64 protein-coding genes and 1 pseudogene (1 of these 65 cut by a window edge) are annotated in these 53296 nt (G+C 69.6%); 33 read left to right on the top strand and 32 right to left on the bottom strand.

Going from position 1 to position 53296, the window contains the following annotated elements:
• Positions 1-822 precede the first annotated feature (822 nt).
• On the top strand, positions 823-1836 hold the full coding sequence (locus tag ABH925_RS30570) for a hypothetical protein (RefSeq protein WP_370153199.1): 1014 nt from the start codon (positions 823-825) through the stop codon (positions 1834-1836).
• Positions 1837-1842: 6 nt separating this feature from the next.
• Here the strand turns inward: ABH925_RS30570 and ABH925_RS30575 are convergent, their stop codons facing one another.
• The 6 genes from ABH925_RS30575 to ABH925_RS30600 all read right to left on the bottom strand — a co-directional run bounded on the left by ABH925_RS30575 (position 1843) and on the right by ABH925_RS30600 (position 5334).
• The gene (locus ABH925_RS30575; protein WP_370153200.1) at positions 1843-2091 is read right to left on the bottom strand and encodes a hypothetical protein; all 249 of its coding nucleotides are present in this window, start codon (positions 2089-2091) and stop codon (positions 1843-1845) included.
• A gap of 121 nt (positions 2092-2212) precedes the next feature.
• The gene (locus ABH925_RS30580) at positions 2213-2662 is read right to left on the bottom strand and encodes a hypothetical protein (RefSeq protein ID WP_370153202.1); all 450 of its coding nucleotides are present in this window, start codon (positions 2660-2662) and stop codon (positions 2213-2215) included.
• Between the two features lie 191 nt (positions 2663-2853).
• The gene (locus ABH925_RS30585) at positions 2854-3105 is read right to left on the bottom strand and encodes a helix-turn-helix domain-containing protein (protein WP_370153353.1); all 252 of its coding nucleotides are present in this window, start codon (positions 3103-3105) and stop codon (positions 2854-2856) included.
• A 137-nt stretch (positions 3106-3242) separates the two neighbouring features.
• On the bottom strand, positions 3243-3827 hold the full coding sequence (locus ABH925_RS30590) for an RNA polymerase sigma factor (RefSeq protein WP_370153204.1): 585 nt from the start codon (positions 3825-3827) through the stop codon (positions 3243-3245).
• 358 nt (positions 3828-4185) lie between these two features.
• Positions 4186-4671 (bottom strand): hypothetical protein, encoded by a 486-nt coding sequence (locus tag ABH925_RS30595; RefSeq protein ID WP_370153206.1) that lies wholly within the window; start codon positions 4669-4671, stop codon positions 4186-4188.
• Positions 4672-4881: 210 nt separating this feature from the next.
• The gene (locus ABH925_RS30600; protein ID WP_370153208.1) at positions 4882-5334 is read right to left on the bottom strand and encodes a hypothetical protein; all 453 of its coding nucleotides are present in this window, start codon (positions 5332-5334) and stop codon (positions 4882-4884) included.
• Positions 5335-5453: 119 nt separating this feature from the next.
• Here ABH925_RS30600 and ABH925_RS30605 point away from each other — a divergent pair, with 119 nt between their 5' ends.
• Complete coding sequence (locus ABH925_RS30605) at positions 5454-6047, top strand: hypothetical protein (protein WP_370153210.1); 594 nt, start codon at positions 5454-5456, stop codon at positions 6045-6047.
• Between the two features lie 58 nt (positions 6048-6105).
• On the opposite strand, the gene ABH925_RS30610 is transcribed toward ABH925_RS30605, so the two are convergent.
• Together ABH925_RS30610 and ABH925_RS30615 are read right to left on the bottom strand one after the other, a co-directional pair.
• On the bottom strand, positions 6106-6498 hold the full coding sequence (locus ABH925_RS30610; protein ID WP_370153212.1) for a hypothetical protein: 393 nt from the start codon (positions 6496-6498) through the stop codon (positions 6106-6108).
• Positions 6499-7404: 906 nt separating this feature from the next.
• Complete coding sequence (locus tag ABH925_RS30615) at positions 7405-8322, bottom strand: hypothetical protein (RefSeq protein ID WP_370153214.1); 918 nt, start codon at positions 8320-8322, stop codon at positions 7405-7407.
• On the opposite strand from ABH925_RS30615, the gene ABH925_RS30620 reads away from it, so the two are divergent.
• Both ABH925_RS30620 and ABH925_RS30625 read left to right on the top strand, forming a co-directional pair.
• The gene (locus ABH925_RS30620; RefSeq protein ID WP_370153215.1) at positions 8321-8980 is read left to right on the top strand and encodes a hypothetical protein; all 660 of its coding nucleotides are present in this window, start codon (positions 8321-8323) and stop codon (positions 8978-8980) included. The genes ABH925_RS30615 and ABH925_RS30620 overlap by 2 nt on opposite strands.
• 124 nt (positions 8981-9104) lie before the next feature.
• Positions 9105-9437, top strand: coding sequence for a hypothetical protein (locus ABH925_RS30625; protein ID WP_370153217.1), 333 nt, complete (start codon positions 9105-9107; stop codon positions 9435-9437).
• 130 nt (positions 9438-9567) lie between these two features.
• Here the strand turns inward: ABH925_RS30625 and ABH925_RS30630 are convergent, their stop codons facing one another.
• Positions 9568-9843, bottom strand: coding sequence for a hypothetical protein (locus ABH925_RS30630; RefSeq protein ID WP_370153219.1), 276 nt, complete (start codon positions 9841-9843; stop codon positions 9568-9570).
• A 562-nt stretch (positions 9844-10405) separates the two neighbouring features.
• Between ABH925_RS30630 and ABH925_RS30635 the strand changes: the two genes are divergently transcribed.
• Together ABH925_RS30635 and ABH925_RS30640 are read left to right on the top strand one after the other, a co-directional pair.
• Positions 10406-10774: a 6-carboxytetrahydropterin synthase gene (locus ABH925_RS30635; RefSeq protein WP_370153221.1), complete on the top strand. Its 369-nt coding sequence runs from the start codon at positions 10406-10408 to the stop codon at positions 10772-10774.
• Positions 10775-10785: 11 nt separating this feature from the next.
• The gene (locus ABH925_RS30640; RefSeq protein ID WP_370153223.1) at positions 10786-11484 is read left to right on the top strand and encodes a 2'-5' RNA ligase family protein; all 699 of its coding nucleotides are present in this window, start codon (positions 10786-10788) and stop codon (positions 11482-11484) included.
• 38 nt (positions 11485-11522) lie between these two features.
• Here ABH925_RS30640 and ABH925_RS30645 read toward each other — a convergent pair whose 3' ends face one another.
• The 4 genes from ABH925_RS30645 to ABH925_RS30660 all read right to left on the bottom strand — a co-directional run bounded on the left by ABH925_RS30645 (position 11523) and on the right by ABH925_RS30660 (position 18836).
• Positions 11523-14216 carry a TniQ family protein gene (locus tag ABH925_RS30645; RefSeq protein WP_370153225.1) on the bottom strand — a complete coding sequence of 898 codons (2694 nt, stop codon included), beginning with the start codon at positions 14214-14216 and terminating at the stop codon, positions 11523-11525.
• Positions 14213-15379 carry a TniB family NTP-binding protein gene (locus ABH925_RS30650; RefSeq protein ID WP_370153227.1) on the bottom strand — a complete coding sequence of 389 codons (1167 nt, stop codon included), beginning with the start codon at positions 15377-15379 and terminating at the stop codon, positions 14213-14215. Before ABH925_RS30650 ends, ABH925_RS30645 begins: the two co-directional genes overlap by 4 nt.
• Positions 15376-18438 (bottom strand): TnsA-like heteromeric transposase endonuclease subunit, encoded by a 3063-nt coding sequence (locus tag ABH925_RS30655; RefSeq protein ID WP_370153354.1) that lies wholly within the window; start codon positions 18436-18438, stop codon positions 15376-15378. Before ABH925_RS30655 ends, ABH925_RS30650 begins: the two co-directional genes overlap by 4 nt.
• A gap of 203 nt (positions 18439-18641) precedes the next feature.
• Positions 18642-18836: a hypothetical protein gene (locus ABH925_RS30660; RefSeq protein WP_370153358.1), complete on the bottom strand. Its 195-nt coding sequence runs from the start codon at positions 18834-18836 to the stop codon at positions 18642-18644.
• Between ABH925_RS30660 and ABH925_RS30665 the strand changes: the two genes are divergently transcribed.
• From ABH925_RS30665 to ABH925_RS30685, 5 genes are all read left to right on the top strand, one after another.
• Positions 18795-19529 carry a hypothetical protein gene (locus ABH925_RS30665; protein WP_370153356.1) on the top strand — a complete coding sequence of 245 codons (735 nt, stop codon included), beginning with the start codon at positions 18795-18797 and terminating at the stop codon, positions 19527-19529. The genes ABH925_RS30660 and ABH925_RS30665 overlap by 42 nt on opposite strands.
• Entirely contained in the window at positions 19526-19996 is a 471-nt protein-coding gene (locus tag ABH925_RS30670; RefSeq protein WP_370153229.1) for a hypothetical protein, read from the top strand. Before ABH925_RS30665 ends, ABH925_RS30670 begins: the two co-directional genes overlap by 4 nt.
• Positions 19993-20289, top strand: coding sequence for a hypothetical protein (locus ABH925_RS30675; RefSeq protein ID WP_370153231.1), 297 nt, complete (start codon positions 19993-19995; stop codon positions 20287-20289). The genes ABH925_RS30670 and ABH925_RS30675 overlap by 4 nt, the downstream gene beginning before the upstream one ends.
• A gap of 57 nt (positions 20290-20346) precedes the next feature.
• Complete coding sequence (locus tag ABH925_RS30680; protein ID WP_370153233.1) at positions 20347-21186, top strand: hypothetical protein; 840 nt, start codon at positions 20347-20349, stop codon at positions 21184-21186.
• Between the two features lie 708 nt (positions 21187-21894).
• The gene (locus tag ABH925_RS30685; protein ID WP_370153234.1) at positions 21895-23172 is read left to right on the top strand and encodes a replication-relaxation family protein; all 1278 of its coding nucleotides are present in this window, start codon (positions 21895-21897) and stop codon (positions 23170-23172) included.
• Between the two features lie 615 nt (positions 23173-23787).
• On the opposite strand, the gene ABH925_RS30690 is transcribed toward ABH925_RS30685, so the two are convergent.
• On the bottom strand, positions 23788-24576 hold the full coding sequence (locus ABH925_RS30690; RefSeq protein ID WP_370153236.1) for a hypothetical protein: 789 nt from the start codon (positions 24574-24576) through the stop codon (positions 23788-23790).
• A 189-nt stretch (positions 24577-24765) separates the two neighbouring features.
• On the opposite strand from ABH925_RS30690, the gene ABH925_RS30695 reads away from it, so the two are divergent.
• A complete protein-coding gene (locus ABH925_RS30695; RefSeq protein ID WP_370153238.1) occupies positions 24766-25020 on the top strand; it encodes a hypothetical protein in 255 nt (84 codons plus the stop codon).
• 67 nt (positions 25021-25087) lie between these two features.
• Here ABH925_RS30695 and ABH925_RS30700 read toward each other — a convergent pair whose 3' ends face one another.
• The 15 genes from ABH925_RS30700 to ABH925_RS30770 form a co-directional block, all read right to left on the bottom strand.
• Positions 25088-25354: a hypothetical protein gene (locus ABH925_RS30700; RefSeq protein WP_370153240.1), complete on the bottom strand. Its 267-nt coding sequence runs from the start codon at positions 25352-25354 to the stop codon at positions 25088-25090.
• Positions 25351-25641 (bottom strand): hypothetical protein, encoded by a 291-nt coding sequence (locus tag ABH925_RS30705; protein WP_370153241.1) that lies wholly within the window; start codon positions 25639-25641, stop codon positions 25351-25353. The genes ABH925_RS30700 and ABH925_RS30705 overlap by 4 nt, the downstream gene beginning before the upstream one ends.
• Before the next feature lie 94 nt (positions 25642-25735).
• Complete coding sequence (locus ABH925_RS30710; RefSeq protein ID WP_370153243.1) at positions 25736-25996, bottom strand: hypothetical protein; 261 nt, start codon at positions 25994-25996, stop codon at positions 25736-25738.
• The gene (locus ABH925_RS30715) at positions 25975-26688 is read right to left on the bottom strand and encodes a hypothetical protein (protein WP_370153245.1); all 714 of its coding nucleotides are present in this window, start codon (positions 26686-26688) and stop codon (positions 25975-25977) included. Before ABH925_RS30715 ends, ABH925_RS30710 begins: the two co-directional genes overlap by 22 nt.
• Positions 26685-26954: a hypothetical protein gene (locus ABH925_RS30720; protein WP_370153247.1), complete on the bottom strand. Its 270-nt coding sequence runs from the start codon at positions 26952-26954 to the stop codon at positions 26685-26687. Before ABH925_RS30720 ends, ABH925_RS30715 begins: the two co-directional genes overlap by 4 nt.
• Positions 26951-27298, bottom strand: coding sequence for a hypothetical protein (locus ABH925_RS30725; protein WP_370153248.1), 348 nt, complete (start codon positions 27296-27298; stop codon positions 26951-26953). Before ABH925_RS30725 ends, ABH925_RS30720 begins: the two co-directional genes overlap by 4 nt.
• Positions 27295-29604, bottom strand: coding sequence for a Mucin-19 (locus ABH925_RS30730; protein WP_370153250.1), 2310 nt, complete (start codon positions 29602-29604; stop codon positions 27295-27297). The genes ABH925_RS30725 and ABH925_RS30730 overlap by 4 nt, the downstream gene beginning before the upstream one ends.
• Positions 29605-29608: 4 nt before the next feature.
• Complete coding sequence (locus tag ABH925_RS30735; protein ID WP_370153252.1) at positions 29609-30121, bottom strand: hypothetical protein; 513 nt, start codon at positions 30119-30121, stop codon at positions 29609-29611.
• Complete coding sequence (locus ABH925_RS30740) at positions 30121-30876, bottom strand: DnaB-like helicase C-terminal domain-containing protein (RefSeq protein WP_370153254.1); 756 nt, start codon at positions 30874-30876, stop codon at positions 30121-30123. Before ABH925_RS30740 ends, ABH925_RS30735 begins: the two co-directional genes overlap by 1 nt.
• Positions 30876-32288: a replicative DNA helicase gene (locus ABH925_RS30745; protein ID WP_370153256.1), complete on the bottom strand. Its 1413-nt coding sequence runs from the start codon at positions 32286-32288 to the stop codon at positions 30876-30878. The genes ABH925_RS30740 and ABH925_RS30745 overlap by 1 nt, the downstream gene beginning before the upstream one ends.
• 78 nt (positions 32289-32366) lie before the next feature.
• Positions 32367-33452, bottom strand: coding sequence for a hypothetical protein (locus ABH925_RS30750; protein WP_370153258.1), 1086 nt, complete (start codon positions 33450-33452; stop codon positions 32367-32369).
• 662 nt (positions 33453-34114) lie between these two features.
• Complete coding sequence (locus ABH925_RS30755; RefSeq protein ID WP_370153260.1) at positions 34115-34504, bottom strand: hypothetical protein; 390 nt, start codon at positions 34502-34504, stop codon at positions 34115-34117.
• Positions 34501-34776, bottom strand: a complete 276-nt coding sequence (locus ABH925_RS30760; RefSeq protein WP_370153262.1) for a hypothetical protein — start codon at positions 34774-34776, stop codon at positions 34501-34503. Before ABH925_RS30760 ends, ABH925_RS30755 begins: the two co-directional genes overlap by 4 nt.
• Positions 34777-34887: 111 nt before the next feature.
• Positions 34888-35460: a GNAT family N-acetyltransferase gene (locus tag ABH925_RS30765; protein ID WP_370153264.1), complete on the bottom strand. Its 573-nt coding sequence runs from the start codon at positions 35458-35460 to the stop codon at positions 34888-34890.
• A gap of 14 nt (positions 35461-35474) precedes the next feature.
• A complete protein-coding gene (locus tag ABH925_RS30770) occupies positions 35475-36656 on the bottom strand; it encodes a hypothetical protein (protein WP_370153266.1) in 1182 nt (393 codons plus the stop codon).
• A 327-nt stretch (positions 36657-36983) separates the two neighbouring features.
• Between ABH925_RS30770 and ABH925_RS30775 the strand changes: the two genes are divergently transcribed.
• Positions 36984-37271: a hypothetical protein gene (locus tag ABH925_RS30775; RefSeq protein ID WP_370153267.1), complete on the top strand. Its 288-nt coding sequence runs from the start codon at positions 36984-36986 to the stop codon at positions 37269-37271.
• 80 nt (positions 37272-37351) lie between these two features.
• Here the strand turns inward: ABH925_RS30775 and ABH925_RS30780 are convergent, their stop codons facing one another.
• Together ABH925_RS30780 and ABH925_RS30785 are read right to left on the bottom strand one after the other, a co-directional pair.
• Positions 37352-38122 (bottom strand): GntR family transcriptional regulator, encoded by a 771-nt coding sequence (locus ABH925_RS30780; RefSeq protein WP_370153269.1) that lies wholly within the window; start codon positions 38120-38122, stop codon positions 37352-37354.
• A 3-nt stretch (positions 38123-38125) separates the two neighbouring features.
• Positions 38126-38608: a GntR family transcriptional regulator gene (locus ABH925_RS30785; protein ID WP_370153271.1), complete on the bottom strand. Its 483-nt coding sequence runs from the start codon at positions 38606-38608 to the stop codon at positions 38126-38128.
• A 354-nt stretch (positions 38609-38962) separates the two neighbouring features.
• Between ABH925_RS30785 and ABH925_RS30790 the strand changes: the two genes are divergently transcribed.
• The 13 genes and pseudogenes from ABH925_RS30790 to ABH925_RS30850 all read left to right on the top strand — a co-directional run bounded on the left by ABH925_RS30790 (position 38963) and on the right by ABH925_RS30850 (position 48040).
• Positions 38963-39643, top strand: coding sequence for a hypothetical protein (locus ABH925_RS30790; RefSeq protein ID WP_370153272.1), 681 nt, complete (start codon positions 38963-38965; stop codon positions 39641-39643).
• The gene (locus ABH925_RS30795) at positions 39640-40035 is read left to right on the top strand and encodes a hypothetical protein (protein WP_370153274.1); all 396 of its coding nucleotides are present in this window, start codon (positions 39640-39642) and stop codon (positions 40033-40035) included. Before ABH925_RS30790 ends, ABH925_RS30795 begins: the two co-directional genes overlap by 4 nt.
• On the top strand, positions 40035-40214 hold the full coding sequence (locus tag ABH925_RS30800; RefSeq protein WP_370153275.1) for a hypothetical protein: 180 nt from the start codon (positions 40035-40037) through the stop codon (positions 40212-40214). The genes ABH925_RS30795 and ABH925_RS30800 overlap by 1 nt, the downstream gene beginning before the upstream one ends.
• On the top strand, positions 40211-40525 hold the full coding sequence (locus ABH925_RS30805; RefSeq protein WP_370153277.1) for a hypothetical protein: 315 nt from the start codon (positions 40211-40213) through the stop codon (positions 40523-40525). Before ABH925_RS30800 ends, ABH925_RS30805 begins: the two co-directional genes overlap by 4 nt.
• Positions 40525-40827, top strand: coding sequence for a hypothetical protein (locus ABH925_RS30810; RefSeq protein WP_370153279.1), 303 nt, complete (start codon positions 40525-40527; stop codon positions 40825-40827). Before ABH925_RS30805 ends, ABH925_RS30810 begins: the two co-directional genes overlap by 1 nt.
• Entirely contained in the window at positions 40824-42452 is a 1629-nt protein-coding gene (locus ABH925_RS30815; protein ID WP_370153281.1) for a hypothetical protein, read from the top strand. The genes ABH925_RS30810 and ABH925_RS30815 overlap by 4 nt, the downstream gene beginning before the upstream one ends.
• The gene (locus ABH925_RS30820; RefSeq protein ID WP_370153283.1) at positions 42452-42676 is read left to right on the top strand and encodes a hypothetical protein; all 225 of its coding nucleotides are present in this window, start codon (positions 42452-42454) and stop codon (positions 42674-42676) included. Before ABH925_RS30815 ends, ABH925_RS30820 begins: the two co-directional genes overlap by 1 nt.
• A complete protein-coding gene (locus ABH925_RS30825; RefSeq protein WP_370153285.1) occupies positions 42676-43062 on the top strand; it encodes an RRQRL motif-containing zinc-binding protein in 387 nt (128 codons plus the stop codon). The genes ABH925_RS30820 and ABH925_RS30825 overlap by 1 nt, the downstream gene beginning before the upstream one ends.
• 203 nt (positions 43063-43265) lie before the next feature.
• Positions 43266-43481, top strand: a pseudogene (locus ABH925_RS30830) (DNA translocase FtsK); the annotation flags it as partial.
• Between the two features lie 2498 nt (positions 43482-45979).
• Entirely contained in the window at positions 45980-46465 is a 486-nt protein-coding gene (locus ABH925_RS30835; protein ID WP_370153287.1) for a hypothetical protein, read from the top strand.
• Positions 46466-46564: 99 nt separating this feature from the next.
• The gene (locus ABH925_RS30840; RefSeq protein ID WP_370153289.1) at positions 46565-46819 is read left to right on the top strand and encodes a hypothetical protein; all 255 of its coding nucleotides are present in this window, start codon (positions 46565-46567) and stop codon (positions 46817-46819) included.
• 31 nt (positions 46820-46850) lie between these two features.
• The gene (locus ABH925_RS30845) at positions 46851-47369 is read left to right on the top strand and encodes a hypothetical protein (protein WP_370153291.1); all 519 of its coding nucleotides are present in this window, start codon (positions 46851-46853) and stop codon (positions 47367-47369) included.
• A 140-nt stretch (positions 47370-47509) separates the two neighbouring features.
• Positions 47510-48040 carry a hypothetical protein gene (locus tag ABH925_RS30850; protein ID WP_370153293.1) on the top strand — a complete coding sequence of 177 codons (531 nt, stop codon included), beginning with the start codon at positions 47510-47512 and terminating at the stop codon, positions 48038-48040.
• A 7-nt stretch (positions 48041-48047) separates the two neighbouring features.
• On the opposite strand, the gene ABH925_RS30855 is transcribed toward ABH925_RS30850, so the two are convergent.
• Positions 48048-48323, bottom strand: a complete 276-nt coding sequence (locus ABH925_RS30855; protein ID WP_370153294.1) for a hypothetical protein — start codon at positions 48321-48323, stop codon at positions 48048-48050.
• Positions 48324-48402: 79 nt separating this feature from the next.
• Here ABH925_RS30855 and ABH925_RS30860 point away from each other — a divergent pair, with 79 nt between their 5' ends.
• The 7 genes from ABH925_RS30860 to ABH925_RS30890 all read left to right on the top strand — a co-directional run.
• Positions 48403-48771, top strand: coding sequence for a hypothetical protein (locus tag ABH925_RS30860; protein ID WP_370153296.1), 369 nt, complete (start codon positions 48403-48405; stop codon positions 48769-48771).
• 90 nt (positions 48772-48861) lie between these two features.
• Complete coding sequence (locus tag ABH925_RS30865) at positions 48862-49677, top strand: DUF4097 family beta strand repeat-containing protein (RefSeq protein ID WP_370153298.1); 816 nt, start codon at positions 48862-48864, stop codon at positions 49675-49677.
• 126 nt (positions 49678-49803) lie between these two features.
• The gene (locus ABH925_RS30870; protein WP_370153300.1) at positions 49804-50052 is read left to right on the top strand and encodes a hypothetical protein; all 249 of its coding nucleotides are present in this window, start codon (positions 49804-49806) and stop codon (positions 50050-50052) included.
• Positions 50053-50147: 95 nt separating this feature from the next.
• Positions 50148-50813: a hypothetical protein gene (locus ABH925_RS30875; protein WP_370153301.1), complete on the top strand. Its 666-nt coding sequence runs from the start codon at positions 50148-50150 to the stop codon at positions 50811-50813.
• Positions 50814-50914: 101 nt separating this feature from the next.
• Positions 50915-51874 carry a hypothetical protein gene (locus ABH925_RS30880; protein WP_370153303.1) on the top strand — a complete coding sequence of 320 codons (960 nt, stop codon included), beginning with the start codon at positions 50915-50917 and terminating at the stop codon, positions 51872-51874.
• Between the two features lie 58 nt (positions 51875-51932).
• The gene (locus ABH925_RS30885; protein ID WP_370153305.1) at positions 51933-52931 is read left to right on the top strand and encodes a hypothetical protein; all 999 of its coding nucleotides are present in this window, start codon (positions 51933-51935) and stop codon (positions 52929-52931) included.
• Positions 52932-53031: 100 nt separating this feature from the next.
• Positions 53032-53296, top strand: the beginning of a protein-coding gene (locus ABH925_RS30890) for a hypothetical protein (RefSeq protein ID WP_370153306.1). It continues 677 nt past the right edge of the window; only the first 265 of its 942 coding nucleotides appear in the window; its start codon is at positions 53032-53034; its stop codon lies off the right edge, out of view.

Consider the following 53296-nt stretch of genomic DNA (forward strand, 5'->3'; position numbering starts at 1 on the left):
GCTGCATTCCCCTTCGGGGAATGCGTGGTGGTGGGCACGAATTCCCTTCGGGAATTCTCGTTGGCGGCTTTCCGAATTCCCCGTTGGGGAATTGGTGGTGGTGATTCGGTGGGGTGCTGACTCCCTTTCGGGAGTCGTGTGGTTTTGTTTTGGGTGGTTTATCGTGCCGCCTTTCGGCGGTTTTGGGTTGGGTGGGGGGTGGTGTCTTGGCCCGTTGGGCCTGTGGTTTCTTGGCTTGCAAGCTAGTAATCTCCGGCTTTTCGAGGGGTGTGGCGGGGGTTTGTGGTGGTGTGGCGGGGTGTGTGGTGCGCCTTTCGGCGCTTTGTTGTGTGGTGCTGTGCTGGATTTTCTTGGGGTGGGGGTGGCCCCTTTTCAGGGGCGGAGTCGGGGTGTGCGCATCACTTTATCAGACGTCGGAGTTTACGAGATCCTAGGGTGCCCCGGTGGGTTCGGTCGGGTGATTGTTTGGGGTGTTGGAGCGTGTACGGTTCATGATTGTTTCTGATGTGCTGTCAGAGAGTTTATGGATAGGGCATTCCTCTGTGTGCGGTGGGGATAGAGAGGGGGTGGAAAGGGAGGGATGCCTTCGGCACCCTCGCTCGACAGCGGCCCTACGGGCCGTCAGGCCGGCCACCTCGAGGACGCGTTCGCGCACCCTCGAAAGCCTTGTCGGTGGCGTTCGAGGAAGTCAGCTTGCAAGCTTGAAATTACCTGATCAGCGGCCATATGGCGAGTTGCTGAGGGTGTGGTTTCGGGGCTACCGTCGATGCGGTGGGACGGTGCCTCAGCGGCCTGTCCGAGCGTCAGGGAACGGGGCAGGCAGTGGAACTGAACGAGGCTCAGGAGAGCGGCACCGACGCAGGGGCCGGAGCGCAGGAGCGGCCGCCGGTCTCGCCGCTGGTGGGCACCGTGGCGGACGTGGCGGCTCAGGTGTCGTACCCCCACTGGGGAGCGGTGCCCTGGACGCTGACGGCCAAGTCGAGTCTGGCGAAGGCCGACTTGCCCCGCGAGCCCGGCGGCCCGGTGCGCGGCTGGGTGGCCGGCACCGACTGGCGGGACAAGAAGACCGAGATCGCCCTGTACGCCGTCGCCGAGTCGGTGCCGACCAAGGCCACCGCCAACCAGCTCGCCGCCGCACGCCGGCGCAGCACGGCCGTGCGGGTGTGCGACGACTGCGGCGCCCACACCCAGCAGCCGCTCACGCAGTCCGGCGACGGGGCGCACCGGTGTGTGATGTGTCGGCGGATCGCCCGCATCCGGCGCTTGCAGGCCGGGCTGCGGGCCGGGCGGGGGGCGCTGGCCGAGTGGGCGCAGCAGCTGCTCGCCGATCCGCTGACGGCCGTGGTGTGGGTGAGCGTGGTGGAGGCGGAGCCGGGGGGATCGGGGCGGCGGCCGCCGTTGGCGGCGCGAGTGCACGTCGTCGATGCTGCGGGTGCCCGGCTGCTGGACGTCCTGGTGAAGCTGGCCGGTCCGCGCACCAAGGGCGCCCCTGTCGAGGCGGTGCCCGCCGAGCAGGGCGCAGCGGCCCTCCAGCGGGCCTTGGCGGGGCGCAGGCTGGCCGGGTGGGACGGTGAGGCCCTGACGCCGGTGCTGGAGCGCCTGGAGGCGCTGGGGCACCGGGTGAGGCTGGACGCCATCGGCCCCAAGACGTGGGAGCAGAGCCACTACGGACGCCGGTCCCCGCTGATGGCCGCGGCTGCCGGCCGGGTCGCCGCGTGGCGCGGTGAGCTCGACCCCGGCACCGGCAAGCTCCGTGCCGCATGGGAGCCCGGGACCGCCGACAGGCTCTGGCTGCTCCTGGGCGACGTCGCACAGGAGCAGCCCAGCGCTGGGTGAGTTCGGTTAGTTCTGCTGACGGGGCAGTCCGGAGACGTCGACGGTCAAGTCGAGTCGTACTCCTGGCTGGCCTTCAGCGGGTTCGCAGTCGTCTGGGCAGAGGTAGAAGGGGACCAGGTTCACCGAGACCAGGCAGATCGCTGTGCCCTTGTCCTCGAGCCACTGTCCAGCAGCCTTGAGCAAAGGTGCCGCGTCCTCGCCAGTGAAGCTGGCCAGTTCAAGGGCCGTGGAATTGACGTGAACACTGACGGGCACGTGGGGCATCGTCGTTCCCTTTCACTGGGACTGGGATGGGCTGGACGGAACTGCCGCTCGGCATCGGGCCCCGGCTGGACGCGTTCGGGGCTCGTCTGGGCAGCGGAGGGCTGATGGCCTCTCAGAGGTTCTTGAGTGCCTGCTCCGACGTCGCCCCGACCACGAAGGCATCGAGGCCTCCGTGGGGCAGCGCGGGCAGCGGGGAGGAGTCTCCCCCGCCCCAGTTGATGTTCGACACAAGCCAGCCGGCCGTGAACACGAGCGGGATCCCACGCTCGCGCGCCCGGTGGGCGATGATCCCGTAGACCAGGGACGCCGTGTCCTGGTGGTCGTCGAGCAGCCAACGCAGCATCTGCGCGATGTTCACCGTGGTGTCGGGCGCGTAGCGCACGGCCATCTCGAAGCTGGAGTCGCTGTTCTGCGTCCACCGCTCAATGCTCCCCGCGGTGATGTCGTCGCTGATCGACAGGATTGCGGAGTCCTCCAGGAGCTCCCGCAGCGCCTCCAGCGGTACTTCCACCTTGCGCTGGTCGAACAGGGAATGGGCGAAGTCGCGGCCGATCACAGGCATACCCCGATCTGCATGAGACAGGGCGGCACCTCGCCGCCCCGTACATGTCAGCGTCCCATCCACTTCTGGCGAGCAAGCCCGGAACCCGGAAATCAAAGGGATCGTTCGTGGGCGGGCGGGGCAGGGTGGGCATCGGCCGTTGCTTCGTGCGGCACCAGCTTCTGAGAAGAGGCCGGTGCCGGCCCGGGCTGCTAGAGGTTGGAAACCGACCTGTACTCATCGATCAGGTAGTCGTGCACGGCTTGTTCGGGCACCCGGAAGGAGCGTCCAACACGGATGGCGGGCAGTTCCGATGAGTGCACCAGGCGGTACACCGTCATCTTGGAGACCCTCATGACCGATGCCACCTCGGCTACGGTCAGAAAGTTGACGCCTGGCAGGGGACGCTCCTGGGGCGTCTTCGGGGCAACTGCCGCCGTCTCCTCCTGTTCCTCCTGGTTCATCCACTCGTGGAATTTTCCGAACGCTGCCGCCTTCTGTTCGTCGCTGGGTTCAGGTACGGCGTGTTCCAGCACCTGGTTGTAGAGCGCCCCCATCGAGATGGATTGCTCAAGGTCCTGGGTCTGCTCTTGTCCGCCTCTCATGCTCCCCTCCTCTGCTGAGTAGGTTCCATGTCACTCAGGTGGTCTACCCGGGGAAGCCAGGTTCCCAGCTGCTCGACCAACTGGTTCCGCGCGGTACGGCAATGTGAGCGAACCGTGGCGGGGGCGATTCCCAAGGAGACCGCGATCTCCTTGACCGAAAGCTCTTCCCTCCAGCGCAGCAGTGCCACTTCTTGTCGGGCTGGCGGCATCATGAAAATGATCTCCAAGCACTTCCGCAAGGTGGCGCGATGGACTACGACGTCCTCGGGCGTAGCCGGGGTGGACTCGTAGAACTGCACGACCTTGCTGTTCAGTGCGTCGCCAGTCATCTGATGTCGCTGGAGGTCATGCCATTTGTTCCAGCACACCGATCGCATCCACGCTTCCTGCCGCGCTTCACGTTGGGGTCCGAGTGTGTCCCAGCTCTTGGCGACGGCGTAGAAGGCCTCTTGCGCACAGTCTTCAGCAATCGCTCGCTGCCCTCTCGTCAGCACCATGCAGTACCTGTAGATCCGGGCATACGCAGAGTCAAACAGCCGAGCTAACTCCTTCTGCTGTTCTTCGGTGACCCGTGTTCCCACTGGTCACCGCCTCCTTCTCTTGCCGACTTCCAGGCGCATACCTGGTCCCCCTATGCCGTGTTCCTGTTCCACCACGCTGCCCAACGGCGCACGGTCGAGCAGCGCTAGCAGCGTCCTCCGACGCTGCCATTCACTCACCACCCGCTGCAGGAGCACAAGCACACCTACAGCAACCAGTACCTCCCAGGAGGGATGCCGGAGGAATGCGACCGGCACCGCCGAGCTCCACCCCAAGTTCTCAATCGCCCGTGTTCTCACATCTATGAATCGGATGAGGCGTCAAAAGCGTGCAACTGACATCCCACACTTCACCGAAGTGCTCCGCGCGGGGCGGCTGCGCAGCCGTGTCCCCGACGGTTCAGAGCTCAAGATCGTAGTCCGCCGGATGGCGGGGACCGTCGGTCATCGGTCCGAACCGGTCCAGTGCGGCGGCCGGGTCCCCTCCCAGTGCCCAGCTCTCGAACCCGGCCGGGGGCTGACCGGTGATCTTGCGTACCCGGCTCTGGGCTGTGCTGCGCGAGACGTCCATGGACTCTGCGAAGTCGGCGTAGCTCAGGCCGAGCCTGCGGGCGGTGCGAATGACGGCGTCAGCCAGGCCCTGCAGGCGTGGCGGCTGGAAGGTGTCGCAGACGGCTGTGCACCAGTCGTCCACGCCAGGGGTGGGGAACCTCGGCCGGCGGGCGACGATGCCGGTCCGCATCATCGCCAGCGTCACCAGCACGCTATCGAACCACTCGGCCAGGTCGACGGCGTCGATCCCGATAGCGTCGGCTTCGGCGGGGGTCAGGGAGATGGTGATGTCCAGTCCACCCTCCGCGGCGTCCTGCCCGTGTGTCTGACGCATGGACATGAATGGGGCCCCAATCGGTGCTAAGCCGCAGGTAGGGGCTGCGAAATGAACTTTCATACAGCCCTCCGGATGAACTTTCGTACACCCTTCGTACGGATCTTCATACAGCTTGCGCAGGGGCGGCGAGGACGCCCTCCCGCGAGACGAGGCGCTCGCCGATCCAGTGGTGGCGGCGGCAGACGACGCCCCTATACGGCAGCCGGGCTACCGGTCGCCGAACTGCCGGTTCAGGGCTTCGCCCGCCCGGACGGCTTTGTCCGCCCGGGCCTTGGCGTCTTGGAGCCGTTCCTGCTCGCGCCGCGCCTCGGTCTCCGCACGGCGCACCGGGCAGAACAGGCCCTCGATGTCGTAGGCCAGGGCGCGGCGCAGCTTGGCGCCGGGGCGCGGCCCGCGGGCGGCCAGGTGCCGGCGGATGGTGAAGGCGCTGACGTTGTAGAGGGAGGCCTGGGTGCTGATGATGTCGCGGCGCAGGGCGTCCGGGTCGGCTTTGGGCTTGCGGCGGGTGGCGTCGCGCAGGGCCACGGCGATGATGAACCCGAGCTGGTCGCGGGCGGTGGCCGGGATCGGCTGGGCGTAGCAGGCGCGCTGCCGATCGGGGGTCAGGTCGTCGTGCTGGCGGCAGTGGATGGGCGGCTTGGGCTTCTTCGAGGTCGCCATGGGGTGATCCTGGATCAGGCCGCCTGTGGACAGCGGCGGAGGAGAATGCCGGAGGACTGCCGGGTCGGCAGCAGGGGCTCGGAGGGGACGGCATGGTCGCGGTTCGGCAGGGGTGTGCGGTGGCAACGCTTCTCACCGAAATTGAGTACGCCCGCATGGTGGCGCTGGAGCAGAGCGGCCAGGAGCTGCCGCAGCTGGCCTGGTGCGAGCTGGAGCCTGGCCACGGCGGGGAGTGGCACTACTCGGACATCGACGGTGTGATGGACGGCAACTGGTGGCTGCGCTGGCACCAGGACGGCGGGCGGGAGCTGGTGCTGCTGCAGTTCTGCCAGGTGCAGGACCGGGCCTACCCGATCCCGACCCCGCCCGGCCACGACGCCGCCGAGTTGGAGCCCTGCACGCTGCCGGAGCAGCACGAGGGTCGGCACTCCTTCGAGTTCGACGTCCGGGTCGACGCCTTCGGCCCGCGCCAGCCGCATCTGACCGCCGGGGATCTGCGCCAGATCCTGGAGGAGTGGGACGACGACACCCCGGTCCGCTTCGCCGCCGCCCACGCCGGCGTGCTGGCAGACGACGCCGAGGTGATCCCGGTGGCCACCGGCTCCAGTTGGCTCCACACCCTCCAGCGCGACGGCACCGCGGTCATGCGCGGCAGCGTGGTGGTGATCGTGGACCGGGCCGTGGGCCCCACCCAGCTCAACCCGCAGGACTGACCGGTCCGTCTGCGCCGGGGTGCGACGTGGCAGCGTCGCACCCCGGCGTTCGGACCGCTCAGTCGAGCAGGGCAAGGCGCCAGTGGTGGTACTCCTGCCGGAGGTAGCCCAGGTTGTCGTCCACCTCGAACTCGCCGACGTCCTCCGCGCTTTCGGGCCCCACCCCGGTCTCGTACTCCGTGTCGTAGCTCACCAGCAGGCCGGCGGCCGCGATGGCGATGCCCTCCAGCTCTTCGTCGGCCGGGTTCGCGATCGCCAGATGGTCCACGTGCGCAGCGTGCCGGAGCAGCCCGTACCTCACGTCGTCCCAGGGGTCCACCAGGGCCATCACCTTGTGCGGGTAGCCCAGGTAGACCGTGTCCGCGGTCGGCCAGCCGTCCGCCATCTCGACCAACGCCAGGGTGTCCAGCGCTTCCGCCTGCTTCCAAAAGGCGTCCATCTGCTCCGACATGTTCTCTTCCTCCTGATTTGAGCTGCTCTTTCCTGCTATGGAGGAGCCTGCCGCCTATGGCCTGTGGATAACTTCCCGGCGTTGGCACGATCATGGAAGCTTTGCGACGGTAATACGGTGGTTCATCCGTCTATGTGAAGGCCGATGCCTCCGGGATCCTCGGCTGAGATCTGTCGCCGTGGGCACCGACCGCAGCTGCACGGCTGGCACTGGCAGGGCTCGGGTCGGGCCGACGTCGGTGAGCCGATTCGACGCGCGCGGAAATCGACGGGCGCAGCCGTCCGGAGTGTCACCACTGTCATTCCGCTGCGCCGGACAGGGCGCGGAGTGCAAGCGGCTGGCGGCTGCCCGGGAAAGTCACCGGATCAGTCACCAACGGGGGTCACGGCCTGGCCTGCTTGCTGCTGCACCGCAGATGGGAGCGGGTGTGTATAGCGGGTGTGGGTGCTTGCGCAAGCACTGCTGCTAGCGGCAGTGCCGGGACCGGCGGCTTGGGCCTGGGGGTCCGTCACGGGTGGGGCGGGCGGGGGTATTTCGGCCCCGGGCGGGGTGCGTCTACTGCTCGCCCGCTTCCGCACTTCGTTTACGGTTCAGTCGAGCGTAGCTCCCCAGTCAAGGGGGTGGGCGCGAAGATCGTTTCCTGTCCCGTCTCAGCTAAATCGAGGCAGTCTCAGTTCTGCCGAGGCATCTGCCTGGGATGCCTCACCTTCACTGAGACAACTGCAGGTCGCCGGAGCGAGCAGCGCCGGAACAACCGAACATTCAGCGTCGTGCCTCGGGTTGAGCGGGACGGCCGAAGAGGGTCCGTCTCACTTGATCCGAGGCACCGCAGGACACAGCCTCGGCCTGCCTCGGGTTATTTGAGACGGGACATTTCCGCTGCGTCCTGGGTCCGGTGCTGCTGCTTCACAGCACGGTTCCTTCCAGCGCGCGTCGATCTCCCGTCACCGCGTAGTGGCGGGCCGCCAGCAGGTGCTCGATCTCGATGCCGATGTCGTTGGCGAGTCGGTCCAGGCCGCCGTCGCGGGCCTGGGCGTCCGTCAGGTAGGCGGGAGCTATCTCCAGCGCCAGGACTCCGAGCCTGCCCTGGATCGCGACCAGCTGGTCGACCACGGCGCGCAGCGAGGCGACGTCGGCGGGGTCGACGTCGGTGTCGGTGTCGGTGAAGTTCTTGGAGGTGTCGGGGATCTGCGGCGGCGGCGCCGGGTGGCGGGCGGCTTCGACGACCTGGTGCACGAGGTCGCGGACGGCGTCCGGGTCGGCGCGACGGTCGGGGCCGTCGTCGGTCAGGGCGGCGGCGATGGCCTCGGCGATGCGGTCGGCGTGGCCGGCGACGTCACGCAGGGCGCGCTGGGAGAGCCCGAAGTCCCACAGCGCCAGCTCGGTGTCGCCCGTGGGGGACATCGCTCCGGCGCTGGCGGCGGCGCGGTTGAAGGTGTCCAGGGTGGTGGCGATCTCCAGCAGCCGGTAGGCCTGGCTGCGGCTCATCCGCAGCTCGGCTTCGGCGTAGGTGCCCCAACCGGTGTGGCCCAGCGCGATCCAGACCCTGCCCCGGTGGGCGGCGCGGACGCGGTCGGCCAGGTGGGCCAGGGCCTGGTGCGCTCCGTGGATCGCCTGCTGGAGCTCGCCGGTCAGCTGCCGGGCCGCCATGGCGTCGACCGGCTCATCATCCCGGCTCTCGGCCGGCACCCGCGAGGTCACCTCTCCATCATCGCCCTGCTCCGGGGGCGGAGCGGGGGCGCGCGGGAGCGCTGCTGTGGTGTGCGGCCGGGCTGCGCGCCGGGGTGAGGACAGGCCGGGTCGGCGCGGGATGATGTCGGTCATGACCGAGCCCATCCCCGACGACGCCGTGCTGCCGGTGACCGCCCGCGTCCCGTTCGGGACCAAGGAGCAGCTCAAGACGTTGAAGCCGCTCTTCAAGGCGGAGCAGCGGCGGGCGCGGGTGCTGTCGCTGTCGGAGCCTTGGGACGTGCGGAAGCTGTCCGGGCGTGAGGCGGCCGAGCGGCGGACAGCCTGGTACGCGCACCGGGCCGAGCTTCGCGCCGACGGACAGCTGCTGGACTCGCTCGACTCGGTGGTGATGCTCGAGGTGCGGGCCGAGCTGCGGGAGCGGGGCTGGAACCACGCCTGGCCGCCGCTGCCGGCCGAGGCCCTGATCCCGGGCCGCTGGCCCGGGTCACGCGACGGCGGCTACCCGGAGAAGGTCCCGGTCCGGCTACCCGCCGGGCTGGTGCTGCGGGTGCGCTCGGCGTGCTGGCACACCTCGGCCGAGGCGATCGGGCAGCTGCGGGACTGGCGCGACCGGTGGCCCGACGCCCTGCCGACCCGGGCGTTCCGCGACGACCACGAGGATGAGGCGCTGACCGAGTACGAGGAACTGGCGGCGCAGGTGACCACCACCGGCGAGATCTGGCGCTCCGCCCTGGACCGCCTGGTCGACGCGACCCCGGCCCTGCTGGGGCGCACCGCCGCCGCGGCGTAGCCCGGCCGGAGCCCCGGCGCCGCCCGCGCCCGAACCTCCGCCGCGGCGGGTGGTGGATGGGTCGTCAGGCGGTTTGCTGCGCGTCCTGGTGGTGGGCTCTGAGCTGGGTCGTAGGATCGCGCGGGTGTCCGATGATGTGGAGATTCCGTCCGAACTGGCTGCGGTGTACCGGGCCTGGTGGGCCGCTCATGCCGAAGTTGCCGCCTACGACGCTGCGGTCACCGAGGAGCGCAGGCAGTTGTTCCCCGATCCTGGCGGACGGTGGGATCCGGAGGCGGCGCTCCAGCGCCGGCAGTGGGAGCCGGAGCAGCAGGCCGAGCTGGACCGGCTGCGCGCGGTGCGGGACGCGGCGTTCGAGGCGATGTACGCGCACCCGCTCGCGGTCCAGGCCCGGGAGGCGAGGACGTGGAAGACCGTCAGCGCCGCGCTGCAGAAGCAGATGCTCGCCGAGCTGTAGTCGGTCGCCGGGATCCGTGCTGGGCCTGGTGGCCGGGCGGGGAGACTGGTGGTGGCCGTCTCCGGCGCACAGAGGCCCGGTCGAGGCCGGGGACGGCCGCAGGACCGATCGCCCGGCGATGGTCGGCGGGTCAGCCTTCGGGGCGGGCCAGCCGGTCGGTGATGTCCAGGACGGCGGCGGGCACGGTGGCGGTGGCCTCGGTGGTCAGGACGCTGGCGGCGGTGCTCAGCTCGTCGAGCGCGGTGCTCGCCTCCCCGGCCACGTCGGCGGCGAAGGGCCAGTTGCCCTCCTCCACCGATCGGGCGAGGCGGTCCATCAGGGCCAGGGCGTGGGCGTAGTGCTCGGCGAACCGCTGCCCGCCTGCGGTCAGGGTGCCCGTGCTGTCGGTGGGGTCGGTGGCGCTCATGACGCCATGGTGACGCGTGGGCCCGGACCGCGCACCAGGGACTCCCCCGCCCGCCCCCGGGGCCCTGGTGGCTGTGCCGCGCCCCTCGCGCTCCCCGGTCCGGCGCTGTGGCCGGGCCCTGCGGCAGCACGCTTCCCAGGCGCCTGGGCACCAACAACACACCTTCTGGCCGCAGCAGCCGACGGCACCGGGACTGGACCCTCTGCGCTTCACTTCTTCTTCTGAGCGCAAGAGGGTTGTCGGCAATCGAAATGATCTTGAAAAGAACCCCTGACCTGGGCAAATACCGACCTTTTGAGTCGAGGGCCTGGAAGGGGCGACGGTAGCGGCCACGGAAGGGACAACGCCAGGGGTCGCGGGGGCCGCTTCCGGGGGGCTGGAGGCCTCGCCGCTGCCCGGGGCGGTCTCTCCAGCCTAGGCGGTGCCAGCCTGCTGGTCGAGGTCATCGGGAGCGGGTAGCGGGCCCCTGGGTCGGGCAGTGTTCGTCAAAGGATCCCGCCGCGGCGGACCCGGGCCTAGCGTGGTCGACACCGACTCTGACGGCACGACACAGGGGGACACGATGCTGAGCACGACGCGGGTACTGGAGGTGCGCTGGACGGCAACCCATGTGGTGGTGGGGCTGCCCCGCTTCCACCCGGAGGCCAACATGCACGGCCACCAGTGGTCGGCGGAGTTCCATGTCACCGGCTCGGGCGAGGCCTTCGCCATCCGAGACCTGGACGCCACCGAACGCGAGGTCGCCGAGTGGGCCGCACGGACCCTGGACCACCAGCACCTGAACGAGGTGATGGACAACTCGACCTCGGAGGAAGCCGTCGCAGCCTGGCTGTACGAGCAGTGGGCCCCGCAGGTGGAGGGACTGGTGCAGGTACGGATCAGCGCACGTCCCGGTGAGTGGACCGCCTTCACCCCGCCCGCGCAGCGGTAGAGGCGGCGACGATGGAGAAGTTCATCCCCTCCTTCCGCGGTGCGCCCTGGCCCGACGGCTCCGATCCCGACGCCCCGGAGGCCAGCACCAGAGTGCTCCACGTGTACGCGGTGCCGGATCTGGCGGTGGACCGGGAGCTGGCCGTGCTGGTCGGCGAGTGCCGCGCCGCGATGAAGGGCTATCCGATTTTGCCGGCGGACGACGTCTTCCTGCACTTGACGCTGGAGGTGGTCAGCGTCGGCACCTCCGACACGGTCACCGCCGAGCAGCGGGTCAGCCTGGTCGAGGCGCTGCTGGTGGCCCTGGCGAAGGTGGACGCCTTCACTCTCGACCTGGGCTCGCCGCTGGCGGGCCGAAACGGCGCCTTGATGGACGTCCACCCGGACGCCGAGGTCGACGCCCTGCACCGGGTGATCCGCTGCGCGGTCCAGAACACGGTGCCCAGCGACTTCCACTACCCGGTGGCGCCGGTCCACATGAGCCTGGGGTACTCGTTCGCGGACGGCAGCTCGGACAAGCTGCAGAGCGCTCTGCGCCGCATCCGCCCGAGCCACGCCACCATGACCGTGGCCAGCGTGCAGCTGGTCGACGTCCTGTTCCGCCAGGTCCCGGTCGGCGACGGGCAGCAGGCGTGGGACCTGAGCTGGGACCACGTAGCGACCTGTAGGTTCTCGATTCCTGTGGCCAATGTCGATGGGGTGGCCTGCTGAGTTGTTGTTGTCTCACCACCGTGTCCATCGTCGGTGTCTCAGTTTCGTGTCCTATGGCTGCTGCCCTGGGGAAGGTCACACTCGATTTCGCCGATGGCTGTGAGGACTTGCCGTCCCAGGGGCGTTAGCTGCTGGATGCGGTGTCGAGCCCCGCGGTCGAGAAGTTGGCCGCCCAGGTCTCGCTCCAAGCGCCCGACCTGGCTGACGAGGTTGTGTGGAATGATCCCCATCGCTCGGGCTGCCGCCCGTAGCGACGGATGGTGGCAGGCTTCCGCGAAGCGTGCGAGTCGCAGGCTGGCTCCTTGGGCTGACAGCGTCGGCCAGAGAAGGCGAGGCAGTTTCTGTGCGGTCAGCAGGTTCTTCAGGTGCCGGTCGCTGCCCACCTCCGGGCGGGAGCGGGTAGCGACCTCGAAATATCGTGCCCAGCGGCTCACGGTGGTCTTACTGACGCCGAGTTCGGCGGCGATCGAGGCCATCGACCTGTTCCGCTCCTCATACTGTTCGACCATCCATTCCCTGGTCGGGCGGGGCTTTTCCCGTGTGCGGTTGCTCGGTCGAGCAGCGATGCCGTGCTCATCTCGAATTGCGGCGACGCTGGTCCGGCCGATGCCGAAGCGGGTGCCGATGCCCGCGAGGGATGTGGTCGCGTGGAGGGCCTCGAAGGTGTCCTTGGATACTTCTTCGCGCAGATGGCGGATGCGTTCATCGGCCGGGGTGGTGTGCCGATAGTCGAGCCTTCCGGGGCCGGCGGGCGCGGGGGTCTCTTGCGCAATATGGAGGACGGCCTCCACCGTGGTGCCTAGTTCGGTTGCCGCGTGGATGAGTCGGAGTCGGCGGGGGCGGGGCCCGTTGACCACCGTGTGGACGTTGATGAGATTGTGGACGTCGTCGGCGTTGAAGCTCTCCGGGTCCGTGCCTGGAAGTTGCAGGCCGTGGAGGAGATCGAGCGGGGGCTGCCAGGTGACGGGTTCGTCGTCGATGCCGTGCCGGGCAAGGAACTGAAGGGCAGCTTGCTCGAGCGCATGGGCAAGGTCAGTGGTGATCCCGGCGGTGAACATGAGTCGGGATTCCCCGAATGCCTTGCCCCGGTAGGTGAACGCCTGTGGGGCATGTTCTGGTGGCAGGCCACTGAGCTTCTCGAACAGCAGGTTGCGTGCCAGAGCGAGACGCGTTCCTCGGCCGGTCTGGATCCCGGTGCTTCGGCAGATCGCCGTCCAGAGGGAATCCGGGAGGAGCTCGCTGTAGTCGAGCGTTCGCCGCCGCTGGTAGTCGATGGGTGCCGGGGTGCTGTCGAGGTAGTCGGCGAGCCGGACCAGGGCCCGCTCTGTCTTCTCCCAGCCGGCCGCGTCGCTCCGGAGGATCTTCGTGCGCCCGGAAAGGCTGGCGAGATCGACCACGCCGCCCAGGATTTGGGTGATCGTCGAGGTCTCCAGGCGCGTTCCGACAGCGACGAGCATGCACGACAGGAACGCGCGCATGTGACGAAGACGGTAGTTGATCGACGGCGAGATCCGCAGGGACCAGGCCGACCAGAACATGGTGGGGATCGAGCGTGCCCGGTGAAGGCTGACCGAGCCGGTCGGCTCAGGATCTTGGGGAAGCGCGGAGGCGGTGCGATAGCGCAGTGCCCGGATCGGAACCATGTGCGGGGCGAGCGCCTTGAGTTGGACGGCCCGGAAGGCGGTACTGATCGTCCTGCCTCGCGCCCGGATCGTGGAGGGTGTCACGATGCTCGCGTCGACCGGGCCGATCAGCTGAGCGAACAATGCGGCGGCCGCGTCAAGGTCGGATTGTGTGAGGATCTGCAGAGCCGCAGTGACCGCGAATGCCGTGGTCGAGGCGTGGGAGGGGGCGGCGAATCCCGGACGGACCTCGGTGGCTCTGGGTCCGAACGGCTGCGGTGCCGTATTCAGGGCCAGCTGGTGGGCCTGGACCAGGTCGGTCGGCAAGTCGGCGCTGAATGCCTTGCCCCGCTCGCGCCAGAGGATCTGATGGGCCAGGACGCGAGCGTCGGACAACATCTCACGCACTGGTTGGGGGTGGTCGCGGTAGATCCCGAACACGGCGGTGCCGGCCTCGATCGCGCCGAGCAGAAGGCGTTGTCCGATCAGCGCGGGATGGTCGGGAGCAAGGGCCATCGTCTCGGTGCTGGACAGGTCGTAGCCGCAGCGCGGCCCAACCCCTTCAAGGTCGCGCGTGCTCAAAGGGGTGACGCACTTGCCCGGCTGTGGGACTATCTGCTTCGGGAAGCCGGTCCGTCGCTGCATACGATCACAGCCTGGGCAGAGGTCGGCGAGCAAGCGTCGGTGCTGAAGGCAGGCATAGGACCAGCCCAGGCGCCAGGTGAGCATCCACCGGCCACCGTTCTCGGCCAGGCAGTCCGGGCAGTATCGCGAGCAGGTCGCCCGTCCCCAGAGCTTTTGCCGGTCGACCTTCCCTGTTGCCGCGGTGAAGATCACGGCGCGCTGGTCGTAGTGGGACAGCGTCATGGCCAGGATTCTGTCCGCGCTCGTCCCGCAGGTCGCGGCCACGCTGGCGGCCTCCTCCGGTGTGATCTGCACCGCCCAGTTGCGCAGATGCCAGTACCGGTTCGGCTGCGGACCCAGGCCCAGTCTGCGCAGGAGTTCCTTCAGAGGCGTGTGCAGCTGGTGTCCCGTCATCTCCAGCCATGAATCGAGGGCCTCGCCCGGGACTGGGCTCACGCGAATGGGCAGGGTCCTCAGCTCTGTCACGCGGCATCGGCCTTCTTGCTCCGCGGGGCCGGTGCCGCCTTCTTCGTCGGCTTGCTGGTCAGGCGGCCGCGCTTGAACTTCTTCTCCAACGCAGCGCGGGCCTTCTCGGACGCGGCGTCGATCTTGACGTGGTCCAGGAGATCGGCGTCGAGCCGCTCAGCGCCGGTGCGGACCGCCCGTTGGCTTCCCCGGTTCAGGAGGGTCATCAGCGATCCGATGTGACCGGTGGTGCGAAGGAAGAGGTAGTCGGAGAGCTCGTCGGCGAGCATGCCGGGGAACTTGCGGCTCAGCACGAGCCGCTGTTCGGCGCTGAGGAGGAAGTTGCGGAACTCCTCGCGGTGCGGATCGCTGTCAATGTCGAAGGGGGTCATTGTCAGGGGTGTGGTGCGGCGCGCGGTCTGGGCCAACGACACGTCACCGGTTTCGTCCACCTCGTCGAACAGTCCGCGTTTTGCCAGCTCGACCCCGATGAAGATGAGCGTGACGGGGAACTCGTTGGCGATGAACTTCAAGTGGTTGCTGACCTCCTTGCCCGTCTTGAACTGCCACTTCAGGAAGTGCAGATCGTCGATGATCAGTAGCTTGGTCTCGCAGTCAAGGACGCAGTCCATGGCCCGCTGCACGAACTCGGCGGAGGTGCCGCTGATGCGGCCGGGATGGGCGAAGAACTCGAGCATGGCCCGATTGAAGTCCTTCATGCCGATGTTGCTGGTCAGCCCGACCCGGCAGACAGGCCAACGCTCGTGTCCAGCCTCGGTGAACCGGCCCTCCTCCGCGATCTCGCGGCGGTGGAACTTCAGGGCGAAGTTCAGCACCGCGGTGGTCTTCCCAAGCCCTGGGAAGGCGTCGACCGCGACCGCGCCCTTGGCCTTGTCACCGTCCTGCAGGTTGCTGTCCACGATGTCCCACAGATCTTCCTGCAGGGCCTCGAGTTGTGGTGTCCTGATCGGGCCGAGGTTCGCGTGCCAGAGGCGCCTGTCCTTGTTGTAGTCGCGAAGGGCGGCCTCGCTCAGGGCGCTCAACTCCCGCAGGGTCAGCTCGTCGGGCTTCCGGCGCCGCGGAGCGTCTGCCATGCGCCGGAACCCTTCCTTGCGCGAGAGGGTGAGGTTGTCGAGCTTGGGCAGCGGGCCAGCGTGCGCATCGCGGTCAGGGCCGGTGGTCATGCGTCCTCCAGAGCGGATGCGTAGAAGTCTTCGTCCGATTCGGGGCTGTCCAATTCCTCGTCCAAGTCGTCGTCGCCGGCCACCGGCCCTTCGTAGTGCTCCGCATCAGTCGGTTCCTCCGCCTCCCGGCCGCCCTCGGCCGCGTCCAGGGCCAGCACCCGAGCGACGGACGGCAGTTCCTGCACCTCCTCACCCTCCTCAGGGGCAGCCAGGTCGAAGGCCGACTGGTCGCGGGCCTGCCGCAGGGCGATGCGCCGCTCGGCCATCGTCAGACCCAGCCCAAGGTTCCAGCGCTCCAGCAGTTCGGCGACCGCGTCCTCGTCGTTGGGGTAGCGGTACTTCTTCTTCGCCATCGCGCGGGCCAGTTCCAGGGCCTCCTCGCTGATCGGAAACCTGACCGCCGCCGCGTGCTCCCAGGTCAGCGTGTGCCATCGCCGGGTTCGCAGGTGCCGGAAGTAGACGAGGTTGACGTCGTCCGGGTCGAACTGGACAGGCCACTTCCCCTTGGCCTTCGCCGCGGTGTAGGGGCTGGTCTTGCCGCGGAAGTCGTCCAACCCGGGACCGTCGTAGCGACGTCCGCCGCCGCGGACCTCGATGCCGTAGTGGTGGATCTTCGTCCAGTGCGTCTTCAGGAACTCGAACCCGAGGTCCGGGTCGCGAGGGACCTCGATGTAGCCGGCCCGGGCAACCCCGTGGTCGAACATCGCCGCCGGCGACAGCGCCAGCCCCGGTATGCGCGGATCCACCAGACCGCGGTGGGGCCGACGGTGATAGACCACCGCCACCCACTCGCAGATGATCCTTTCCAGCTCCTGGAGCAGGAAGAACGCGTCACTCTCGGGGCTCAGGCCCCGCGACTTGACGTCGGGGCCCTTGTAGCCGGGCAGGTTCTCCAGCAGCCCTTCGCGCAGGCTTCGGAAGAACCTTTCGATCGGCCCCTTGTCCCTTCCCGTTCTCAGCCGAGCAGGGGAGATGGTGATCCCCAACCGCTGGCAGACACTCGTGATGTGCTCAGAGACGTAGACCTTCCCGTGGTCGACCACGATCGTCTCCGGCACCAGCGCTGGCCCGGCAAGACCCACTTGGCCCTCCGCCGCCTGCGCCATCGGGCCCGCGACCGCGTCCCGATCCACCAGGATCCCGCGCGGGACCCCGTGGTCGGGCCAGACCGCGCCGCTGGGCCACGTGGACTCCGCTCGACGCGGCCGGTATGCCTGGAACAGCGTCGCGGCCACGTCGATGGACTTCGTCGACACCGGCGTCAGACGCACCCCGGTGATGCACCGCGTGTACCAGTCCATCGCGACCGTGAGCTCAGGCTGGACCCACCGCAGCGTCAGCGGATCCAACGCGAAGACGTCCAACCGAGTGGTATCCATCAGCAGGTACTCACCGGGCCTGGTCGGCCGCAACTTGCCATGGGCCGTCCCCGACCGCGCCGCGATGTCCCGGTTCCGCTTGGCGCTGAGCCGGAACGTGGGACGCCTGTTCTCCAGCTCCTCGAGCCACCGATAGGCCGTCGGCCGCGACGGCAACTTCACCTGTTCGCCGGGGAATCGTGCCGCCAGACGAGGACCGATACTGCGGATCACCTTGGCCCGGGTCGGCGTCGACTCCTCTTCATGCTCAGCCATGATCTCCAGCGCCATCGCGACCCAGCGCGGATCGGCCCGGCCCACCCCACCCGAATCCGCCGCCCCCACCACGTGCTCCCGAGCCAGGCCCGCCTCCCTCTCGGCCAGGGAGGCGTGAGCCCACCGCCGGACCGTGCGGACATTGACCCCCAGCTCCGCTGCCTTCGCCTGGTAGCGCCGCATCAACGGTGTCCCCGGCGCGTAGGCGGGCCGGGGCTCGCTCGGGGCCGCCAGCTCAGGCGAACCCGACCGGTAGCCGTAGAGAACCTCGTTGATCTGCGCGGACCGCTCCTGGATCTCAGCGAGCTCCTCGCTGCCCAGCTGAGCCAGCAACACCGAGGCCGTCTCACCCGCATCATCAGACGCAGGCCCGGGATACTCCGGGATGACGCGGGCTCGACCCGATGACAGGACCTCGCGAAGCGAGAGCCGGAACCTACGATCGCGGCCATCGCGCACCAATACCTCATTGCCGGTCGAGGCCCCGAACATCTCCTCCACGGTCACCACCTCACCGTCGTAGGACAGCCTGGTTCCCACTCCGACGCGTACTGCCGCTCCAGTCACATGCCCTCCTCGAGCTGAACGCCGACCCCCATCGGCGCTGCGGGGAACCTCCCAAGCTGCTTCGTCTTCCTCCAGAGCATCGGCCGCCGCAGGAACGGGGAGCTCTCTCGACCCCGCACCGACCACCACCGCCGGACCGGCCGTCAAGGTGTGCCGGGCGGACAGCACCACACCCAGGTCGGTCGCGATCTCCTGCCGCCAGAGCAGGTGCAGGACCGCCGCGCGGACCAGCGGCCCGGGGCGGTGCGGAAGGATCCGAAAAGCCTCACCCAGACTCAGACCGACCAAGCGCAAGCTGCGGAGCTCCGCCAACAGGCCAGAGTCGAACAGCCAGCCCCTGCGATACCCAGCCAGGAACCGAAGATTCGCCAACTCTGCCTCGGGCGGCTCGCACCAGACCTGGAAGTCCCACCCCCGGGACTCGACAGCCTCCCGGGCCCACCCAAGCGCCGAGGACACCTCGGGGTCCGCCAACAGGTGCCGCGGCTTGACGTCCACGACCATCGGGACCTGGTCCTCGCGCAGGACCAGAAAGTCCGGGACGTGGCGCCGCGTCCTCCCGTCGACCTCAGCACAGAGCAGGAACGGCTGGGCGAAGAGCCCGACCTGCACCGGATCGAAGTCTGCGTACAGAAGCCGGGTCAGCTCAAGCCGTGACTCGTAGACCACGTGCGCCTGCATCGTCGAAGACCAGTAGGTGCCCGAGTAGTGCTTCTGTCCGTAGCACCAACGGAACGTTCGCCAAGGAATAGACGGCTGGAACACGTCGACGCCCGCCCGTGGCCAGGCACGCTTGTCGTCAATGCTGCCGTCCGGACGGCGAAGGCTCACAGAGACCGAACCGAGCACGCGCGACATGCCCACCCCCAGCGTCACCAGCCGGCCGCCGCCAATGCAGCGTTCCTGTCACCAAGGTCACACGGGCGGAGTACGTTCCGTTCAGAGCCTCGCGATCACCACTCGAACGAGCGAGCTACCGCACTTGAGTACGTCTCGCAGCGGCGTCCAATTGGCCGGACAGTGGGCAGGGTTCATGAGAAGTGGACGCGGGAAACGAGAACCTACACGACCATCCCGCTGAAGGGAGCACCTTCGTGCTGATCACTGTTCTCAGTCAAAATCTGGGCAGAGGAGGGGTGTTCGACGGATCCGGCAATGCTGAGAATCGTTGGCCACTGCTGCTGGAACGGATCAGAAAACATCACCCTGACCTGGTGCTTTTGCAGGAATGTGAGTCGTTCGAGCGCGATGGCCATAAGTTGTTGTGCCAGGTTGAGCGGGACCTGGACATGGACGGGATCCTGGCACCGAGCCTGAGCGGGCGCGGTCCGGGGGTGCTGTACCGGCGCGAGACGATGGGCCGCCGGGTCGCCTGGAAGACGGACGACAACATCCGCGAGACCCACCACGGCTTCGGGGTGATCTCCTTCGACGTCGGCCTGCCGACACCGCTGTCGGTGGCATCCGTGCACGTCACGCCGTGGGGCGCGGACAAGGCGGTCCAGGAGGCCGACTACATGGCCAGCCGGATCTACCGGCTCGGCCCGTACTGTCTGCTGGGCGGAGACATCAACTACGCACCGCAGGACGGACCGGATCCCGACTTCGCGGCGATGCGGCCCTACAACGTCGGCTCCCGCACCCGGCTGCACGACCCGGCCGTAGACCGGCCGCTGGAAGCGGACCGGCGGGTCGCCTGGAAGCTCGCTCAGAACGGGCTGCGCGACGTCGCCCGGGAGCTGCACCAGCAGAGCAAGGACGACTCGCTGCTGGCGGCGACCGGGACCGACGACCGCATCGACCAGCTGTGGGTCTCCCGCCCGCTGGTGCCGGGCCTGGTCTCCTACCAGCTGCTCGACACCCCGGCCGGGGCCTCCGACCACCACGGCCTGGTCGCGGTGATCCGCACCGAAGACATTGTCACCGCCGACCCCTGGGAGTACCGATGAGCACCAAGCCGTGGTGGCGCCGCAGTCACCAGCCCGAGGGCGCGCAGCGGGCCGCCGCCGACCAGGTGATCCAGATGGTTCTGGAGAACCCGGCCACCACTGCGCAGATGGCCAGCCAGCTGCGCGGCCGGCACCGGTACGAGGTGATCACGCAGGTGGTGCAGGTTCCGTTTCTCCAGACCAGCATCGTCGCCTTCGGGGTGCGCGACGCGGCGGGGTGGTCGGTAGAGGAGACGACGTTCGATGAGTCGGACGCCCGGTGCTACCGGGTGGTCAACGCGGCGCGGGCAACGTGGATCGGGTTCGACCCCACCTCCCAGTTCCTGCCGGGCCATATCGCGCTGAGCGTCGGCGGCTTCACCGCCCAGGGCACCTACACCGCGGCGAGGGCCACCAGCCCGCTCATGTCCAACGAGTCCACGACGCTGACTGCCAAGATCCCTGTCCTGCTGGCCGGTGAAGCGTGAGCGTCCCGTCCGCGAAGGTCCCCGGGGTCGAGTACCACTACATCATCACGCTGCAGTGGAGTGAGGGCGATGAGCACCGGATCACGCTCACCAGCAGCTGGGAGGGCGTCTACACGCTGTATGTGCCCGGCACGACCCGCCAGGAGGCGTACCTCGCCCTGGTGGAGCGGACGCGCAAGCACTTCAACGTCCCCGAGGGCGGCGACTCGTGCACGCTGTTCTTCGCGCTGGAGCCGATGGCGCTGGCCGGTCCGCGCCTGGAGCCCGCTGGCGCTCTGGAGGCCGGTCCCTGATCCGGCACCGCACCGCCCCCCAACCCTGCTGACCGGCCGCGAGAGAGAAGCGAAGCGATGACCACTGCCCGTGCCGCCCGAGTGCCCTGGACGCTGGCGGACGCCCTGGGCTACCTCACTCCCGACACCGCCCCAGCAGCCTGGAAAGAGGCGGTGCAGAGTGCCGGTCGGCTGCTGCAACCGGCCTGGGCAGGCGACGACGGCGCCCTGGCCGTCACCGCCTTCGCCCTCTACACCGCCGCCCACCAGGACGGCACCACCCCGGCCGAGGTGCCGATCGCCCGGGTGCGGGAGCTGCTGCTCCTGGACGGCCTGCCGGAGGGCGAGCCGCGCCTGCACGTCGCGGCCGGCGAGGTGCTGCACGCCCGCGGCCACCGCCTTCCGCAGAGCTTTTCGGGTGGCTACTGGGACGGCGTCGGCCAGGTCTACCAGCGGCTGATCTACCAGTGGGAGCCGGAGGAGCCGATGGGCGACATGCCGCCCGGCCCCTCCGCGATGCGCCACACCGCCATCCGGCTGCTTCCACGGCTGGAGGGTCTGACCGACGATCATGTGCGCGGGTTCCCGCCGGCCCCCGCCCCGGCCCCGGGCTACACGATCGAGGTGGCCGACCGGGTCAGCAAGGTCACCGACAACTCGGTCAGCACCGTGCAGTGCTCCACCTGCCAGGACATGTACGGCGGCACCGTGACCGTCGACGGCCCCGAGGTGCGGTACCTGTGCCGGGAAGCGCACCTGACCGAGGACCGGCGCCTGGAGGCGCGGCGGGTCATCGCCGCCCTGTCCTACGCCGACGACGTCCAGATCGACCGCGGCGTCGTCCGGGTCGGCCAGCTGCTCGTCGCGAGCAGCACCATGGCGTGGGACTTCGACCCGCGCAGCAACCGGTTCGTGTAGGAGCGCTTGGAATGCCGCGCCGCGCGCCCCCGCGCGGCGCGGTGTGTCCAATTGGACAGATCAGGCGCGCGGCGCGCCCACCGACATCGCGCGGCGCGCCCGTCCGGTCCGCGCGGCGCGGAGGCGCGCGGCGCGGAGGCGCTGGCGCGGAGGCGCGCGGCGCGGAGGCGCTGGCGCGGAGGCGCGCGGCGCGGAGGCGCTGGCGCGGAGGCGCTGGCGGTGGACAGGCTCTGGACCGCGCGGCGCGCGCGGCCGGGCCTATGGACAGGTTCTGCGGCGGCGCGCTGCGCGCCTCGCGCGGGTGCTCTGCCCCGCGATTTCTGAAGTTTTTCGGAATCGGTGAGATTCCGTGGAATCGAAGGAATGTCAAGACGCGTCACTCCCAGGTTCAAAGGAGTGTCAAGACGCTTCACTCCCACTATCGAAGGCGCGCGGGTTGCGTCGACAGGGGCGCGGCGCGGTGGGCGCGCGGGATTGTCCAGACAGATGGCAAGGGGGGTCCCGGCAGCATTCGGGGCGCGCACCACCCCGGGCTCCCCCCTTGCCCGCGCCGCGCGCCGGTTTCAGCCTGCCAGCACCGGCCGCGCGTCTGCCCAGATCAGCGCCGCGCGCTTACCGGATTAGACTGCGGACAAGGGGGGTCGGCGCAGGGTGTGCGGACCGCGCCCCGGACCGGGGCGGCCGGCACCGATGAAGGAGCACCACCCCATGGCCGACACCACCTCGCGCCCCCGGCGCAGCCGGTACAACCCGGACGCACCGAACCCGCACCACTCCACCGCCGTCGTGCGCGGGAGGGTCCTGGCGGCGTTGGGCGTCCTGACGCTGGCCACCGCGGACACTCTGTGGCAGCTGGTCCAGCCCACCGACCGCAGCGACAAGGCCGTCCGCAACGCCCTGCTCGACCTGCGCGGCCCGCTGCCCACCACAGGCCAGCTGCCGAAGGGACTGACCTGGAGCGACGGCAACACCCGCGAACGCAACGCCCGGGCGATCTGGCGGCTGACCCCGCGCGGGCAGCGCGCGGCGCTGGCCGAGCTGCCGCCGGGCACCGAGCTGGGCGGCACCGGCGAGGGCGCGGCCCGCTCCGGCGCCCAGCACGCCATGGCCGTCAACCAGGTCGTCCTGGCGTTCCACCGCGCCGGCCTGGCCCAGGTCCACCAGTGGCGCACCGAGGTCCTGCACGTGACCTCGACCAAGCGGCGGATCATCACCGACGCGGTGCTGCGGGCCCCCGAGGCCGGGCTGCCGATGCTGTTCGTGGAGGTCGACCGCAACACCATGTCCGCCGTCGACGTCGCCGCGAAGTTCACCGCCTACCTCGAGTACTTCAACTCCACCGGCAAGGACAGCGAGGACCGGACCAGGCCGCTGTGGTTCCTGCGCTACGGGAAGAAGGCCAACGAGGGCCACCCGCCCGTCGCTCTGGTCTTCGGCGGTGGCGGCCCCGTCGCGCTGGCCAACGGGATGCAGCGGGTCCAGGAGCTCTCCCGCGCCACCTGGCGGCCCCGGCACTTCAAGGGCGAGGCCTGGCGCGACTACGACGAAACGATCCCGATCATCGCCACCACCCAGAAGCTGCTCGCCGAGCAAGGCGCTGACGGCGAGGTCTGGCGCCGGTTCGGCCGCGACAGGCTGCAGACCCTCCAGGAGGCACTGTGGAACCCCGACGGCGAGGCGCTCCGCGCGCAGCTGGCCCGTGAGGCGGAGGAGCAGCGGAAGGCGGAGCAGCTTCAGCGCGACCAGGAGCAGCAGGAGCGTGCGCGGATCAGCAGGGCCCGACGCGAGGCGCAGCGGCAGTGCGCCGGCTGCGGGAAGACCTTCCTGCCGTCCTGGTTCGATGAAGCCACCGGCACCGGTGAAGAACCCTGGACCGCCGAGGACTGCGCGCCGTGCACGAAGGCCCGGCAGCAGCAGGCCCTCCAGGACGCAGCAGCGGAAGCCGCAGCAACACGCCGCCGCGGACTGCTGCGCAACCGCCGCTGACCGCACCCAGGGCTGCTGCACCGCACCCGGCGCGGCGCCGGTGCAGCAGCTGCGTCGGTCGGGTGCGTCGGTGCTGCGTCAGCGCCACCGTCGCACCCGTTCGCCCACGTCACCGCCGCAACGCGGCACTGACGCACCCCACTGACGCAGCATCGACGCACCCGCACCACCGTGCTGCACGGCGCACCGGTGCGGTGCGGGTGCGCCGGTGCGGTGCGCAGGTGCAGCGGTGGTCGGTGCGGTGCGGGTGCGCCGGTGCGCACCGACCGTGGAGTGCTGGGCAAGGGGGTCCGGTTTGCCCCCTTGCCCAGCCCCTTGCCCGGAGAGTCTTCCCAGGTCACCTCGCCGCACCGGCGCACCGCATCAGGTGCGGCCGGTGCGCCGAAGAGCGGCGCACCGCACATCAGGTGCGGTGCGCCGGCGGGTGCGGTGCGCACCGACCGAACGCTGGGCAAGGGGTGTCCGATTCGGCCCTTGCCCAGCCCAAGCCCAGCGGGTTTGCCCGTTTTGCGCATCCGCGCACCTGCGCACCGCACCTGGTGATGCGGTGCGGTGCGCAGGTGCGATTTCGACGTAGAGGTGCGGTGGTGCGGTGCGCACCGAGGGCGCGGGGAGTCAGCGGCTGGGGATCCAGACCTGGATGCTGAGCGGGTCGTCGTCCTCGGGTTCGACCCGGTAGCCGGCCGCGCACAGCAGTTCGGTGTAGCGGATCACGTCGGCCTTCTGGTCTCCGTCGTCGTCGGCAGCGGCTACGAGGAACGGAGCACCACGCTCATCACCGGCTACCTCGACTGCGAAGCCGCCGTGGTCGTCGGTGAACTCGCGGCAGCCGCCGGAGCGCAGCACCCCGCGGATGTCCTCGGCGACCTGGTCGCGTCGCGTCGCCAGGGGCCTGTCGTGCTCGCCGTACCCGTAGGCCGGTGCGTCCCCATCCATGTCGTCCTCTTCGGTTGCACGGATTACTGGCCGGTCATCGACAGTGAGAGTGCCCACAGGTCTGCTGGTGTCACTGCTGATGCCGAGATCGCTGACCGTGAGATGGCTGAAGAGGTTGATGTAGACCCTGCTGGCGAGAGCTCTCCGGATGCGATTTTCAGCGCCGCTGCTCTCGGCTACCTGGTGCATGGCTTCCAGGACCACCACCAGGGTTGGCCCGGAAAGCGGCACGGTCACTGCGCCGTCCATACGGATCATCATGTCGGTGCCGGGGGGCCGAAAGTTCTCGCCATCGACTGCGCTGGCCTCGCGGCAGATGAACTCCCAGGTGTGCTCAGCGCACCGCAGGTCGACAGTGACGATCCCGGCGGCTTTGCGAAGCAGGCTTCCGTGGCGCACGCTTTCTTCGATGTCCGCATCCTGTTGCCGCGCCCGGTCCTTGCGGTCCTGCCACCACTTCATCGCCATGCTGGTCCTCCCCCTTCGGTCGCCAACCCGTACATCGCTACCCCGCTGGAGCAGGTCGTGTTGGCCATAGGCCCGGGAATGGCCGGTACCGGCGAGGAATCGACGCGCCAGGCCCCCTTGCCGAAAGGTTGGCCGCCGAACGAGTGAAGGTCGCCCGGTGACGTCGACGCCCGCTGCCACACTGGGCAGGTGTCAGGTCCCGACTTGCCCGCAGCTGACGAACCGATGACCGTCGACGCCCTGCTGCACCGCTGGCCCACGGCGGTAGTCAAGGCCGAGCTGGTCGACGGCGTGCTGCTGTTCGCTGGCGACTTCGACGACCGCGACGTCGTCACCGCCGAACGCACCTACCCAGAGCGGCGTGTCCTGCTCAACAGCGACGGCGGCATCGAGGTCCACCCCGCCGGCCCCGGCCAACCCCGGCCGCTGGCCGACAGGTACTGACCCCGGAAACCAACGAAGCCCCCGGCCTGATGGCCTGGGGGCTTCGCGGTTCGGCGGAGTACGGCGGTCAGGGGCCGACGATCAGCCACAGAATCAGGGAGGCGTCCATGTCGGGGTGGTAGCGGTAGACGACGCTGATGCCACGGCCACCGGTCTGCCTCTCGCTGAGGCGGATCACGAAGCCCTCGGCCTGCGGGTCGCCCTCGGGCCAGGGGTCGCCCTGACGGGGGCCGATCTGCAGAGCGGCCCGGATCGTGGTCACCGCGGCCTGCTCGGAGCGGGTCAGGCCGGTGAAGACCTTCTCCGCGGCGTCGGAGAAGAACGCGTGGCTCACCGGCGCCCCTCCGCGATCTTTCGGCGCAGCTCGGCGGCGGACTGCTCGGTGCTCATCGTCAGCGCGTCCACGGCCTCGGTGCTGCTGTTGCGCAGCACGTAGTCGCGGTAGCGGGCGGCGAGCGCCGGGACCTGGTCGAGCGGGGTCTGCTCGAGGTCGGCCTCGAACTTCTCCAGCTCGCTGGGCACACCGAGCTTGGCCAGGCCGGCCAGGGCGGCGCGCAGCTCGCGCAGGGTGGTCATCGGCGGCACGTACGCAGGGCCGGGGTACTGGACGGCGGACGTCATCGCGGGCTCCTGGGGTCGGTGCGGGTCGCTGCTGCCGGGAACGACGCTACTCGCCCGGTGTGCGGCGCCCGTAGGGAACGGGCGGGCTTTCTGGTCAGGTGCACGGCTTGGTCTCCTGTTCCGGCGCGGCGGCGACCGAGATCAGGGCGCCGAGGTCGTCGATTTTCTGGTCCCACTCGCGCCAGGTGGCGTGCAGGTCGGCCCGCCACAGCGGCCGGTCCTTGTCCCGGGGCCGGGTGCGCATCGTGTACATCAGGGCCCGGCCGCGGGCCTCCAGCAGGTCGAGCTCGGCTTCGACGACGACCTGGGCGGTCACGGGTTCGGTCCCTTCGCTCAGCTGGGCTTCGGTTTCCATCCGCGCACCTCCAGGTGGGTCAGGTCGGCGTCGGCCTTCATCCGGCCGGTGCTGGTGAGCCAGCCCTTGACGGCGGCGGCGACGTCGCCGCCGGCGGCGTCGACGCGGTCCTTCCACTCGCCCGCGTCGAAGCCGGACTCGCCCTGTCCGGGTCCAGCCGAGTTGCCGTAGGAGCGTTCCTCGGTGCCGTCGCCTCGCTGGACGACGTTGCGGCGCACCCCCGGCGAGTCCTTCTTGCGGCCGGCGTCGTAGACGAACGCCCCCTTCTTCGCCCTCACCGTGAACGCGATCTTCCCGCCGACGGCGGCCTGGTCGGTGACGACCGGGCGCAGCCGGGAGGCCCCGGAGGCGATGTGCTGGCGGGCGGCGCGGGCCAGGGAGGAGCGGCGGGTGTCGCCGACGACGTCCTTGGCCCGCACCCGGGCCTTGCGCCCGGTGGCGGTGGTGCGGCGGTGGACCAGGCCGCCGACGACCTCCCGCAGTTCCTCGGGGGTGTTCGCGGCGCCGACCTGCATCGCCTCGACCGCGCGCTGGAGCGCGGGCACGAAGCTCTGGCCCTTGTTCTTGGTGAAGAACTGGGACACCAGGCTCGGGTCGCGGCCGATGATCTGGCCGACCTGCCGCTTGGTGTAGCCGGCGTCCAGGAGCTGCTGGGTGAGCTGGGCTGCCTGGTTCGGCGTGGGCTGGGTCACGGCTGCTCACCTTCCTGGTCGCTCTGCTGGGTGGGGGTGCGGGAGATGCACTCGACGTCGATCTGGTCGGCGGCGTCGAGCAGGGCCCCGGTGACCAGGTGCAGGGTCGCCTGGTCCAGGACGGGCTGCTCATCGTCCTGGCCCCAGTCCTGGAACTGGCCGACCAGGCCGCGCAGCAGGCCGGTGACCTGCTGCGCGGGGATGTACAGGGCCCCGTCGGCGTCGCGGGCGACACCGAGACGCGTCTCGGGGGTGGACCGCGTCATCCGGTCACGTCCTGGAGCAGCGGGAGCAGGGGCAGTTCGTGGAGGCAGGCCCGCCGGTCGAAGTGGCGGAACCGGATCGGCACCGACTCCTGGCCCGGGCGCGGGATGTTGGACATCCAGTCGCCGGTGATCGGGTCGCCGCAGTGGCAGCAGATCGGCGGGGCGGGGTGGGTGCACTTGGTGGCGCAGTACACCCGCAGGGCCACCAGGCCCAGCGGCTGCGCCACCGCTTGGGCGTCGGCCTGGCAGCGGTAGTGGTAGCCGGTGACGGGTTCCTCAATGATGTTGGTGACGGTCCAGCACTTGCCGTCCCACTCGGTGTTGCCCAGGTCGGTGCCGGTCACGGGTTCACCGCCTGGAGCCGGTCGGCGTCGTAGCGGGCGCGGCCGGCAGCCTGGAGGAGAAAGAACTCGTCATCGGTGGTCGGGGCCTGGACCGCATCGGGGATGTGCCCCTTGAGCAGGTAGTCGCCGGGCTGGCCGTGGTAGGGCCAAGCGACGTGCTCCGCGGTGGTGTAGATCGCGTCGGTGCGGAACGCCACGATGCTGCCGGGCGGCAGGTGCAGGGCACCGACGCTGACGTTGTCCTCGCGCATCCGGGTCGACAGCAGCGCCGCCCGGGCCGCGGACCACACTCCGGCCGCCCACTCGGGGTGGGCGTTCGGGTCGCGGGAGAAGCCGTCGTGCCGCTGCCAGGTGACGTGGGTGTCGGTGAAGCCGACGATCTGCGCACCGTCGGGGACCTCGTGCTCCTGGCCGAGCAGGACCTGCCCGTTGGTGATCCTCGGCCGCTGCGCGAACCCGCCGATCCCGAACAGCAGGATCGCCCGCACTCCGCGCGAGGCCAGGGCTGCGGCCTGCCGCTGGCGCGGGTCCGCGTGGATCTCGGAGACCGCGCGCAGCGCCCCCCACACGTCCTTGAGCTTGGTCGACCACTCCTTCAGCGGGGTGCCGGCCTCCCAGAGCAGGCCGTCCAGGATCTCGATCCGCCAGGGCATCAGCGGGTTGCGCAGCGCCAGGTTGACCTCGGCCCCGCCCGCCCAGGTCGTGAACGTGCGCCCGGGCTCGGCCGGGTACGCCCACGCCTTGTCGCCGCTGACCGGCGCCGGGAGCAGCCCCACGTGCTCCCACCCGGCCGGCACCGTCACCCGGATCTGCCAGTGGCTCGGGGCGAACAGCGCGTTCGTCTGCTCCTTCTCCGACATCGCGGCGAACACCGCGGCGGAGACCCGGCGCGGCTCGCCGACGCCGCTGCTCCAGCAGTGCTTGGCGTAGGCGAAGGTGCGGTCCAGCTCGGTCCAGCGCGGCAGCTGCTGGGGCACCAGCGGCGGGGTGAGCAGCTCGGTGCGGCCCTGGCCGGCGGTGGCGTGCAGCAGCCCGCGGACTTCCTGCGACATGACCGGGTAGCCGTCGGCCCACTTCGAGTTCGTCTTCACCGGGATGGTGCGCGACCACAGGTCACGCCCGGTCTGCGAGGGGGAGCCCATCAGGACCACGTCGTCCCACTGGTGGTGCAGGTGCTTCCACATCAGCACGAACGCGTCGCGCACCAGCGCCGGGTCTGCCCCGGCCGGGTCGAACCACTCGGCCACGGACCGGATCTCGGTGTGCTGGTCGCCGCGCTGCCACCGGCCGACCGGGCGCCGCTCGTGGACCAGGTGCCCGGCCATGCGGTCCTTGCCGCGCGAGGACTCGACCTTCCAGCCCTCGGGCAGAGGACCTGCGAGCCAGGCCGCGACCGCGTCGCGCAGGTACGGGTACCGCTCCGCGTCGCGGTGCCACGGGTCGCCCGCGGTGATGTAGATCCGCTCCACCTCGGGCGGCACCGTGGCATAGACAGCGTTCAGGATCTCCGCGACCGACCCGGAGCCCAGGTCCAGGCGGACCTGCTGCTGACGGCAGACCAGCACCCCGGTCAGCGTGTCGAGGAACGCCATCTGCCTCACCTGCTGGGTGAAGTTCGGGCGCTTCGAGGTCAGGTTCGCCGTCGGAGTCATCCACCGGTCCCCGGCCTCACCGGCCGGGATCGAGGGCAACACCCGGTCCGTCACCGGCACCACCGCGACCGGCGCGAGCGAGGCCTGCGCGGGCGAGGCCTGCGCGGCCGCGGGCACCGGGGCGGTGACCTGCACCGGGGCAGGGCCCGCAGCGACGGGGACGGCGGCCTGGTCCTCGATGTCGACGACCGTCACCGGCTCCGCCACGGCGGCGGCCAGCTCCGGCTCGGCGACAGCGTCGTCGGCCTGCTGCCCGGCGTCGACCTGGCCGAGCAGCGCGTCGACCGAGGCCTCCAGCGAGGGCGCAGCCGGACGCAGGTCCGGCGGGGTCGCGCCGACCGGCTCCATGATCGGCTGTGCGGCCGTCTGCGGGCCGCTGGTGATCACGGGGGCGCTGGCGTCCGCGTTGATCGTCTGCGGGGCGTCCTGGGGCTGCTGCGGGCCCAGGTGGGGCACCAGGGCGACGACGTCGACCACGCTCAACCCGGCCGCCGGAGCGATCCGGTCCGCGTTCGCCTTCGCGTAGCCGCCCAGGCCGACGATCCGCTTGTCGCGGTCTGACACCAGGTCAGCCAGCAGCTTCTGCAGCTTCTTGATGTCGTCCCGGATCCCCCGCAGCTCGCCGAGGCCGGCGGTGTACTCCTTGCTGTCCATCGCGCTACTCCTTGATCTGCTTGGGTGCCGAACGGGTTTCGCTGTGCCCAGGCGATGCGTATGCCGCCTGGTGAACGGCGCTGGCTGCCTCGATCATGCGGCAGCGCCAGTCGCAGCTGGTTCCCTCGGGTACATGGCCGGTCGGGCGGGTGTGGATGTGGGCGTGGAATCCGTCAGCAGTAGTCCAGTTGACGTCTTCTGGGGTCCGCAGCGGTGCGCAGCTGTTGCGCTCGCCGAACGCGTACTGCGCAATGAGGGTGATGTCGTTGGTGCGGAAGTCCCTGCGGGCGCGGTGGGCGTGCAGCCAGCGGGCGAACGTCATCTCCAGCACGACGGACGGCAGCCGGCCGGAGCCGGTGCAGTTGTCGTCGTCAGCCGTGATCGTGGTGATAACTGCGGTTCCGAGTGTTGGGTGCTTGTAGAGCGAGCCGTTTCTGCGGATCCGGGTGGTCTGCTCGCACACCGGGCACAGGCCCTCGGCTGGAGGGTTGATGATCGGATTTTCCTTGCTCTCCATCACTCGGATCCCTCCGAAACAAAGCGGGCGTACGGGGCCTGAAGGACGAGCGGGATCACGGCGCCGGGGTTGGAGCCCTTGAGCACTGTGATGGTGCTGCTGGGGTCGTCGGGGTCGTGAAAGTCCCAGTACTTGGTGGACCGGTGCAGGGCCAGCACCGTGTCCGACCGGTCCACGACGTCGCCTTGGATGGCTTCCAGGCCGGGGCTGGTGCGGGTCGGCTCCTTGAGGTGGGAGACAGCGAGGACTGCCACATCGTGGAGATCGCTGAGGAGGCGAAGGGTGCCCATCACGTTCCGCGGACCGTCGGGGTCGCTGGGTTCGTGGATGCCCTGGATGGAGTCGACTACGAGCAGGTCGGCTGGCTTGCCATCCGCGTGCATTTCGTCCAGCAGCCTCTCGATGACTCCCACGTCGTGGTGCATCCCGACAAGGGGGAGGACTCGGAAGGGCAACCGGTCCATCTCGAGGCCGAAGGCTCGCAGGGTACTCAGCTGCTGAGTGTCCAAGGTGTCGTTTCGGATGTCCGCGCCGATGTGAGCGGCCATGGTCTTTTCGTGGACCTGGCGGACGTTCATCTCAGTGGTGGTGTAGGCGACGCTGGCGTGCTGATCAGCCACAGCATGAGTGGCGATGTTCAGAGCCAGGGTGGACTTGCCGACACCGCTGAGGGACACCACGGTCGTCACCGTCCCTGGCCTCAGAGCGAGCAGCTCGTTGAAGGCAGGCCAGGGCGATTCAAGGCGTTGTGGCATCACAGGGCTCCCATCGGAATGATGCGGGCGTAGTGCCCCTGCATGGCCATGTCGAGCTGGCGGCCCTTGGGCCCCTGCCTGTTCTTGGCCACGTGGACCTCCAGCTCGCCAGGCTTGACGGGCTTGTTCTCGGCGTCGACTTCGGTGTGGAGCAGGATGATGAAGTTGGAGTCCTGCTCGATCGCCGAGGACTCCTTGAAGTCGGTGGGCAGTGGCCGCCGGCCGTTGGCGGCTCGGTTGAACTGGCCGAGGGCGATGACCACGATCTTGAATTCCTGGGCGAGCATCTTGAGGTCCCGGCTGATCCTGGCGATCTCCTGAGCCCGGACCGGGGACTCCGATCCGGGGTCCGGCGTCATCAGCTGGATGTAGTCGACGACCACCAGGGCCGGGAGCTGGTCGCGGGCTGCCATGGTGCGGATCCGGGCGCGCAGCTGGGAGACGGTCAGGCTTCCGGAGTCGTCGAGGATCAGGTTGTCGGCCCGGCTCATGGTGTCGTTGACCTTGGCGACCTTGTCCCAGTCCTCATCGGTCCAGGCACTCCCGCCCTTGGCTACGCGGTTCAGCGGGATGCGGGCCTCGGCGGCGAGCATCCGGTCAAGCATCTCGGTGCCGGACATCTCCAGGGAGCCGAAGAGCACCGGCTTGTTGCAGCGCAGTGCCACGTGGGTTGCCCAGTTCTGGGCGAACAGGCTCTTGCCGCCGCTGGTGGCAGCCCCGACGGTGCCGAACATGCCCGGCTTGACGGTGAGGATCTCGTTCAGGTCTTCCCACGGCGACGACAGGATGTCCTGGTCCTCGCCGCTCTCCTTGGTCTCCAGGTAGTCGGGCCAGCGGTCGGCGACCGAGAGCTTCTCGTTCTGCTGACGCCCGACAGCCAGGCTCTGCAGCTCGGCCATCGCGGTGTTTAGTAGGACCTGGGTGCTGCCGCTGGCGCCGACCCGGGCCATGTGCTCGATCCGCTGCCCGATCCCGATCAGGTCGCGCCGTTCGGCCAGCCGGCGCACTGAGCGGGCGTAGTCGACAGCGTTGGCGGCGACGGGAACGACGTGGACCAGGGTGTGCAGGTAGGCCTGGCCATTGCGCCCGCGGTCGATGCCGACGAGTTCACCGTGCGAATCGAGTTCGTCGGCGAGGGTGAGCGGGTCGACGTTCTCGTTCCTGCCGTACATGTCGAGGATGGCGCGGTAGATGGTCTGGTGGGCCGGGCGGTAGAAGTCGGCGGGGCCACGCAGGGCCTGCTCCACCTGACCGATGACGTCCTTGGACAGGAGCATTCCGCCCAGGGTGGCCTGCTCGCAGAGCAGGTCCTGGGGCATGTCGGTCGCCTTGGATTCGACCGAGGTGGTGGTGTCGTCCAACGGCCAGGGGATTTCGTCATCGTCGTCGGGGCCTTGCACAGCTACGCTCATAGATGATCTCCGATGCTTCGGGGTTCCTCGGCGGCCGGGCCTTTCTCAGGGGTTCCCGGCCGCCGCTTACGTGATGGGTCAGACGGTCGTGGACGCGGCGGTGATGCAGTCGCACGGACCGATCGGCATCCCGGTCAGGTCCTCCGCGAGTCCCGAGCCGTGGCAGGTCAAGCAGTCCGTGCGCGGCTGGCCGCTGCTGCGGGACACCGACCGGCCGAACGGCACCCGGGACATTTCGGCGTGCCGCACCAGGTCGGTGCCGAACTGCGGCAGCTCCCGGGCACGGTCCACGACCCAGGCCAGCGGACGGCCGGCGGCGAGCAGCTCCGCCGCGCCCGTCAGCAGCTGCTGCCGTGTGCCGTTCAGGGCCCTACCGCCGCGCGCTTCCTCATAGGCCGCCAGGACCAGGTCGAGCTGCTCCTGGCCGAGCTCCTGCTCCGCCCGCTGCGCCGGAACGTCCCCGAAGGCCTGCTGCGCTGCTGCTGCGGGTGCGGTTGTCGGCGCAGCCGTGTTCTCTCTCTCCGTCCCATCGGCACCAGCCGTCACGGTCGCGGGTGATCCTTCTCCGCCCTCTCGAGAGAGAGATTCTTTAAGAGAAGAAGGAACCGCCGCATGGGTGCGGCCACCCTGGCCGCACCCATGCGGCGACCCTGGCCGCATGGGTGCGGCCACCCCCCCGTCAGGGGTAGCCGCATGGGTGCGGCCACCCCCCTGGGATGCGGCCGGCCCCGGGGCGTCCTTCTTTGCGGCCCTGGCCGCAGCCTTGGCCTTCTTGTCCGCGAGGCGTGCCGCCGCCCGGGCGGCGGCACGCTCATCCCAGCGCTCGTGGTCCAGCAGCCGGTAGACGCTGGGCACGTTCAGCCGCGGGTTCTTCGGGTCCGGGCGTCGGTCGACCTCGAGCAGGCCGGCCTCCTCCAGTCGCTTCGTCGACCGGTCCACAGTGTCGACCGACCGCCCGATGCACGCCGCCAGCACCTTCCGGGTGGGAACATCAGCGGCGTCCAGGTCCTCATCGGACTCCCGGCTGCCGGGGTCGACGAACGACCCCAGGGCGGCATACAGGGCTTTGTCGACCGGATCGACGGAGCCGTCCCGGGCCAGCGCGGCGTCGAACTTCACCCAGTCGACGGCCGCGTCGCTCACGACGCGGGGGAGCATGTTCATGCGACCATCCCCTTCGGGGAGGTCTTGAACGCAGGGCACGACACTTCGTAGGTGGTGGACATCTGACGACCGTGCATGAGGTCGCCTGTGGATAGAGGTCGCAGGTCAGAGGGCGCGCAGCAGCGCAGGGCAGCGGTGTTGTGGATAAAGGTCCTCACACCCGTAGAGGTGTGGGCGCTGGTGCGCGTGTGACATGTTTCGACCCGCGACTTTTTTTTGGCCCCGCCCGTGGGGGGCTCCGACCGGATGGTCGGGGTGGTGCCGTGGTGCACTGTTCGTTCCCTCGTGTGAGGGAGTCGCAAATCAGCTCTTCAACGTGACGCGGATCATGAGATGCAGGGTGCTGCTTCGCATCTGGGGTAATGCGCCTCTATGCTGTTGGGTAGGTGACCACACGGGCCCTGTGTCCAGGCACCCAGCGCGGTCACCGCGCTGACTACGACTCCAGGAGCTGGCAGGCTGGGGAGTCGCGCTTTGTGAGAGCCGTCCTGTCCAACCAGGGCGGCTCTCGGCGTTTTCTACGGCGGCATCTCAAGTCTCATGGGCGCATTCTCCTCTGCCTGATGGGGTCTATGTGGCGGGACGCGCCCGGTCCGCAAGGCGGCTGCTGGCACTCCGCCATTGGATGATCAACGGCGGAGTGATCGGTGATCGTTCCGAACTCAGTCGCTAATATCGAAAATTTCTGCGAATTGCTTCGGGTATCGATCGGGCTCCACTGTGGCCAGCAGGGTGAAGCCGGGGAAGTCGATCGCTGGCTGTGCCATGTACAGTCCGTGGGCGGCCTGCCAGGACATTCCGGATCGCGCGAAATCCGCCACGCCCATCAACCCGGGGAAGTCCAGATCGCCGATCCGGACGACCTCCAGCATGCCGATGTGCTCGGCGACGCCGACGCGTTGGTCTTCCGCAGCGAGCATGCACAGCGTCGGTGCGACCAGGTCGATCCCCGGATCTGTGCTGGCCCGGTGGACAAGGGCCGACGCCTGCCGGCTACCTGATCCGAGGGCTACTAATGCGGTGTCGTCCAGGACGAATCGAACCGGTGTCACGCTGCGCCTCGGCCCTGCCGCTCGGCAACCTGGGCCAGGGTCGCGTCCATTCGGCGCTGGAGCTCTGCATGGTCGCTATCTGCGATATCGACTCCGAAGTTCTGCTTGAGCGCAGCGTGGACGCGTGTACCGCGCTCAGCCAGTTCGGCAGGCGTGAGCGTCGTCGTCGCGAGTTCTTCCACGAGGGATCGGATTGACGTTCCGCGGGCCTCAGCTATGGCAGCGAGACGGTCGCGGACCGAGTCGGACACACGGATCATGACATCACCCATGGGCAGAAGTATACCCCCCGTATACGTGTATTGGCAGGTTTGCACCGGCGCGTGTGTCTCCGGGCATGAGGCCGACAGCAATGTCGGGGAGACCGTGGCGACTTCGCTGGGTCACTGGTCTCGCTGAGTACGAGAGCCGTGCTGACTGTTCCACTCTTCTGAGAGGACGGAGTAGAGGACGCTATCGCGCCAGGCCCCGTTGGTGAAGACGTGGTCGCGGAGGGTTCCTTCCTCGGTAAAGCCGAGGCGCCGGACCACCGCGATCGAGGCAGCGTTGTCCGGCCCGATCGCGGCGCTGATCCGGTGCAGTCCGAGCTCCTGGAACCCGAACCCGATCATCGTTCGGGCAGCGTCAGTCGCGTAGCCGCGCCCCCAGTAGGGCGCGGCTACGGCGTAGCCCAGCTTCCCGGCCTGGACGCCGGCCAGGCCGATCCGAGCGAACCCGACCACCTGGTCGTCTCCGAGTGGGGTGACGGCGAGGTAGTACTCGGTCCGCGGGGAGTACTGGGAGCGTTCGACCGCTCCCTGGATCATCGCCTTGGCCTGCTCCGGGGAGCGGCTGTCGAACGAGAGCCACTTGGTGACCTGGTCATCACCGACGACTGCGAGCGCTCCGTCGACGTCGTCGATGCGGAACTCCCGCAGCTCGACATGAGTACCGGTCAGGTGGACAGGGTGCGGCAACGGAACTCCTTGGTCTACGGGGCGAGAGCCTTCAGCGGGGTGCGGGCGAACATCTCGATCTGCTCCTGCAGCTCCTGGCCGGCGATCGCCAGGGGCGAGGACCCGAGCGCCTTGTGCACGCGAAGGGCACAGGCCACGATCCCGTTGATCCGGTTCTCCGGCGCGAGGCTCAGGACCGGGGCTAGGGCCTCGCTGGCTCCTTCCAGCTCCCCGGCCTGGATACGGGCGATGGCGAGGGCCGCGTGGCTCCCCGCCTGGTCGCCGAACGCCCACTCCGGGTTCGACTGGTCGGCGTAGGCAATGACGGCCTGCTGGGAGTAGTTCTGGGCTGCGTCGACTTCCGACGGGAGCCAGGCGAGCGCCTCGGCTGCGTAGTAGAGCTGGCGCGAGCGGCCGAACGTGGCGATCCCTCCGAACTCGTCCAGGTCGTCCGGCTCAGCCGTGTTCCAGGCGTCCTCGGCGCGCTGGATCGCGGCGCGGGTCTTCTCCGCGTTGCCCAGCGTCGCCCACGCGCGGGCCTCGCTGACGGGCAGCCAGATGCTGGTCGTGCTGTGGCTGCTCGCCGCGATCTCGGCTGCGTTCTGGGTGTAGCGCACCGACTCGAGCGGCCGACCTGCCCAGTACGCCACCAGGGATTGGATGCCGCGGATCCAGGCGCGCAGCCCGTTGTGACCTGCGTGCTCAGCGCACATGTACGCCGTCCGGGCCTGCGTCATCGCCGCGTGCGGATCAGCGAGGTCGTGTGACGCCTTCGCCAGCAGGCCCCCGCTCACCGCCGCGAGGAAGTACAACTGCCGCGCCTGCGCCGGAGCAGTGCGCCGCTCCAGCAGGGCGTAGATGTTCTCCTGCGTGGTGATCATGTTGCCCAGCAGCTCGGACAGCGGCCGCTGGGGGTAGTCGAGTGTGAGCTGGCGGACGTCCTCGGTCACCAGGTCCATCGCCTCGCTGGTCAGGTTGTCCTGCCCGGTGAGGGTCGCGAACTGGCGTGCTCGTTCTGCTGCCATGGTGATCAGTTCTTTCTCTGTGTCCTGGCTGCCTGAGGCGACGGTTAAGCCCGAACCGGCCGAGACCTGCGACCAGGGCCGCAGCAACTCGTCCAGCGCCTTGCCGAACATCGCCTGGAGAACCCGGCGAGTGACAGGCGTCGTACTCGCTCTCTCGCCGGCTGCGAGCCGCCGCAGGTGGCGGGGGCTCATGGTTGCTTCTTCGCCAAGGCGACCTGCCAGCGCCATGAACTCTGCGCTGATCTCCTCAAAGGTCTGGTCGCGCTGCCAAAGCATGAGCTCCAGCACGGTGCGCGGCTCCCGACCGCCGGCAATGCCAGCCACAGGACCCTCCCCAACTCGTTTTCGCTGCTCATACGGCCAGTCTTCCCCGGACTCGCCACCAAGCTGCCCGTGGTCCGGTTCTGGTCCGGATGCGGTCCGCTAATGGTCCTCCTCCGGACCGCGCGCGGTCACGCGATCTAGCTGAAACATCATCACCAGCAAGGCAAGCCAGACGCGATGCGAGGGAGGGACATCATGAACGACACACGGCATCTGATCACCGACGCCCACGGCCGCCCGATCGACCTCACGTCCAACGGTCAGGCAGCTACCGCCGCCCACTCGTGCACGGCGCATCCCCGGCGGCGTACCCCCATCGTCGTCCTGCTTGCTGCGGTCCTGGTGGGCGGCCTGCTCCTGGCGCTGCTTCTCATCGTGATCCGCGACATTGTCACGACGCTGATCGGCACAAGCTTCGTCAGCACCGCTCTCGGCACCGCTCTTAAGGCACTGCTGGCGCGATCCAACCGGCGGGAGCAGTGAAGACCATGAGCGCGGTGCCCGAATACGTTGAGTTGCTGCTCCAGTCGACTCTGGGGCAGCAACCGACGATCACTCGTGCATCAGGCGCTGAACTCGTACTTCAGCTCGTAGAGGTGGCCGGCCTTGGCCATGATCGTGACCTCGATGGGCCGATCGCTGTGGCTGTAGACGACACGGAAGGTTCGCAGGATCGGGAGCTCGGTGGGCAGCTGCAAGGCGTTGAACTGCTCTCGGGTGGGGACGCAGGCCGAGACCAGGTCTACGGTCCGAATCGGCGGGTATCCGAGTTCGGCGAGAAGCGTTGGTGTCCCGCCTCGGATCTTCCGTCGTTCGGTGATCGCTGTGCCGCTGGCGATCTCGGACGGGTAGTAGGACTGCACCAGCTCGGCGGGCTCGCCGTTGAGCATCAAGATCTGTGTCCGATGGGCTGCAGTCCCGGTCTCCCCCAGATCAAGGGCCCGGGCAACCTCGGCGGGGGGCCTGCCCTCCGTAACGGCGAGCAGTTCACTGGATGCTTGGAATCCCCGCTTTGCTGCTTCGGAGAGCCATCGGTATGGCTCGCCGGCTCCTGCGGGAGCACTGTAGGCGGCTGGGGTCATCAGATGGCGCCGGTGCTCACGTACGACGACGCCTGCTCCCGGGCGTCCGACTACGAGGCCTTCGGCCTTCAGGAGCTGCACGGCCTTTTGGATCGTCGCATTGAACACCCCGAATCGCTCGGTCAAGCGGGCAGTCGAGGGGAGGCTGCTACCGGGCTCCAGCTCGCCGGACATGATCTCGTCGCGGAGATCGGCAGCGATCTGCTGGTACGGCGGACGGCTGTCGTGCGCTTCAGGTTGGGTCGATGGCATGGATCACTGCCCCTGGAGTTCGTAGCTCAGGTGGTAGTGCCGGGCAGGGACTGTCATGACAGCGGCCTCCATCGGCCTCCCGTCCTGGTTGAAGGATGTTCGGAACAGAGTGAGGACCCATTCGCCGGCGTCCAGTTCGAGGGCCTGTTGCTCCTCGGAGGTTGGCGGACGGGACTCGATGTTCTCGATGACGCGTCCAGTGAGGTGTCCCAGCTTGGCAAGAGCGGCGACGGCCCCACCACGGATCTTGCGGGGTTCAGCAAGTGGAGTAGCGCGAGCAAGATCGGCGGCGTAGTAGGAGTCGGTCAGCTCGACTGGGTGCTCGTCCAGGTACATGATCCGGCGCCGGACCACAGCGGCAGCGTCAGGAGCGAGCTGGAGAGCGGTGCGTACCTGGTTGGGAGGGGCGACCTCGGCGACGTGCACCAGTCGCTGAGAGCCGACGCGCCCGCGGGCCTTGGCCTCTTCCTGCCAGGTGCCAGCCACTCCGGCTTCACCAGGTGCGATGTAACCCATCGAGCTACTGGTCCACCTGCCGGTCATTGCCCTCTCCTGCCGTAGTTGCTGCTGCACAGACCTTACTTCCTATCCCGTTAAGGCGAGCGACGCGTAGCCAGCCTACCGCGCAACCTTGCCAGCTTTCGCGTAAAGCATTACGGTAATGCCAGCCCGGAAACAGACGGAGCGTCAAGCCCCGGATGCAGAGGGCAAATCAGTGCCACAGCTCTGCCCTCTACGAGGGCTTAGCTGCCATGCCCGGAAACGGGTGCGGCTCCCGGCGTTGGAGCGCCGGGAGCCGCTGTAAAACCAGGCCAGTCCCTTCGTGAGAGGAACAGTCCCGTGACCACGATCTTCGCAGGTGAGACCCGTAAGAGCTACGCCGGAACCGGCCGTTCGACCCGCACCGCGGCGACCGTGGTGCCTGCCACCGGCACCGCCCTGGAGCAGCTGGTCGCGCTGACCGGCACCGACCCGGAGCTGTGGACCGGCCCGGTGCTGGAGGGCGAGATCGGGCGGCAGCGCCGTCTGGAGAGGGCCGCGACGGTCCTGCTGAAGATCCGCAACAAGGAGACCGCGCTGCGTGCCGCGGCCCTGTACCGCGAGGTCCTGGCCGAGCCGGCCGTCCTGGCGCCGGGTGTGCTGGTCGAGGACGACGCCGACCAGGCCGAGGCCGCGCCGGTGGTGGAGCCCAAGCCGGTGGTGCGCCTGATCGCCCGGCCGACGCTGGAGCGCACGGTCATGCAGGTCCTGGACACGACCGAGGTCTTCGGGCACGTGGTCGTGACGCTGGAACTCAAGCCGACGAAGTCGACCGAGGACTTCACCCACGCGGTCCGGGTCTACCGGGAGCTGCGGCTGATCGTCGACGGTGTCCGGCAGCCGGTGCAGCTGGAGCTGATGCTCGACCACGGCTTCTTCACCGAGATCGGGGCCCGGGCGGAGCACGCCGACGCGGTCGACGGCCTGTACGTCGACGCCGCCCTGCGCGGGATCGGTGTCCGGGAGGTGCGAGCAGCATGAGCACTTCGACGACGTCGACCGCCGACCGACTGCGGCGGCAGGCACTGGTGTCGACCTGGCTGTTCACCGGCCTGGTCCTGGCGGGCAACGCCTGGGCGCTGGGCCTGCGGACGACCTGGTGGGAGCGCGTGCTGCTGGCCCTGCCCCTGCTCGCCCTGGCGGTGATGGACAGCCGCGGAGTGGAGCTCGTCGTCGAGACGAGGATCGCGCTGACCCGGGGCCTGGCCCTGCTCGGCTGGATGCAGGTCCCCCTCGCGGTAGCCGGCGGCAGCTGGTGGGCCGGAGTCCACGCCGACCTCGGCACCCGCCTCGCCCTCGCCGCTGCCATCGGCCTGGTCGTGGTCCTGATCCGCTACGCCCCCTCGGCCCCGGCCCCCGCCGGAGGCCCGTGATGACGCGACGCGAACGCGCCCTGCACATCGCAGAAGAGGCTCTGATCAAGGTCCACGGCGACGTCCGGTTCTGGAAGGACCAGGACCTGGCGGACCGCCAGCTCCTGCTGCGCCGCTGCGAGGCGGACCTGGCCCGGATCACCCCGCAGGCCGTCCTGGCCCGGACGGAGGCGGCATGACCACCCCGACGTACAGCCCCAGCAGCACAGACCCCCACTTCCGGATCAGGGTCCTAGAGGAGACGATCACGGGCTACCGGCGGGACCTGGCGGAGCTCAACGCGGAGCTCGCCTCGGCCCTGGGGGCGGCGCTGGTCGCCCTGGACGACCCGCAGCTGGCGGTCACGCAGCTGCGCACGCTGATCGCCTCGGTGAAGAGCCAGGCCGAAGAGCAGGACTACCGGCTTGCCCCGCACTGGCGGGTGGTCGAGGCGGTCCTGGCCCGGAAGCCCGAACCGCTGGCCGTGCCGGCCGGGACGGAGGCGGCGTGATGGCCACCCCGACGAAGACGAAGAAGCCGGCCGCCACCGCGGCGAACCGGAACTGGAACCACAAGGACGGCAGCACCCCGCCGCCCGCCCGACGCAAGACGACCGCCCTGGTTGAGATGTGCCCGGACCCCGCCTGCGGCCTGGAGGCCGATCAGCTGGACAGCAGCTCGGATCCGACCCTGTGGGGCTGGATCCGCACCGAGGTCGTCGGCAGTAAGGAGCCCGCCCGCCTGTGGGACTCCGCGCAGTGCGCCGCCAGGGGCATCGCCCTGGCCCAACTCCGAATGGAGGCAGAGCAGTGAGCATCGACTACCGCGCCTCCCGGCGCGACGACAAGCGGCTCGAGCACGAGCTGGAGCTCGGGGTCCAGCAGCAGCTGGCCCAGCAGAAACTGGCCCAGCAGAAACTGGCGATCGAGGCGAAGGCGACCGAGCGTCAGGCGGACCGCGATGACGCCAAGGTCCAGGCCGAGGCCGCTCTCGCGTTGAAGACGCTGGAGGCCACCAACCAGCAGAACAAGGACCGTGAGGCGCGGGAGGCCAAGGAGAAGGCGTACAAGATCCGCAAGGCCGACAGGGCGAGGGCGAGGAAGGAGCGGCAGCAGCGCCGGGCGACGTTCGTCCGGTCCGCGCCGGCCTGGGTCGCGGAACACCTGGACCTGGCCGCCGCGCTGGTGGTGATGGCCTGCTCCATCGTCCCGGCGTTGATCTCGCAGGCCACGACGCTGAACCACATGGGCCTGGACCTGGTCATGGTCGTGCTGCTCCCGGTGATGCTCGAGTGCTCGGCCTGGGCTGCGACCGCTGCCGAGGCCAAGGCGCTCAAAGCGAACCGCGCGGCGTGGCCCTACCGGATCGCCGCCTGGCTGTTCGCGCTGCTGGCCGCGTCGATCAACTGGCAGACCGGGCTTTCGGTCGGAGGCCGGGGGAACAACGTGCGCGCCGCGATGGTGCTGGCCGCGTCGTCGATCGTTCCGGTCGCCCTGTGGCAGCTGATCCAGATCGGTCGGCACCGCGAGGCGAAGGCCTTGCAGCGGGCCGAGCGGAAGCGGCTGGCCAACGAACGCCGGGACCGGCGTGAGCGGGGCAAGAAGTACCCGGAGGTCTGGGACTGCGCGATGCGGCTGCGGGCGATCGCCGGACACGACGCGCTGACGGAGCAGAAGGCGTGGCTCGCCGCGTACGCCGTGTTCGAGGGGGCGGGCGAGGACGCACTCCCGCCGGAGCTGATGGTCCTGCTGAGTGCGGAGATGCTCGGCATTCGGGTGCAGGCGGAGGAGCTGCTCGCGGTGATCCTCGCGGACTACCACCGGGCCCGTGCGGAGCGGCTGAAGGTGACCGACGCCGGTGCGCTCCAGGCGGCTCCGGAGGAGTCCGCGCCGACCGGTGAGACGGACCGTGAACCGTCCGTCTACGTGTCCGCGGACGGGGTCGTGAATCCCCCCACGCGGGACGCCGGAGAGCCCATTTCAGGGCTGCTGGACCGGTTCGGAAACCCCCTGTATCGGACGGTATCACCGCAGATCAACCCGTTCGTCCCCCTGCCCGCGCCTACAACCGCGCCCGCCCCCGCGCGGACACCTGCGCGGACACCGCGCACGCGTGTGGAGCCCGCCGGACGGAACCTGTCCGAGGGCGCGAAGAAGGCCGCCGCGCAGACCGCGAAGACGTTCGACACGGACGAAAACCGAGTCCTGGACCAGTGGGTCGCGGACCAGATCCGAGCCTCGAAGGACGGGGCAGCTCCGCACTGGAAGGCCGTCCTTGCGGAGTCCATGCGGCTGCGCACCAAGGCCAACGAGCAGCTCCCCCAGAGGCGCCGGGCCAAGGTCGTCCAGCCGCCCAGCCGGACCTGGGTCTACGAGCGGATCGCGGCCGGGAAGAAGCTCGCCGCGAACGGCGGACTGCACGTCGTCAGGAGCGCCTGATGACCACGACGACCGAGTCCGAGGCCGTCGCGGCCTGGATCGCCGAGCAGCTCGCGGACGGACGCACCGTCACCATCGCGCAGGTGCACCGGCACACCACCGCCCTGCGCACCCAGCACCATGACCAGACCGGCGAGCAGCCGGCCCCGGTCGCGGGACCGTCCCGGTCCTGGTGCTGGGACCGGATCCACCAGGCCGTCGCGAGCCTGGAAAGGCGGTCCTGATGTCCGCCCGGTTCTACGACCCCGAGGGCAAGCGCTACGGCCTGCCGACCTGGCCATACCGCCTGGCCCCGGACGGCTACGAGACGAAGGAGCAGCTGCGCCGCCGGGGCCTGGCGCCCGGCTCCCAGCCGGTCGCCGGCCAGCTGATGTGGTGCTCCCGCAAGGCACAGCGCAAGGGCGGAATCCGCACCGCCTCGCTGTACCGGACCGAACTGGCCCGGCCGGTCAACCCAATGACTCCGGGCCGGTGGCGCTCCCACGCGGCGGCGATGCTCGCCCGCCGGACCTGCCCCGAGTGCGGCATCGACCGCGGCTATGTGATCCCGACCAGCCTCGGCGCCTGCGTCCCGTGCCTGGACGGCCCGGCCGTCGCGGCCGCTGCCTGACCCGGCCTCCCCGAGCCCCTGACGAACAGCGCCACCTGCACGAACTGCGACGCCCACGCTCCCCTACGCCATTTCCGCAGGGGCGGGGCCGGTCCCGCCTGCCAGCACACTCCCGGCCCCGCCCATTCCCCCCTTGAAGGAGCAGCACCAGCATGACGGAGATCAATGTCGAAGGCCCCGGTGGTGCCGCGCAGCGCGCCACCCTCCTGCACCAGGCCGTGGAACTGGTCGTCAGTACCCAGTTCGGGTCCGCTTCGATGCTGCAGCGCAAGCTGCGGATCGGTTTCGAGATGGCGCAGCGGCTGCTGGCGGAGATGGAGAACCGCAACATCGTCGGACCCGTGGACGGGTCCAAGGCCCGGGAGGTGCTGGCCTCGCCAGCGGAGCTGGACTTCATCCTGGCCCGCCTCGGCGAGCCCGACGCCCAGGTCCTCGCGTTCCCGGCGCAGCGCGACGGATCGGAGGGGCCGCAGGACTCGGTGTACGCGCCGGTCGGCTTCGGCAAGGCCCCCGAGGACGCCCGCCCCGCAGGTGTCGACGACGAGGACGACGACGGCACCGAGCTGTACGACGAGGACGACACGACCGCAGGGGGTGACACCGACGACGAGGACGAGGACTGGGAGCCGGGGTGGCGTACGCGCACCCGGGACCTGCCGGGCGTGCCCGGGATCTTCACCGGTGCCGACTTCAAGCAGGCCGTCGTGGACCTGTACCACGACGTCCGGCACCTGGCGTGGCACGGTTTCACCCACTCGCCGGTGTACGCGGCGAAGCTGACCGTGGGCCAGGTCCCGCACGCCGGCCGCTACTACGCCCACCTGGCCTCCGACGTCGCGAAGTGGATCTACGCGACCGAGGACGCCGCGGTCCTGCACGAGCTGCGCGGCGCGAAGGTCAAGGACCGGATGCGGATCAAGGCCGCCGCCCAGGTGCTCCGCAAGGAGCGCAAGCGCCGCTCCCTGAAGGCGTCGGGGCTGCTGCTCGCCGCGGCGATCGCGCTGACGGTGGAGACGGTCCTGGTCCACGCGAACACCCCGGGCTGGGTGGGCTGGGTGCCGCCCGGGGACTGGGGCTTCGCGATGCTGATGATGGTCACCACCCTGGTCGGGGTCGGCGCGATCGCCCAGCGGGTGCGCCGCCACGTCGCGGTCGTCGACGAGAACGGCGAGCTGTTCATGGCGCCGGTCGCCGACGACGACCCGTTCCCGATCCGCGAGGCCCGCACCCGGGCCGAGGCCGTGGACTGCGTGCGCCGCGTTCTGGGCGCGAACGGCATCGTCGTCGCGGAGGTCACCGACCCGCACCGGCACCGCTGGGGCTGGGAGGTCACCGTCAAGCTCAAGTCCGGTACCCCGGACCAGATCGTCTCCAAGGCCTCCAACCTGGAGACCCCGCTCGGCCTGGGCGAGGACCGGCTCCTGGTCCAGCCGCACCGCAGCGAGCGAGCCCGGGCCACCCTGCGCCTGGTCCAGCGCGACCCCTTCTCCAACATGGGCGTCCTGCCCCGGCAGAACCCGGGGTGCTCGAAGATCAGCGACCCGCTGCTGTTCGCCAAGCGCATGGACGGCGTGCCGTTCGAGGTCGTGTTCATGGGCACCCACGTCCTGGTCGTCGGCTCCTCCGGATCGGGCAAGTCGGTGGTGCTGCGCGGGATCGGCGAGCGGGTCAGCAACTGCGAGGACGCCCAGGTCTGGGACCTGGACGCCTCCGGTGCGGGCCTGGACGCCCTGGGCGCGGCGGTCGCCCGCCGGGCCCGCAGCAGCGGCCTGAACGACAAGGGCGAGAAGGTGATGCCCGACATCGAGCAGGCCCTGGCCGACGCCCTGGCCATCGCGGACGCCCGGGCGCAGAACCTGGTGCCGTGGGGCCACGGCGACAACTGGGTCCCCTCGCCGAGCGAGCCCGCGATCGTGCTGCTCATCGACGAATTCAAATCCCTTTCCAAGCGGTCCAAGGAATTGGCCGTCGCGATTCTCGACGTCGGCCGCAAGAGCCGGGTGTCGCTGGTCATCGGCTCCCTGGACGGCACCGAGGCCACGCTCGGGGACGCGATCGCGGCGAACGTGGCGATCCGCATCATGCTCCCGTGCCGCGGCACCGACGTCCCGCTGGTCTTCGGCGGCGGCGCGATCGGAGCGGGGTGGCGCCCGGACCGGCTGCACCCGCACGTGGAGGGCACCCCGGTCGAGGACTCCGACGTCGGCTGCTTCTACGTCATGGGCGGCGGCTCCCGCGAGCCGCTGTTGCACCGCTCCTACCCCCTGGACTCCAAGGAAGCGGCGCGGCGCGGGGCGGCCCGGGCCGAGGCCGGCATTCCGGCGGTGGACAAGCGCTCGCTGAAGGCGGCGAAGGTCACCCTGCCCGACCGGCCGCGCGTCCAGCCCGTCGACGCCGTCCCGTCGGTGGCCGGCGGGGCGGACCTGGACGAGGGGGTCCGCAGCGTGCTGGAAGCGGTCGCCAAGGGCATCGGTGCGGTCGGCTCGCCCGGTCGCAAGAGTGCGGGCCAGGCCCACCTGGACACCCTCGCCGCCTGGCTGGCCGAGCAGGTCCCGGACCGCTGCGCGGGCTGGCAGATCGGGGACCTGTCCTCGCTGCTGAAGGCCGCCGGGGTCGCCACCTCCGGTTCGGTCCGGGTCTCGGGTGTCGAGGGTCCGCGCACCGGAGTGCGCATTGAGGACATTCTCAATGCTCTCAACACCGACCAGACCACCACATAACAGGACGAACCACCCCTCTACCTGCCGCTCTACGTGCCGACCCGGCTCTACGTAGAGACGAGCGAGAGACCGCGTAGAGCGGCACGTAGAGGGCTCTGACCTGCGATGACACCGAAGTAGAGCGACGTAGAGCATCCGATACGCACCAAATGCCGGAATGTAGAGCCCGTGCTGACGATCATGAAAAGGAGCCCGAGATGGCCCCCACCAGCACCAGCAAGGCCCCCGCGAAGAAGGCACCAGCCAAGAAGCCCACCGCCGCCCCGAAGCGCCCGGCCCAGCCGAAGAAGCCCGCCGACCGCCCCGCCGGCGGCAAGAAGCGCAGCGCGAAGAAGAAGACCGGGCCCCTGGGCGGCGCACGCGCCCAGCGGCTGTCCCAGCACCTGAAGTGGATCCGCCGCCACCCCATCAGCTCGCTGGCCGCGCTCGGCATCACCATCAGCCTGGTCGCAGGCAGGGCAGCGCGACCTGCCGCCCGCCTGGCCGCCAAGCAGGCCCGCCGGGCGGCCCTGGCCACCGGCGAGGCATGGCGCCGCCGCAAGGAGGGCAAGCGCTCCGCCCTTCCGCCGAAGAAGCCCTCCCACGCCACCTGCCAGTACTGCAAGGGCACCGGCGTGATCCCCAAGCACCACCCCGACGGCACCTTCGCCGGATCCATCAAATGCCCCAAGCGCGCCGCCTGACCAGCACACCCACCAACGCGCGCCCGGTGCCGGAGCAGCACCGCCCCCCGGCACCGGGCGCGCCCGACCCCGCACCGAACCCGGCAGCTGGAGGCCCCCGTGCACCGCCACCTCATCCTCGCCATCACCACCGTCGCCCCCACCGCAGCCGGCGGGGACCAGCGCATCGCCCTGTCCGTCCCGCTGCTGCTCACCGCCGTCACGATCGCCGTGGTCTGGCGCAGCACGGCCAAGGTCTGGCACGCGCTGCTGTTCACCGCCACCGGCGTCGCCATCGCCGCCTCCTCCATGGGCGGACCGGCCCGTGCGCTCATCAACACCGCCTTCGGCTGGCTGGGCTCCATCCACTTCTGACCAGCTCACCGCTACCTGAAAGGACCGCGCCATGGCGCACACCCCGCCCCGCGGCAACACCGGCCCCTGGGAGCCGATAGCCCTGACCGTCACCGGGCGCATGCTCCTGCCCGGCACCGCAATGGTCGAGATCGGGCGCTTCGGCTTCGGCGGCGATTATCTGGACTGCACGGTCTGCGGCGCCGAGAAGGGCCTGCTGCTGGAGACCACCGACGTTCCCGGCGACACCGTCACCGTCACCTGCCCCAACTGCCGCCACGAGCAGCACGACGAGTCCCGGCTCACCCAGACCCAGCTCCTGGACTACCTCGCCTTCCTGCACGGCGATGACCCCGACGGCGACTACGCCCAGGACCTGCTGGACGGACGCACGATCACCGAGCAGCCCGCCGACCAGGACCCGCCCGAGCACGGCGGCCCCGGAGCCGCCGAGGCCGACCCCGACGGCGACACCACGGCCGGCGGTGACCGCCAGGCCTCCGGGGCACCCGTCGACCGCGGCCGCCAGCGCAGCAGTTGGGGCAGCATCCGCTCCGGCCGCACCAACTGACCCGCTCCGCGGAAGCAGGGCCGCCCCCGGATGCGGCTGGCGCCCCTGCCCCTGATCCCGCGTCCGGTGCCGGCGAGGCACCGACCCCGGCACCGGACGCGCCTCACTCTTCCCAGCTCCACCGACCTGGAAGGTCCGCTATGACCACGCCGACCCCCGCCCGGACGCTGCGCTACCTGTGCGCCGACTGGCTGGTGAGCAACGCCGATCGCGAACCCGACCGCGTCCTGCGCCGCATCGCCCAGACCGCAGCCGACCACATCGCCGCGGCCTACTCCACGACCCTGGCCCCGCTCGTGCCCGGCCCGGACCACTGGACCCCCTTTCATGAGGCGCGCCGCGACGGCTCGCGCCGCGACTGGTACCCCGAGCTGGCCGTCGCCTACCTCGGCGACAGCACCTGGCTGCTGCTCTCCGTCTGGGACTACGACCCGATCGTGCACCGGCTGCTGCTGGTCACCCCCTGCGACCTGCACGGCGGCTACCGCACCCACTGGGTCCAGCACTCCCGCGACCCGCACCACGGCCCCCAGCTGCTCGGCAGCAAGGTGGTGCCCGGCGATGAGGAGGACCTGGCCCTGCTCCTGGAGCAGCTGGACCGGACCCCGTGCCCCGGCGACTGCGGCAGCGTCCCCTCCCCCGCCGCCGACCTGGCCCTCCGCTCCTCCTGACCGCCCCTCACCTGCGACGACCCACAACGGATTGGACCCGCTTGGCATCGAAACCGAAGGTCATCGCCGTGATGACCGAACCTCCGCCGCCCGACTGGTGGGCGCGCCACAAGGCCTGGTTTTGCACCGTCGTGGGGCTGGTCCTGGGGCTGTGGATCGGCAGCGGCTGCGCAGTCCAGGACCTCGCCCCGATACCCGCCACCAGCCCCAGCCCCACGGTGACCAGCACCTCTGCACCCCGTCCGACACCCAGCCACACAAAAGCAAAGTAGTGCTTGGCCAAGACTAGACAGGCCAAGTTGGATTTGGCATTCTTATGGAGCGGGCCCAACCAGGGACCGCCACCCGAAGGGGGAAACACCATGCTGCTCGGCATAGGCGACGTCGTCCGCATCACCCGCTCGCAGACCCTCGGCACCGTCCTCGGCGTGGCCCACCACGCCAGCGGAAACCTCGTCTCGCTGCGCGTGGCCGGCACGACCCCGGTCACCGTGACGCCCGGCGAGCTGGAGCTGGTCGCCCGCGGCCTCAAGCCGATGACCACCACCCGGGCGATCGCCACGCTGCTGTTCGGCCTCATCGCCGTCGCCCTGGCGATCGGCAACGTGATCTACCTGAACCAGCACCACATCAACGTCTGGATGCTCGCGTTCGTCGCCCAGGCCACCCTCACCAGCATCTTCGCCTACCTGATCGGGCTGTTCCTGCGCCCGCGCCGCGTCGCCGTCTGACCCCGCCCCCGGGGCGGGCACCAGGTCGCCAAACTCAGCCGCCCGCCCCGGGCCCACCGACCACCCGAACCACAACCCGAGAGGCAGCACATGACCACCGAGCGCACCTTCACCGCCGTCCACCTCGGCCCCGTCGACCTGAACAGCCCCACCGGCACGGTCCGCGTCAGCGCCGACCCCAAGCTCACCGCCGCCATGGTCGTGGTCCGCACCAAGGACGACACCGGCGTCTCGGCCGACGCCGTCAACGCCACCCGGTTCAGCAACGAGAGCGACGGCACCCTGATGGTGCGCGTCCCCGAGATCCGCTCCACCACGCAGAACACCGTCCGGCGCAGCAGCAACGGGAACGTGATCGTCACCCAGACCATCGGCACCGTCCACGCCGGTCAGCGCATCACCGGACTGACCATCGGCAGCGACGGCACCATGACCTTCGGTGCCGGAAGCCGGGTCACCCTCGGCGACGGCACCACGATCGGCAGCAGCGAGATCGAGGTCCTGGTCTTCCTGCCCATCCCCGCCGCGCTGCGCCTCAAGACCGTCTCCGCCGACCTGGAGGCCCGGGGCCACCTGGCCGCCGTGCACTTCACCTCCATCAGCGGCGACATCACCGGCGGCGACATCGACCAGCTCACCGTCTCCACCACTTCCGGCGACGTCGACGTGTCCCGCGTCAGCGCGCTGCTGAGCGTCAAGAGCGTCTCCGGCGACATCGAGGTCAACCGGTACGAGGGCAGCGACGCCCAGGTCACCACCGTTTCCGGCGACGTCGAGATCACCGCAACCGCCCGGGCCGCCGGCCGACTCCAGGCCACCAGCGTTTCCGGCGACGTCGACCTGCGCGGCAGCGCCGCCCTGGACGTCCGCGCCAGCACCGTCAGCGGGCGCAAGCGCATTCGCTGACGTCGCCCCGGGACGGCCGCCAGGTCGCCAAACTCAACCGGCCGTCCCGGGCCCACCGACACCCGATCGAACCGACAGGGGCGGGTGACCACATCATCCCGCAACCAGCACCACGAGGAGCCGATCATGAGCCCCCGCCCCACCCCTGAGCAGCTCAGCGCCCTGCAAGCCCGACTCGCCCAGGCCAGCACCGACCGTGACCAGCGCAAGACCGAGGCCATCGAGGCCATCGAGACCCAGTTCTGGACCGCGATCGCTGCCGAGATCAACGGCGACGACAGCTACTTCGGCATCCAGAAGGACATCGCCGACGCCCTCGGCGTCACCCGCGAGACCATCCGCACCCAGCTCAAGAAGTACGCCCCTCCGGCCTGACGACTGGCCGTGCCGGACCGCCTCGCCCCCTTTGGGGCGGGTCGGCCCGGACGCGGGGAAGCGAGCAGACCGAACCCGACAAGGAAGGCACCGCGATGAACACCCAGCAGCCCCCGGCTCCCGGTCAGCTCCCCACCACTGCCAGCATCGTCCACCTGGCCTGGGAGAACTTCGGCCGCTTCGCCCCCGCGATCACCACCACCACCGTCCTGGCCCTGGCCCGCTACTGGAACGAGAACGGTGCCCGGCACAGCGTCGGCGACGCTGCCCTGATGATTGCCCTGGCAGCCGGAAGCGGCATCACCGGCGGCATCAGCGCACTGGGCCAGAACGGCTCCACCACCGCCTCGGTGGTCGGATTCGCCGGAGCCGGCGTGTGCTCGGTCGTCGCCGCCACCGCCTACAGCGCCACCTGGCCACTGCCGTTGATCCTGTGGGTCATCGTCACCGCCGGCATCTACGCCCTGGCCAACGACCACTGGCGCAAGGCCAAGGAGGCCCGCCTCGCAGCCCAGCGCACCTACGCCCTGCGCTCCATGGAACGCCAGGCCGACTACGACATCGCCGACCGCAAGGCCACCTCCCGCGAGCAGACAGCCAAGATCAAGGCCGAGTCCACCGAGTACGCCTACCAGATCATCGACGCACTCCAGGCCCGCCAGCGCGTGAACCCCGACACCGCCGCGAGCGCCGAAGACGTCCTGCGCAACTCCGGCACCGCCACCGACCGCGCCTTCTGGCACGTCGTGTCCGGCCAGTAGCCACCACCAACCCACCGCCGGGCCTTAACCCGGCTAACGCGCCCGGTGTGACGCGCCCCTGCCTTTCCCCCTTCTCCGGCTCAGCCGAATGGAGCCTCGCCATGCTCTTCGACTTCCCCTCGTACCGGGCCTGGAGGTGTTCCGGTCCTACGTTCGTGGACCTGTGCCGTAGCACCGATGAGGAGTTCAGCCACCCCGACCCCGGCGAGTCCTGGCACCCGCGCCACCGGCACGCTGAGCAACTCGCGGTTGCCCGCTCCCTGGCCTGGTCCAGCCGCTCCGGCTATCTCCCGACCAACGGGAGCACCGCCACCGAGAACTGCCGCCCCGTGGTCCAGGGCATCGGCCTGGACCAGGCAGTCCTCAACCGGCTGACGGCCGCAGCCCGCGCTGATGGAATCGAACCGGTCGTTCACCACATCGACCGTCCCAGTTCCATGCGCAGCGTGCCCCGCAGCGCCTTCCACCGGGGTCCTCTGGACCTGGAGGAGCCCGATGCCCCCGCCTTCCTGGGGCAGGCGTTCACTCTTCAGCGCTTCGCAAAGCGCCTGGCCCGCCACACCGGTCAGGCCCTGCACGAGCTCGGGAACCTGTGGCAGGCGACGCTGATCTGCGACACCAACGCGGAGTTGCGTGCGGTCCTCGACCGCTTCAGCGGGCGTGACCAGTACCGCTGGTCCCCGAGCGGCCCCACCACCCACGACGCCGACCTGGGCGGCAGCGGCTACCCGGTACTCGGCAGCACCTACAGCCGCCACTTCACCCACCCCGGGCTGCCCGGTGTCACTGTCAGCGTCCACCACTACGTCACCCCCGGACGCGACGACACCTTTGCCGTCCTGCGCTCCCGCTCCCGTACTCGTGCGACTGGCGAAGCACCGCGCACCTGGACCATGCACGAGCTCGGCACTGTGCCCGACAACGGCCGCCCGACCCTGGCAGAAGCCCACACCCTGGCTCGCAGCCTCAACGACCGGCTCTCGGGCACCGACGTCGACTGGGACGAGGACGACTTCGATCCTCAGGGATTTTTCGACCTGCACCGGTCGACCGGCGACTGATACCCCGATCCGTTCCACCACCACCCCATCCACCGGCTCAGCCGAACGGAGCTCCGCCATGCCCCTGACCCCGACCAGCCACCCCGACCTGATGATCCTCGCCGACCCCTGGCACGCCCGCCGCGACCGCCACCTGGTCGACGCCGTCAGCGCCCTGGCCGAGCACCTGATCCCCGCCGTCGCCCACGCCACCGGCACCGACGTCCCGTTCACATTCCTCTCGATCTCCACTCTCTCCAGCTCCGCCTGGAAGATGGAGGCGATCCTGCACCGCCACCTGATCGGCCGCCAGAACCCGCTCCGCCTTCTCCAGCACGTCGCCACCAACTGGCGCGGCCTGGCCCGGGCCGAAGCGCGCACTGCCCTGTACCGCCACGATGCCGCCTGGATCGCAGTCAACCCCCAGAGGCTGCGCGACATGACCACGGACCAGCTGGTCGACGTGCTCGGCCACGAGCTGGTCCACGCCACCCAGCTCACCACCCCGGACGGCTCCGCCCGGTACATCGCCGACCTGCGCCACAACTACAAGGTCGCCGAACACAGCCGCCTCGACCTCGCCCAGGCCGACCTGATCGTCGCCGAGCATGAACTCGCCGCCTACCAGGCCGAAGCACCGATCCGCGAAGCCGTCCGCCTTCACCGCGCTGGCCAGCTCCCCGCGGCCCGGCCGGCGCTCGCCCCGCAGCTCCAGCCCTGGGACATGGTCGGCCGCGCCGAGGACCACCACGACCATGTCTGCTCCGACCAGGTCCCCGCGCAGCTGCTGCTGGAGACCCTGCGCTACGCCAGCCCGGCCACCGAGGTCGCCGACTGGGTCCGCGACCTCGCCTACCAGCTGCAGGAAGTGGACGGCCAGCAGGGCGCTGCCGACCAGCTGGCCGACGCGGTCGCGCTGCTGGAGCAGGCCGCCGAACTGATCGGCGAGAGCGTCCTGGAAATCGCCGACACGGAGGAGTTCATCTTCCACGCCGACGACGTCGACGCCTTCGAGCACCCCGACGGCCCGGACCCGGTCACCCTCTCCCCCGCCCGCCAGCCCGTCGCCGTCGGCTGACGCAGCGCCACTTCCCCGCACCCGGGCGGCCGGCCACCGGCACACCACGGCGGCCGCCCGGGACCAGGACCAGAGACGAGGACAGATGAAACTCCCCTGGATGAAGCGCTCCGAACGCCGCCTGTGGCGCAGCGCCGCCACCGTGCAGGACCTGGCCGACCTGATGGCTCGCTGGCTGGAGGGCGACATCGGCTCCCAGCCCGGCTACCAGCCGCGCTGCGGACCCGACCCCGAGACCGCCGACCTGATCGAGACCCTGGCCGCGTGCAACCGGGCCGGATACCTCACCATCGGCTCCCAGCCCGGCCTGATCACCGACGACGTTCGGCAGCGCGCGGGCGTCGAAGGGTTCACCACCGATGTCC

The sequence above is a fragment of the Streptacidiphilus sp. EB129 genome, from assembly GCF_041262645.1.
In the GTDB taxonomy this organism is placed as follows: Bacteria; Actinomycetota; Actinomycetes; order Streptomycetales; family Streptomycetaceae; genus Streptacidiphilus.

What these genes read in the sequence shown, in the direction of transcription:
- ABH925_RS30795 (WP_370153274.1), top strand. Translation starts at nt 39,640, where the DNA reads ATGAGCACTTCGACGACGTCGACCGCCGACCGACTGCGGCGGCAGGCA.
- ABH925_RS30735 (WP_370153252.1), bottom strand. Translation starts at nt 30,121, where the DNA reads ATGGAGAGCAAGGAAAATCCGATCATCAACCCTCCAGCCGAGGGCCTG.
- ABH925_RS30655 (WP_370153354.1), bottom strand. Translation starts at nt 18,438, where the DNA reads ATGTCGCGCGTGCTCGGTTCGGTCTCTGTGAGCCTTCGCCGTCCGGAC.
- ABH925_RS30770 (WP_370153266.1), bottom strand. Translation starts at nt 36,656, where the DNA reads ATGAGCCCCCGCCACCTGCGGCGGCTCGCAGCCGGCGAGAGAGCGAGT.
- ABH925_RS30685 (WP_370153234.1), top strand. Translation starts at nt 21,895, where the DNA reads ATGGCCGACACCACCTCGCGCCCCCGGCGCAGCCGGTACAACCCGGAC.
- ABH925_RS30640 (WP_370153223.1), top strand. Translation starts at nt 10,786, where the DNA reads ATGGAGAAGTTCATCCCCTCCTTCCGCGGTGCGCCCTGGCCCGACGGC.
- ABH925_RS30885 (WP_370153305.1), top strand. Translation starts at nt 51,933, where the DNA reads ATGCCCCTGACCCCGACCAGCCACCCCGACCTGATGATCCTCGCCGAC.
- ABH925_RS30690 (WP_370153236.1), bottom strand. Translation starts at nt 24,576, where the DNA reads ATGGCGATGAAGTGGTGGCAGGACCGCAAGGACCGGGCGCGGCAACAG.
- ABH925_RS30680 (WP_370153233.1), top strand. Translation starts at nt 20,347, where the DNA reads ATGACCACTGCCCGTGCCGCCCGAGTGCCCTGGACGCTGGCGGACGCC.
- ABH925_RS30860 (WP_370153296.1), top strand. Translation starts at nt 48,403, where the DNA reads ATGCTGCTCGGCATAGGCGACGTCGTCCGCATCACCCGCTCGCAGACC.
- ABH925_RS30775 (WP_370153267.1), top strand. Translation starts at nt 36,984, where the DNA reads ATGAACGACACACGGCATCTGATCACCGACGCCCACGGCCGCCCGATC.
- ABH925_RS30870 (WP_370153300.1), top strand. Translation starts at nt 49,804, where the DNA reads ATGAGCCCCCGCCCCACCCCTGAGCAGCTCAGCGCCCTGCAAGCCCGA.
- ABH925_RS30595 (WP_370153206.1), bottom strand. Translation starts at nt 4,671, where the DNA reads ATGCGTCAGACACACGGGCAGGACGCCGCGGAGGGTGGACTGGACATC.
- ABH925_RS30710 (WP_370153243.1), bottom strand. Translation starts at nt 25,996, where the DNA reads ATGGAAACCGAAGCCCAGCTGAGCGAAGGGACCGAACCCGTGACCGCC.
- ABH925_RS30600 (WP_370153208.1), bottom strand. Translation starts at nt 5,334, where the DNA reads ATGGCGACCTCGAAGAAGCCCAAGCCGCCCATCCACTGCCGCCAGCAC.
- ABH925_RS30740 (WP_370153254.1), bottom strand. Translation starts at nt 30,876, where the DNA reads ATGCCACAACGCCTTGAATCGCCCTGGCCTGCCTTCAACGAGCTGCTC.
- ABH925_RS30615 (WP_370153214.1), bottom strand. Translation starts at nt 8,322, where the DNA reads ATGACCGACATCATCCCGCGCCGACCCGGCCTGTCCTCACCCCGGCGC.
- ABH925_RS30745 (WP_370153256.1), bottom strand. Translation starts at nt 32,288, where the DNA reads ATGAGCGTAGCTGTGCAAGGCCCCGACGACGATGACGAAATCCCCTGG.
- ABH925_RS30620 (WP_370153215.1), top strand. Translation starts at nt 8,321, where the DNA reads ATGACCGAGCCCATCCCCGACGACGCCGTGCTGCCGGTGACCGCCCGC.
- ABH925_RS30760 (WP_370153262.1), bottom strand. Translation starts at nt 34,776, where the DNA reads ATGGGTGATGTCATGATCCGTGTGTCCGACTCGGTCCGCGACCGTCTC.
- ABH925_RS30630 (WP_370153219.1), bottom strand. Translation starts at nt 9,843, where the DNA reads ATGAGCGCCACCGACCCCACCGACAGCACGGGCACCCTGACCGCAGGC.
- ABH925_RS30660 (WP_370153358.1), bottom strand. Translation starts at nt 18,836, where the DNA reads ATGGCCATCGCGCTCGAACGACTCACATTCCTGCAAAAGCACCAGGTC.
- ABH925_RS30825 (WP_370153285.1), top strand. Translation starts at nt 42,676, where the DNA reads ATGTCCGCCCGGTTCTACGACCCCGAGGGCAAGCGCTACGGCCTGCCG.
- ABH925_RS30750 (WP_370153258.1), bottom strand. Translation starts at nt 33,452, where the DNA reads ATGAACATGCTCCCCCGCGTCGTGAGCGACGCGGCCGTCGACTGGGTG.
- ABH925_RS30585 (WP_370153353.1), bottom strand. Translation starts at nt 3,105, where the DNA reads ATGAACCAGGAGGAACAGGAGGAGACGGCGGCAGTTGCCCCGAAGACG.
- ABH925_RS30580 (WP_370153202.1), bottom strand. Translation starts at nt 2,662, where the DNA reads ATGCCTGTGATCGGCCGCGACTTCGCCCATTCCCTGTTCGACCAGCGC.
- ABH925_RS30880 (WP_370153303.1), top strand. Translation starts at nt 50,915, where the DNA reads ATGCTCTTCGACTTCCCCTCGTACCGGGCCTGGAGGTGTTCCGGTCCT.
- ABH925_RS30780 (WP_370153269.1), bottom strand. Translation starts at nt 38,122, where the DNA reads ATGCCATCGACCCAACCTGAAGCGCACGACAGCCGTCCGCCGTACCAG.
- ABH925_RS30820 (WP_370153283.1), top strand. Translation starts at nt 42,452, where the DNA reads ATGACCACGACGACCGAGTCCGAGGCCGTCGCGGCCTGGATCGCCGAG.
- ABH925_RS30865 (WP_370153298.1), top strand. Translation starts at nt 48,862, where the DNA reads ATGACCACCGAGCGCACCTTCACCGCCGTCCACCTCGGCCCCGTCGAC.
- ABH925_RS30610 (WP_370153212.1), bottom strand. Translation starts at nt 6,498, where the DNA reads ATGTCGGAGCAGATGGACGCCTTTTGGAAGCAGGCGGAAGCGCTGGAC.
- ABH925_RS30810 (WP_370153279.1), top strand. Translation starts at nt 40,525, where the DNA reads ATGGCCACCCCGACGAAGACGAAGAAGCCGGCCGCCACCGCGGCGAAC.
- ABH925_RS30850 (WP_370153293.1), top strand. Translation starts at nt 47,510, where the DNA reads ATGACCACGCCGACCCCCGCCCGGACGCTGCGCTACCTGTGCGCCGAC.
- ABH925_RS30720 (WP_370153247.1), bottom strand. Translation starts at nt 26,954, where the DNA reads ATGACGCGGTCCACCCCCGAGACGCGTCTCGGTGTCGCCCGCGACGCC.
- ABH925_RS30650 (WP_370153227.1), bottom strand. Translation starts at nt 15,379, where the DNA reads ATGACCACCGGCCCTGACCGCGATGCGCACGCTGGCCCGCTGCCCAAG.
- ABH925_RS30635 (WP_370153221.1), top strand. Translation starts at nt 10,406, where the DNA reads ATGCTGAGCACGACGCGGGTACTGGAGGTGCGCTGGACGGCAACCCAT.
- ABH925_RS30705 (WP_370153241.1), bottom strand. Translation starts at nt 25,641, where the DNA reads ATGACGTCCGCCGTCCAGTACCCCGGCCCTGCGTACGTGCCGCCGATG.
- ABH925_RS30845 (WP_370153291.1), top strand. Translation starts at nt 46,851, where the DNA reads ATGGCGCACACCCCGCCCCGCGGCAACACCGGCCCCTGGGAGCCGATA.
- ABH925_RS30875 (WP_370153301.1), top strand. Translation starts at nt 50,148, where the DNA reads ATGAACACCCAGCAGCCCCCGGCTCCCGGTCAGCTCCCCACCACTGCC.
- ABH925_RS30800 (WP_370153275.1), top strand. Translation starts at nt 40,035, where the DNA reads ATGACGCGACGCGAACGCGCCCTGCACATCGCAGAAGAGGCTCTGATC.
- ABH925_RS30730 (WP_370153250.1), bottom strand. Translation starts at nt 29,604, where the DNA reads ATGGACAGCAAGGAGTACACCGCCGGCCTCGGCGAGCTGCGGGGGATC.
- ABH925_RS30670 (WP_370153229.1), top strand. Translation starts at nt 19,526, where the DNA reads ATGAGCACCAAGCCGTGGTGGCGCCGCAGTCACCAGCCCGAGGGCGCG.
- ABH925_RS30805 (WP_370153277.1), top strand. Translation starts at nt 40,211, where the DNA reads ATGACCACCCCGACGTACAGCCCCAGCAGCACAGACCCCCACTTCCGG.
- ABH925_RS30835 (WP_370153287.1), top strand. Translation starts at nt 45,980, where the DNA reads ATGGCCCCCACCAGCACCAGCAAGGCCCCCGCGAAGAAGGCACCAGCC.